The sequence below is a fragment of the Paractinoplanes hotanensis genome (assembly GCF_023717965.1).
Lineage (GTDB): Bacteria > Actinomycetota > Actinomycetes > Mycobacteriales > Micromonosporaceae > Actinoplanes > Actinoplanes polyasparticus.
On record NZ_JAMQOL010000039.1, the window covers coordinates 1 to 55,928 of the forward strand.

The following is a 55,928-nucleotide window of genomic DNA, read 5'->3' on the forward strand; positions in this document are numbered from 1 at the left end:
TCAGCCCACCCCCGCAGAAATCCGCCAAGTCCAGCAGGCATGGGCACTAGCCGCCGCATAACTGCGAAAGTCGAGGGGTTTGCGACGGCGGAAAATCGCCTGCCTCCTCACCAGCGCCAAAGGGGCGATCGCCGCGGCGCGAAGCGACGCCATAAGCACAGCGGGGCCAGTCACGCCACGGCACCACCACGCAGAACCGGCCCACCCAGATCCGGCGCGGGAAAACCGGCCCACCCAGATCTGGCCCCGGGAAACCCAGCCCACCCAGATCCGGCCCGGGAAACCAGCCCACCCAGATCTAGCGCGCGTAAAACTCCACCACGAGCTGCTCATCACAAGTAACGCGAATCTCGGACCGCTCCGGCACCCGAATCACGGTAGTACGCAGCTCCTCCAGCACAGTCGAGAGGTAAGGCGCAGTAGGCCCATCCAAATGAGCCCCCGTAGCCGCGATCTGGAACGGCGGCTTCTGCCGGCTGCTCACGCGCACCTCAACAACCTGACCCGGCTTGAGCCGGTAGGCCGGCCGGTCGACCTTCTTGCCGTCGACCGTGAAGTGCCCGTGCACGACGAGCTGGCGCGCCTGGTAGATGGTGCGGGCCAGACCCGCGCGCACCACGGTGGCGTCGAGGCGGCGCTCGAGCAGGGTGACCATCGTCTCGCCGGTCTTGCCCTCGGCGCGGTGGGCGTCGTCGTACGCCCGCCGCATCTGGGATTCGCTGATGTTGTACTGGTGCCGCAGGCGCTGCTTCTCGAGCAGCCGGACCTGGTAGTCCGAGGCCTTGCGGCGGGAACGTCCGTGCACACCCGGCGGGAACGGCCGCTTCTCGAAGTACTTCACGCACTTCGGCGTCAGCGGGATGCCGAGCGCCCGGGAGAGCTTGGCCTTGGGTCGGGAGTTGTTCATGAAGTCTCCGAGTCAACGTGCGCTTGAGGCCGGTGTTACGGTTAGCCTCACCTAACTAAGGCAAGCCTAACGTAGGCCCGGAGGTCGTCACCATGCAGCCCACCCACGCCGAGATCGCGCGTACGCTCGCCGCCGGTCACCTCCCCGGCGTCGCGCACGTCGCCTGCCGCCCGGGGCCGCTCCCCGTGCGGCACGTCACGGACGCGAACGGCCGGGTGCTTCTGCTCTCGCCCAGCGACGGCGCGTTCGCCGCCGCCCTTCGCCCCCAGGAGGGCGCCGACGACACCGCGATGGTGCTCGACATCTCGGACGTGCCGCCGATGGCCGGCTCGCCCGCGCTCGGCCGCGTGTGGATCTCGGGCTGGGCCACCGTGCTCGAGGGCGACGAGGCCCGGGCCGCGGCGCTCGACTACGCCGAGGTCGACGCCTCGGGCGACCTGCTCGACGTCGGCGAGGGCCAGGTGCTGCACCGCATGGACGTCGCCGAGGTGCGTTACGAGCGCAACGAGAACCTGCACGACGTCGACGTCGACGAGTTCGCCGAGTCGACGCCCGACCCGCTCTGCCGCATCGAGTTCGACCTGATCGCCGACCTGCTCGACCACCACGAGGCCGAGATGAGCGCCTATGTGCGCCGCCAGCTCGGCAAGACGTTCCAGCCGGTCGCCGAGCCCCGTGTCGTCCGCATGGACCGGTACGGATTCATGGTCCGACTCGACGACAAGCTGGCCCGCCTCGCCTTCCCGCGCCCGGTGACCGACCGTCATGACCTGGCCCACCTGCTGCACCCGGTGCTCTGCCACCGCTGCACCGACTGAGTTCCCGCGGGCGGGCCGCGCTCAGAGCGCGGTGCCGCCCGAGGCGTCGATGACCTGGCCGGTCACCCAGCGTCCCTCGTCGGAGGCGAGGAAGGCGATGATGCCGACCACGTCGTCCACCTCGCCGAGCCGGCCGAGGGCGACGCGCGCCGCCTGCTGTTCCGCGAGTTCCGGACTGTCGACCAGGTACTGACTGTTCCGGGTCATGACGATGCCGGGGGACACCGCGTTGACGGTGATCCCGCGCGGGCCCAGATCAATCGCCATGTCGTAGTTGAACCAGTTCAGCGCCGCCTTGCTGACGCCGTACGCCAGCAGGTCCGGGCTTCCGACCCGGGCCGCGGTGCTGGAGATGTTGATGATCCGGCCGCCGTCGCGCAGTCGCGTCAGCGCGAGCTTCGTGATGAAGAACGGCGCCTTCAGGTTCACGGCCATCACCTGGTCGAAGTCGTCCTCTCCGAGGTCGGCCAGCCGGCCGAAATGTCCCCGGGCGGCGTTGTGGACGAGAATGTCGATCTTCCCGTGGGGCACAAGCTCCCGGCCCGCCTCGTCGAAGGTCGCCCAGAAGCGAGCGGCGTCGCCGGGTGTGCCCAGCTCGGTGTGCACGGCGAAGGCGCGTCCGCCGTCCTTGTGGATGCGCTCGACCGTGTCGTTGGCCGCCGCCTCGTCGTGGCCGTAGCCGACGGCGACGGTCGCCCCGTCGCGGGCGAACCGCTCGACGGTCGCCCGGCCGATCCCGTGGCTGCCGCCGGTGACGACGGCCACTTTGTTCTGCAGTGCTCCCGACATGTCCCGCTCCTTTGTTGAATGATCGCTCAACAGGGAACGTACACACTTCTTGAGTGATCGTCCAAAAAGTAGTCCACCTACTCTTGAGCGATCGCTCTAGAATGGGTGGATGAGCACACCGGAAGTGCGGCGCGGCCGGCCGCCGACCTTCGACCGGGCAGCCGCGCTGGCCGCCGCCACGCGCCTGTTCTGGCAGAACGGCTACGAGGCGACCTCGATCCACGACCTCACCGAGGCGATGGGCATCCGGCCCGGCAGCCTCTACGCGGCGTTCGGCGACAAGAGGGCCTTGTTCAACGAGGTCATCGAGGCCTACGGCCGCTCCCCGGCCGGCGAGTTCATCTGGGCCGCCATGGCGAGGGAGGCCACGGCCTTCGCCGCGTTTCACCGCATCCTGTTCGATGCGGCGACGATGTACACCGACCCCGAGACGCCGGCCGGCAACCTGCTCTGCAGCGCGGCCGCAGCCGATGTCGACGTCGCCATCTACATGCGCGACCTGCGCAACGCCAGCGTCGACACGTTCGAGAAGCGCCTCACGACCGCCCGGGACGAGGGCGAGATCCCGGCGACCGCCGACCCCCGGAAGCTGGCCGCGTACTTCACCACTGTCATGCACGGCATGTCCCAGCGGGCCCGGGACGGCGCCACCGCGGCGGAACTCACCGACACCGCGGATCTGGCCATGGCCGCCTGGCCCGCTACGACTGCTTGAAGACCTCGGGCATCGGCTCGGTCAGGAAGCGCTGGATGTTGGGGCCGACGGCCGCCGCGATGGTGTCGACGTCGGCGCTCGCCAGCGGCTCGATCTTGAGGACGTAGCGGGCCACCATCGTGCCCGCCACCTGCGTGGCTACCAGCGCCGTACGCATCGGGGCCTCGGCCTGGTCCTCGATGATCTCGCCGACCGCGCGGCGCAGGATCTGGGTCACCACGAACTCGCGCAGCAGGCGAGCCGTCCACTCGTTGCTCAGCGCCGAGCGGAAGACGGCCAGCGCCGCCGTGCCCGCGGGCGAGTCCCACACGCCGATCGCGAGCCGGATCAGCCGCTCGCCGGCGTGCTCGCGCGGACCCTCCAGAGCCTGGGGGATCAGCTCGCCGGGGTTGATCGGCGCGTTCATCACGGCCAGGAAGAGCTTCTCCTTGGTGCCGAAGTAGTGGTGCACCAGCGCCGGATCGACGCCGGCGTCACCGGCGATGGCGCGGATCGAGGCCTTGTCGTACCCCTTCTCGGCGAAGCTCGCCCGGGCGGCCTCCAGGATGGACGTACGAGTGTCCTGGTTGCCGGGACGCCGCCCGCTGCGCCTGACCAATCCGAACTCCTCAGGGGGTGCGCCGCCGCAGGGTTGCGGCGGCGAGCACGAGCGCTATCACCGTCGCCCCGGCCACGATCACCAGGTCGCGCCACATCGTGGCAGTCGCGTCGGCCGAGATGCCCACCTGGACGAGCGCCTCGACCGCGTAGGTCAGCGGCAACGCGTTGCTGATGCCCTCGAGCCAGCCGACCATCTGCTCGCGCGGCACGAACAACCCGCACAGCAGGATCTGCGGCACCACGACCACCGGGAGAAACTGTACGGCCTGGAATTCCGTACGGGCGAAAGCGCTGCAGAACAGGCCGAGCGCCACCCCGAGCACGGCGTTGACGACCGCGATGAGCACGACCAGTCCGGCGTTCCCGGTCGTCTGCAGACCGAGCAGCCAGTACGCGGCCCCGGTGGCGACCGCCCCCTGCAGCGCGGCCGCCAGACCGAACGCGAGGCCGTAGCCGAACAGCAGGTCGAGCTTGCCGAGCGGGGTGGTGAGCAGCCGCTCCAGGGTGCCGGAGGTGCGCTCGCGGAGCATGGCGATGCTGGTCACCAGAAACATGATCACGAACGGGAAGATGCCGAGCATGATCAGGGCGATCCGGTCGAACGTCGCGCCCGACCCGTCGTACATGAAATAGAGCAGCGTCAGCAGGAGCGCCGGCACGACCAGGAGCAGCGCGACCGTACGCCGGTCGTGCCGCAGCTGTCGCAGGATGCGCCCGGCGGTGGCCAGAGTGATGTGCAGGCTCATGCTGTTCCTCCTGTGGCGTGCGCTCGTGGTCCTGCAGTTGCTTCGCTCACGCCGCCACCTCGTCGAGCTGGCGGATCAGCCGTAGGAAGGCTTCCTCGAGGTCGTCGGTGCCGGACCGCGCGCGGATGGCGGCCGGGGTGTCGTCGCCGATCAGCCTGCCTTCGCGGACGAGCAGCAGGCGGTCGCAACGGCCGGCCTCGTCCATCACATGGCTCGAGACCAGCAGCGTGGTGCCGGCCGCGGCCAGCTCGTGGAAGCGCGTCCACAGGTCGGCCCGCAGCACCGGGTCCTGTCCGACGGTCGGCTCGTCGAGCACCAGCAGTTTCGGGTCGCCGATGAGCGCACAGGCCAGCGACGCCCGGCTGCGCTGGCCGCCGGAAAGGTTGCCCACCAGTTGGTTGCGCGCGTCGGCCAGGCCCACGTCGGTGATCGCGCGGTCGGCTTCGCCGGACCCGAGGCCGCGCAGGGCGGCGAAGTAACGGGCGTTCTCTCGTACGGAGAGGTCGGCGTACACGCTCGGGGCCTGAGTGACATAGCCCAGCTCGCGCCGCAGGGGAGCGCTGCCCGCGGGACGGCCGAGCACCGTCACCGTTCCCGACCGGACGATCTGGACGCCGACGATCGCCCGGATCAGGGTGGTCTTGCCGCTGCCGCTGGGGCCGAGCAGGCCCGTCACGCTGCCGGCCGGGACGTCGCACGAGATGCCGTCCAGCACCGTCCTCTTGCCGCGCTCCACGACGAGGGTGCGCACTTCTATCGCGTTGTCCATCGCATCCTCCAGTAAATTCATCGAGCAATGAATTCAACGGTAGATGAATTCATTGGGCAGAAAAAGACCCCCGACCCTTTCGTACGGGTACGGGGGTTCTTCTCTACCGGCTCAGAGGGCCAGGATCCGGTCCAGGAACTCCCGGTAGCCGCGCATCGCCATCCGCATGCTCTCGGTGTCGGGCGTGCCGGTGCCGCGCAACGGGTCCAGTTCGTCGCGCTCGGCCAGCAACGCCTCGGTGAGCTCGTTCACCGCGTCCGTGAGCAGATCGTGGGCCCGGGTCAAAGCCGTCTCGGGATCGTCGACGAACTCGGCCTTGACCTCGTGCCAGGCCGCCCGGAAGTGGCGGACCGCGTCGTCGTCCCAGAACGCGATGTGACCGGCCGCGACATCGCCCGGGCGCAGCGGGGCGTCGTCGGCCTCCGGCCCGTCCGGGGCAGCCCGGCGGCCGCGGCGCACCGGCTCGGCGTCCTCGAGGCTGGCCGATCGGCGCTTGTCCGTCTCGTCGCCCGGCACGTCGCCGAAGCTGATGCTGACCGAGGGCTTCTCGTCGGCCTGCTGAGGCTGCGGCTTGGCCACCGGCACCGGGATGGTGGCCGCGGCCCGAGGCGCCGGAACGCCCGACACCGGCCCGGCCGCCGGATCAGGCAGGGCGGGGGTGTACGACGGGGGCTGGCCGAACGTGGCGCCGAAGACCGGCCCGCCGGACACGGGCGATGCCGAGGCCGGCGCACTCGAGATCGGCGCACCGGAAACCGGCGCACCCGAGGACGGCGGGGCCGAGACCGGCGGGGCCGAGGTCGGCCCGACGATCGGATGAGTCGAGGTCGGCACCGAGGCCCACCCGGCGGCGGCCCGGCGCGGGTCGTCCTCGGGAATGCTGCGGCGCCCCGCGGCCTCCTCGTCGCCTCCGAAGGTGCGCCGACCGGTCGGCGCGTCAGCTTCCGGAGCCCCGAAGGCCGTGCGCACCGCGTCGTCGGCCCCGAGACCCGGAGCGGCCCGGCGGCCGGTGGGCTCGCCGGTCTCGCGACGGCTGGGCCGGTCGTCGGTTCCGGTGCCCGGTCCGGAGATCGGCGCCGCCGGTCCGGCGCCGGAGGTCGGAACACCGGAGAATCCGGCCCGTCCGTTCATGTCATCACGCCCGTTCTCGTCTCGCGGTTCCCGTTGCCCGGGCCCCTCCCCGTTGTCGGCGCCCGGCCGGCCCGGACTTGCGGCCCGGCCGTTGACCTCGCCGTGCCCGGTGCCCGGCAGGTCTGGCCCCGCGGGCTGGCCGTTGCCCAGCAGATCCGAGCCCGTAGACCGGCCGTTCGGTTCGCCGTGCCCGGTGCCCGGCAGATCCGAGCCCACGGACCGGCCGTTCAGTTCGCTGTGCCCGGCGCCCGGCAGATCCGGACCTGCGGATCGGCCGTTGACCTCGCCGTGCCCGTGCCCGTTGAGGCCGGGCCGTGGCTCGGCCGTGTTGCGCCCGCCGAACAGGAACCGGCTGTTGCGCCCGCCCAGCCCGAAGCCCCCGAACTCGCGGTCCCAGGGATTGCCCAGCCCGGACTCTACGGCCGCCCGTTCCCCGCCACCGTTCTCAGAAGCGGGGGAGTGATCAGAATCGCGGTCCACCGACCCGTGAACCGCCGGCGGTCCACTGACCTGCCCCGGAGGTGCACTGAGCGGCCCCGGCGCCGCACCGGCCGGCGTCGGCACGCCGCTCACGGGCGAGGACGGCCCGTCCACGGCTTCGAACGACCTGCTTTCCGCTTCGGGCGGCGTGCTTCCGGCTTTGGACGGCCAGCTTGAGGCTTCGGGCGGTGTGTTCCCGGTTTCGGGCCGCCTGGTCGAGGCCTCGGGCCGCCTGCTCGATACGTCAGACGGCCAGCTCGAGGCTTCCGATGACGGGGTGCTTCCGGCTTCGAACCCCCTGCTCGACGCTTCGGGCGGCGTGTTCCCGGTTTCGGCTGGCCAGCGCGAGGCCTCCGTCGGCGTGTTCCCGGTTTCGGGCCGCCTGCTCGACGCTTCGGGCGGCGTGCTCGCGGCTTCGGCTGGCCAGCTTGAGGCTTCGGGTGGCGTGCTTCCGGCCTCAATTCCCCTGGTGGAGGCTTCGGGTGGCGTGCTCGAAGCTTCCGCTGGCGTGCTCGCGGCTTCGGGTGGCGTGCTCACGGGTCCGGATCGCCTCGTCGCGGCTTCGGGTGGCGTGTTCGCGGGTCCGGATCGCCTGGTGGAGGCTTCGGGTGGCGTGCTCGCGGGTTCGGATGTCCTGCTTCCGGAGGAGGGAAGCCCGCTCACCGGCCCGGACGGCCTGTTCCAGGACGCGGGTGGCCCGCTCACGGAACTGGGCGCCCCGCTGACCGGGCCGGGCGCATGCGCGCCGGTGACCTGCTGCGGCACACCGAAGGCGCCACCGGCGCCGAACGGGCTTCGCTCGTTGTCCGAGCCGTTCCGATCGGGCGAGCCGCTACCACCGGCGTTCCCGCGGCCGGAGGTGTTCTCGCCGAGAGTGCTGTGCTCACTGGTCGGCCCGAACCCGTCCCACGTGCCGCGCGACCCGAACTCGCCGAACGGGCTACGCCCGCCACTCCGAGCCGAGCCATTGCCTCCGAACGCCCCGTTGAGACCACGCGAGCCGAGCGGATCCCCGCCGCGAGCCGCATCGTTGCCCCCGATCGGGCCGTCGGAGCTCAGCGGGTCGTCGGAACCGAGCGAACCATCGGCGCCACGCCGGACGTCACCGCGGCCGGAATCGTCGCTGCCGAGCGGCCCGTCGTCGCCGAACGGCTGGTCGGCGCCCGGGCGATCACCGCTCCGCCCGGGGTCACTACTGCTGAACGGGCTGTCGGAGCCCTGCCCGCTGTCGGCGCCGAACCGATCGTTGCCGCGAGCCGAGCTGGTGCCGCCATCAGGTCCGCCGAGTGGTGCGAGCCCTCCGGTCGAACCGTTCGCCGGTCCCGTGCCGCCGGTTGGTTGCGGGCCGCCGGAAGCGGGTCCACCGAACTCGTACGCCGCTGAAGGGCTGCTTTGACCATAAGTTCCCGCCGCGAACGGCAGCCGTGGCCCGACGGGCCCGCTCTCCACCGTCGTTGGCCGGCTGATGCCGGGCGGCCCGCTGACCGGGCCCTCCACGCCGAGCCCGTCCGAATTACGCCGCGAGCCCAGCGCCACCATCTCGGTTTCACCCGAAAGTGTGCCCGGCATCGCGGACGAATCGGACGCCTCCGTGTCGCCTTCGCCGTCGCGGCTCACCGGCCAGAATCGGGCCATCCCCCGCGTCGACCGAGCGTTGTCGGGGTTGGACGTCGGCTCCATCGGTTTGAGACTCCCGTCGCTGCGGCTCCGCCACCCGCTCTTCTGAGCTGCGGGAACCCTCTCGGGAGGCGGTCATGAGCACCCCTGGCTGGGTGCAACGCACGACGACGGTACCGAACAGCCGGTCCAACGGCACTACCCGTGCCCGGATCGTGGGCCTTCCGCGGACCGCCCCGCAGCCTGCGCACAGGGCTACCACGCTGCCTGCGCCCGTGGCCAGCGCGCCGCCTGCGCACAGGACCACTCCGCCGTGCGCACAGGACAGGCTCACGGCTGTGGATAACCGACTCCGCCAACCGAGGAAAGGTCGTAGAGTCCCGCCATCCCGGGTGGGTGGGCTGGGTTTGGGGTGTAGACGGCGGCTGCTCCCGATACGGATCTCCGGTCGGCGTTGTCGGCCGGGCGGGACGAGCTGGGGGCGTTGTCGGCCGGGCGGGACGGGCTCGGGTGTCGTCGGCCGGGCGGGACGGGCTCGGGTGTCGTCGGCCGGGCGGGACGGCTCGGGGGACGTAAACGGCAAGCCCGGATCGCCAGGGGGCCGGGTTCGCAGCGTGCGACCCGCCCGGGCCGGGGCGTCGGGCGGACTCGGGTGACTTCGGGCGATGGGGGAGAATTGATCGCGTGGCAGTCAAGACCGAATTGGATCCGGCCATCGCGGCCCGGCTCAAGCGCACCCCCGAGGGGCTTGTCGCGGCGATCGTGCGGGAGCACGACAGCGGCGACGTGCTGATGCTGGCCTGGATGGACGACGAGGCGTTGCACCGCACGCTGACCACCGGGCGCGCGACCTATTGGTCGCGCAGCCGGCAGGAGTACTGGGTGAAGGGCGCGACCTCCGGTCACCACCAGCACGTGCGCGGCGTCGCCCTCGACTGCGACGGCGACGCTCTGCTGGTCACCGTCGATCAGACCGGCGCCGCCTGCCACACCGGCGAGCACACCTGCTTCTTCGACGAGCTGCCCCTGGCAAAAGACGGCGAGCCACCCCTGGCAAAGGGCGACGAACTGCCCCTGGCAAAAGACGGCGAGCTGCCCCCGGCGAGAAACGTGGAGCAGTCGTGACCAGCGGCGCCGTCTTCCCGGACGAGGCGGAGTTCCTGCGACAGCGCCGCCGGGTCGTGCCGGTCACCCGGCGGCTGCTCGCAGACGGCGAGACCCCGGTCGGCGTCTACACGAAGCTGGCCGGCGGCCCGGGCACCTTCCTGCTCGAGTCGGCCGAGCAGGGCGCGGGCCCGTCCGGGGCGGCCTGGTCGCGGTATTCGTTCGTCGGGGTGCGCAGCGCGGCCACGCTGGTCGAGCGGGACGGCGAGGCGCACTGGCTGGGCGCGCCGCCCGCGGGCGTGCCGCTCGGCGGCGACCCCGTGGTGGCGCTGCGTGAGACTGTGGCCGCGCTCGCCGACGGCCCGGCCCCGGACGATCTGCCCCCGCTGACCGGCGGCATGGTCGGCTATCTCAGCTATGACCTCGTACGCCGTTTCGAGCGCCTCCCGCAGTCGGCCACCGACGATCTGGCCCTGCCCGAGCTGGGCATGATGCTCGCCACCGACCTGGTCGTGCTCGACCACTACGACGGTTCGGCGATCCTGGTCGCCAACGCGGTGCTGGCCGAGGACGCCGACGAGCGGGCCAAGCTGGCCGCGTATCACAACGCGGTCGGCCGGCTGGACGCGATGACCACGGCGTTGTCGCGGCCCACGCCACCGATGATCTCCATGGTGGAGCGCCGGAGGGCCGGCGAGCCGGTGAGCCGTACGGCGCCGGGCGAATATCAGAAGGCGGTGGACGAGGCCAAGGAGGCGATCCGGGCCGGCGAGTGTTTCCAGATCGTCGTCGCGCAGCGTTTCGAGCGGCCCACCGACGCCGACCCGCTCGACGTCTACCGTGTGCTGCGGGCGACGAACCCCAGCCCGTACATGTATCTCCTGCGATTCGACGATTTCGACATCGTCGGGTCCTCGCCCGAGGCGCACCTGAAGGTCAGCGCCGACGAGGGGGGCACCCGCCGCGCCCTGCTGCACCCGATCGCCGGCACCCGCTGGCGCGGCGCCACCCCGGAGCAGGACAACGCCCTGGCGGCCGAGCTGCTGGCCGACCCGAAGGAACGTTCCGAGCACGTCATGCTGGTCGACCTGGGCCGCAACGACCTGGGCCGGGTGTGCCGGGCCGGGTCGGTCGAGGTGCCCGAGTTCGCCCGCATCGAGCGCTACAGCCATGTCATGCACATCGTGTCGACGGTGACCGGCGAGCTGCGCGACGACCGTTCGGCGTTCGACGCGCTGGCGGCGACGTTCCCGGCGGGCACGTTGTCGGGTGCGCCGAAGGTACGCGCCATGGAGATCATCGAGGGACTCGAGCCGACCCGCCGTGGCCTCTACGGCGGCACGGTCGGCTACTTCGGTTTCGCGGGCGACATGGACATGGCCATCGCGATCCGCACCGCCCTGCTCAAGGACGGCGTCGCCTACGTGGGCGCCGGGGCGGGCATCGTGGCCGACTCCGACCCGGCGGCCGAGGAGCAGGAGACCCGCAACAAGGCGGCGGCTGTCCTGGCTGCGATCGCCTCGGCGGAGACCCTGCGCGCCGCCCGATGAGCCGCCGTTCGTACCTCTTGTCCGTGCTGGCCTGTCTGGCCGGGGCCGGCCTGGCGGCGTACGGCGCCACCCGCACCTGGTCCGTGCGGGTGACCCCGCGGCCGGGTCTGTCCGATCTGCGGACGGTCGCGACCGGCGCCGACATCGCGCCGTGGCTGATCGGCCTGGCGCTGGTCGGTCTGGCCGGCACGGGAGCGTTGCTGGCCACGCACGGCTGGCTGCGCCGCGGCCTGGGGGGCCTGCTCGTGCTGGTGGGCGGCGGGGTGGCTGTCGCCGCGATCGCCGGCCGCACCGGTCTCGACACCCGTGAGGCGGGTGCGGGCGGCGTCGTCTGGCCGGTGGCCTGCGCCTTCGGCGGCGCGATCATCGCGCTGGGCGGGCTCACGGCCGCGCGTCAGGGACATCTGTGGCCGCGCATGTCGGCCCGGTACGACCGGAATCCCCCGCCGCCGGCCGAAGCGCCCGCCGGCGTCAACACCAAGCCGGTCGACAACCGCGCGGCCTGGGACTCGCTGGACCGCGGCGACGATCCGACCGACTAGACGATCCGACCGACTAGACGATCCGACCGGCTAGCGGGCCCGCACCAGGCTGCGGCGGGCGACCAGGGCGGCGACCTCGCGGGTCAGTTCGGCCTGGGCCTCGTGCTGGGCACGATTCTCCAGAGTCGCCGCCCAGGCGTTGTCGCGGGCGGTGCGTACCTTGTCGTCGCCCACCACCCGGCGCTGCACACCGGTGACGAGGTCGGCGGCGGCGGAGACGAGGGCGCGGGAGACATTCGCGAATCCGACGGGCTCGGTCGGAGCGGTCCGGATGGCGGCCACGGGAAACTCCACATCGATCGCTCTGGGCTGGCCGGCGTGCGTGACGCCTCGACCAGTCTGCCTGGGACTCATCATGAACGGTCCGTATTTCCGGTGAGTGACGGTCGCGTTTACGCGCGGTGGGGGTCCACCGATCAGATGAGGTGCCCCTGCACAACGAGCCGAAGGGCCTGGGGCTGCTGTGACAGAAGAGACAGCGCGCACCCGGGCAGGCGGCATTATGCCCCAGGCCACCTGGTGAGGCGCGCCATACCCCGGGCGGCCTTGCACGACCGCGACCTCCTAGCATCGGTCGGAGGACACCCGGAGAGGGGAGTCGTTTCGTGACATCCGAACAGCAGGCGGAAGCGGGTTCTGGCGGACCGCAGAACGTGCTGGAGGAGATCCTCGCCGGTGTGCGCGAGGACGTGGCGGCCCGGCAGGAGCAGGTGCCGCTCGAGCAGGTTCGTGAGCTGGCGGCGGCAGCGCCACCGGCCATCGACGCCTACGCGGCGTTGCGCAAGCCCGGCGTGGCCGTGATCGCCGAGGTGAAGCGGTCGTCGCCGTCCAAGGGCGCGCTGGCCGACATCCCCGACCCGGCCGAACTGGCGGGGGAGTACGCGGCGGGCGGCGCTCGCTGCATCAGCGTGCTCACCGAGGGCCGGTGGTTCGGCGGTTCGCTCGACGATCTGAAGGCCGTGCGCGCCTCGGTGCAGATTCCGGTGCTGCGCAAGGATTTCGTGGTCTCCAGCTATCAGGTGCACGAGGCCCGCGCCCACGGCGCCGACCTGGTGCTGCTCATCGTGGCCGCGCTCGAGCAGAACGTGCTCATGGGCCTGCTCGAGCGGATCGAGTCGCTCGGCATGACCGCGCTGGTCGAGGTCCACAACGAGGAGGAGGCGGACCGCGCCCTCGAGGCGAACGCGAAGGTCATCGGGGTCAACGCCCGCGACCTGCGCACGCTGGAGGTCGACCGGTCGGTCTTCGAGCGGATCGCGCCCGGGCTGCCCAACAACGTCGTGAAGATCGCCGAGTCGGGCGTGCGCGGGCCGCACGACCTGATCCGGTACGCGTCGGCCGGCGCCGACGCCGTGCTGGTCGGCGAGGGGCTGGTGACCCAGAAGTCGCCCCGCGACGCCGTGGCCGAGCTGGTCAACGCGGGCAACCACCCGGCGACGCCGCGGCCGGTCCGGTGAGCGCGCCGACGCTGCCCGACCTGTCCGGGCATTTCGGCCGGTACGGCGGCCGGTTCGTCCCGGAGGCCCTCGTCGGGGCGCTGGACGAGCTCGACGCCGCGTACCGGTCGGCGAAGACCGACCCGGTCTTCCAGGCCGAGTTCGAGAGCCTGCTGGTCAACTACGCGGGGACGCCGTCGCTGCTCTACCGGGCGGAGCGTCTCTCCGAACGGCTCGGCGCCGAGATCCTGCTCAAGCGGGAGGACCTGAACCACACGGGCGCCCACAAGGTGCGCAACGTGCTGGGCCAGGCCCTGCTGGCCAAGCGGATGGGCAAGCCCCGGGTGATCGCGGAGACCGGCGCCGGTCAGCACGGCGTCGCCTCGGCCACCGCGGCCGCGCTGCTCGACCTCGAGTGTGTCGTCTACATGGGCGAGATGGACACCGAGCGGCAGGCGCTCAACGTGGCCCGGATGCGCATGCTCGGCGCCACGGTCGTGCCGGTCACCAACGGCTCGCGCACCCTGAAGGACGCGCTGAACGAGGCGCTGCGCGACTGGGTGGCCAGCGTCGACACCACGCACTACCTGCTGGGCACGGCGGCCGGCCCGCACCCGTTCCCCGAGATCGTGCGCGACTTCGTGGGCGGCATCGGCGTCGAGGCCCGGGCCCAGTGCCTGGCCCAGCTCGGCCGGCTGCCCGACGTGGTGGCCGCGTGCGTGGGCGGCGGGTCCAACGCGATCGGCATCTTCCACGCGTTCGTCCCCGACGAGTCCGTGCAGCTGTACGGGTTCGAGGCGGGCGGCGAGGGCGTGGAAACCGGCCGGCACGCGGCGTCGATCACCGGCGGCTCGTCCGGCGTGCTGCACGGCGCCCGCACGTACGTCCTGCAGGATTCCGACGGGCAGACTGTCGAGTCGCACTCGATCTCGGCCGGCCTCGACTACCCGGGCGTCGGGCCCGAGCACGCCTGGCTGCACGACACCGGCCGGGCCGAGTACGAGCCGGTGACCGACGACGAGGCGATGGCCGCGTTCCAGCTGCTCTGCCGCACCGAGGGCATCATCCCGGCCATCGAGAGCGCGCACGCGCTGGCCGGGGCCGCCCGCATCGCGCCGCAGCTGCGGGCCGAGCTGGGCCGCACGCCGACGATCCTGGTCAACCTGTCCGGCCGCGGCGACAAGGACGTCCACACCGCGGGCGCCTACTTCGGCATCCTCGACCCGGTCGAGGCGCTCGTCCCGGGGGAGAACGCGTGAGCATCGCCGAGGTCTTCCACAAGGCCAAGGCCGAGGACCGGGCCGTGCTGGTGGGCTGCATGCCGGCCGGCTTCCCGACCGTGGACGACAGCATCGCCTCGATGATCGCGATGCACCAGGCCGGCTGCGACGTCATCGAGGTCGAGCTGCCCTACTCCGACCCGGTGATGGACGGCCCGGTGATCCAGCGGGCCAGCGACATCGCGCTCAGCCGGGGCGTGCGCACCCGCGACACGCTGCGGATCATCGACGCGGTCGCGAGCGCCGGGGCCACGGTCGTGCTCATGACCTACTGGAATCCGATCGAGAAGTACGGCGTGAACGCGTTCGCCCGCGACCTGGCGGCGGCCGGCGCCACCGGCATGATCACGCCCGACCTGATCCCGGACGAGGCGGCCGAGTGGATCGCCGCCGCCGACGAGCACCGTCTCGACCGTACGTTCCTGGTGTCGCCGTCCTCGACCGACGAACGCCTCGCGATGACCGTCGCCCACTGCCGCGGCTTCGTCTACGCCACCGCGTTGATGGGCGTCACGGGCGCGCGCACCTCGGTGTCCTCGCAGGCGCCGGAGCTGGTCGATCGGGTGCGCCACACCAACCCGGACATGCCCGTGGGTGTCGGTCTCGGCGTCGGCACCGGCGCCCAGGCGGCCGAGGTGGCCGGCTTCGCCGACGGGGTGATCGTCGGCAGCGCGCTCATCCGCTGTGTGCTCGAGGCGCCCGACGGCGCCACCGGCCTGTCGCGGCTGAGGGCGCTGAGCGCGGAACTGGCTGAGGGTGTGCGTAACCCGGCGAAGTAAAACCGGTAGCCTGCACCCGTGGACCTCGCCGCAATCCCCAGTCCGACAACCTCCGTCTGGCACCTGCTCGGCCTGCCCGTGCGGGCGTATGCGATCTGCATCGTCCTGGGCATCGTCGCCGCCTGCCTGATCATGGAATATCGGATGCGCAGCCGGGGTGTCGCCCGCTGGGCCTCCCTCGACATCGCGGTGTGGGCGGTGCCGTTCGGCATCGTCGGCGCCCGGCTCTACCACCTGGTCAGCTCGCCGCAGGACTACTTCGGCGCCGGGGGTGACCCGGTCCGTGCCCTCTACATCTGGGAGGGCGGCCTCGGCATCTGGGGCGCGGTGCTCGGCGGTGCGGTCGGCGCCTGGCTCGGCGCGCGCCAGCTGGGGCTGACCCTCGGCCTGGTCGCCGACGCGCTGGCCCCGGGCCTCGCGGTGGCGCAGGCGATCGGCCGGGTCGGCAACTGGTTCAACAACGAGCTGTACGGCAAGGTCACCACGCTGCCGTGGGGCCTCGAGGTGCACGACATGGACAGGTCGAACCCCGGCCACGCCACCCGCATCGACGGGCAGGCGGTGACGCTGCCCGACCTTTACCACCCGACGTTCCTCTACGAGTTGCTCTGGAACCTGGGTGTGGCGCTGCTGGTGTGGCTGGCCGACCGCAAGTACAAGTTCGGCCGCGGCCGGGCCTTCGCGCTCTACGTCATGGCCTACACGGTGGGCCGGGTGTGGATCGAGATGCTGCGCGTCGACGAGGCGAATCGCCTGTTCGGCGTCCGGCTCAACGTCTTCACGTCGATCGTCGTCTTCCTGGGCGCGCTCATCTACTTCCTGGTCGTCCGCGGCCCGCGCGCCTATGTGGTGCCCGACGACGCGCCCGAGGTCGAGCCCGGGCCGTCCGCGGCGAGCGACGTCTCCCAGGTCGACGTGACGGCGGCCGAGTCGCCGCGCGACGCCACGCCCAAGGGTTACCAGGTGGTCAGCGAGGCGAGGTTCCAGGCCTACCGCCGTACGGGAATCCTGCCGCCCGACACCCCGGCCGACATGGCCGAGGAGATCGCCGCCGGCGGCCATCCGGCCGAGCGTGACCCGGCCGGCCCCGCGGGCAACGGCGCCGCCCTGCTCGCCACCGGCCACGCCGCCGGCGCCGGACGGGAAGGCGGCGACGCCGAGCCGGAGTCCCGCAGCGACGAACGCTGACCCGGGTGCGCACCGCGGTCGTCGTCGGCGCGGGTCTTGCCGGACTCGCCACCGCGGGCGCCCTGTCCCGTAGCGGGTGGCACGTCGTGCTGCTGGAACGGGGTGAGCGGGTGGCCGCGCCGCCCACCGCGCTGGTGCTGTGGCCCAACGGCCGTCGCGCGCTCGAGTCCCTCGACGCCGAGGGCGGCTGGTCGGCGATCGCCTGCCCGCTGCCTGACGGCGGGGTGCGCCGCCCCGACGGCCAGTGGCTGGTCACGCCGCGCTCCGGTGGCGCCGGTCCGGCTCCCGGCGCCGTACACCTGGAAGATCTCTACGACGCCCTGATGGCCGGCCTCGGCGACCTGGCCGAGATCCGGACGGGATTCGCGGTCACGACGATCCGCACCGGTCCGGGCCTGCGGCCGGTGATCGGCGACGGCCGCACCGAGATCGAGGCCGACCTGGTGGTCGCGGCCGACGGCATCGACAGCACGCTGCGCCGCACGCTCGCCCCCGAGTCGGCCGCGGTCGGCTCCGGTTTCGCCGCGTGGCAGGCCGTCATCCCCGGCTACCGGGTGCCGCCCGCCGGCCAGTCCGCCGGCGGCGAGACCCTGGGCGCCGGCTACCGGTTCGTGTCGATCCCGCTGGGCGAGCGGGCCGCAGGCGAGGGTGGCGTCTACTGGGTCGCCACCGCGGCGGGCGCGCCCCGCCCCGAATCGCCGGCCACCCAGCTCGAGCTGCTACGCCGCTGGTTCGCCGGCTGGCATCCGCCGGTGGGTGAGCTGCTGGCCGCCACCCACGCCGACGAACTGGTCCCGCAAGAGGTCCGCGAGCTGCGTCCCCTTCCCCGGTCGTACGCCTTCCCGTCCGGCCCGGGCGGGGTTGTGCTGCTCGGCGACGCCGCCCACGCCATGCCGCACCACCTCGGCCAGGGCGCCTGCCTCGCCTTCGAGGACGCCGCCACCCTGCGCGCGCTTGCCGGCGAGGCCGCGCCGGGCCCCGCGCTGACCGCCGCCCTCGAGGCCTACAGCCGCCTGCGGCAGCCCCGCGCGACGACGGTCGTCCGCCAGACCCGTCGCATGTCGGCCGTGGTGCAGGCCCGCGGACGCCTGGCCCTGCGCGCCCGCGACGCGGCGCTCAATCACATGCGCCCCCGCATCCTCAGCGCCCCGTTCGCGGATTGGCGACCCCCGGATTAGCCGAGCGGGTCATCGCCCCGCCGGCGCCCTGGGTGTCGGGTGATCAGGCTCTCGCGTGCGCCGGAACATCGGCCCGGAAGGTGAGCGCGGTCACCGAGCCGGCGCATGACGGTGGCCGCCGGGCCAGCACAGGTACGCCGGTGATGTGGATCTCATTGGCCGGCGGCCTGCTCGTCGTGCTGGGTGTTGTGCTCGCCACGCTCGGACGGGTCCGCCGGCGCCGGTCATAGCGTCGCCGCGGCCGGCTCGCCGATGCAGGCGGTGCCGATTCGCCGGAATCCCACCTTGGTGTAGAGCCGGGCGACATCGTCGTCACCGGCCGACAGGAACACCAGAGCGGCCCCGTCGGCCAGCGAGCGGCGCGCCAGCGCAGCGGTCAGCTGAGAGGCGTAGCCGCGCCGCCGGGCCGCCGGCAGGGTCGCCACGCCGGCGACCTCGGCCACATCGCCCGACCGCATGACGGCGCCGGTGGCGAGGATGCCGTCGGGGGAGTCGACCACGGCCGTGTGGTAGTCGCCCGACGTGCTGCGTTCCTGCTGGCTGGCAATCAATTCGGCGCTGAGCTCGGGCGTCGCGGCGTCCCGCTCGGCCGGCCCGGCCGGGACGGTCAGCAGCGCCCCCTCCAGCGGTGACCCGGCCGTGGCGGGCGCACCGAAGGCCAGCTGCGCCACCGCGCGCGAGGCGGCCAGGTCGGCGGCGAAGGTGGACGCGGCCGGGTCGAGGAAGCGGATCGTGCCGCCCTGCACCGGCAGATCGGGCACGAGCGCGGCCGGGTCGAGCGTCAGCAGCGGCGCGAGCAGCACGTCGAGGCCGGCCGAGCGGGCCACGGCGAGCAGGTCGGGGGTGGTCTCGTGGACCCATTCGAAGGCCTCGGGCAGGCCCAGCTCTCGTTGCCGCTGCCGGGCGGCAGTAACATCAGCGGCAGAGGGAGTGCCTGCCCCGATCCGGGGGCGGGCGTAGTAAGGCCAGCCTTCGCCCTCGCGGACGAAGAGCACCAGCCCGCCGAACTCCTCGGCCCGTGCGTAGGGCCGGGGCAGGGCGTCGTAAAACCGCTCGAGCCTGACGAAGACGTCGGTATCCTGTTGCGCCACCGCGCGAGACTATCCAACCCAGGCGGATGTTCGGCTACCCCATTTTGCCGTGAAGGTCGATGAGCGCCCGATTCAAGTGTGATCCATCTGAACTGGCGGAGATCGGCACCTACTAACGTAGACTTCAGAGACTTTGCAGGGCCGACGTCGTCCCGACCTTGAAGTGAAACACCAGTGACGACAGGAGGCCCGGTGGCTTTTCCGCACCCTCAGGGGCTTTACGACCCGTCTCAGGAGCGCGACGCCTGCGGTGTCGCCTTCGTAGCGGATTTGTACGGCCGGCGTTCCCACGATGTGGTCGCCAAGGGCCTGTCGGCGCTCATCCGCCTCGATCACCGGGGCGCGCGCGGCGCTGAGTACAACACCGGTGACGGCGCCGGCATCATGATTCAGGTCCCGGACGAGTTCTACCGTGCCGTGGCCGGCTTCGAGCTGCCCCCTGCCGGTCACTACGCCACCGGTCTGGTCTTCCTGCCGGGCGACGACGGCGAGCGTGCCCGCGCCATCAAGATCGTCGAGAAGTACGCCCTGGTCGAGGGGGGCGACGTCCTCGGCTGGCGCGAGGTGCCGGTACGCCCGGACGGGCTGGGCCAGACGGCCGAGGACGCCCGCCCCGTCATCATGCAGGTTTTCCTGGCCGCGCACCGGCTCACCGGCGGCGCCGCGGGCCCGGCCGGCGAGCAACTCGGCGGCATCGAGCTCGACCGGGTGGCGTTCACCATCCGCAAGCAGGCCGAGCGCGAGACGTCCCAGCGCGACGTGGCCGCGTACTTCCCGTCGCTGTCCTCGCGGACCGTCACCTACAAGGGCATGCTCACGCCCGACCAGCTGCCCGCGTTCTTCCCCGACCTGGTCGACGAGCGCGTGTCGAGCGCGATCGCCCTGGTCCACTCGCGGTTCGCGACCAACACGTTCCCGGCCTGGAGCCTGGCCCACCCGTACCGCTTCATCGCCCACAACGGCGAGATCAACACGATCCGCGGCAACAAGAACTGGATGGCCGCCCGCGAGGCGCTGCTGCAGTCCAAGACGCTGCCCGGCAACATCAAGCGGCTCTTCCCGATCAACACGCCCGACGCGTCCGACTCGGCCGGCTTCGACGAGGTGCTCGAACTGCTGCACCTGTCCGGGCGCAGCCTGCCGCACGCCATGCTGATGATGATCCCGGAGGCGTGGGAGAACGACCCCGGCATGGAGCCGAAGCGGCGCGCGTTCTACCGCTTCCACGCCAGCCTGATGGAGCCGTGGGACGGCCCGGCCAGCGTGGCGTTCACCGACGGCTCGATGATCGGCGCGGTCCTCGACCGCAACGGCCTGCGCCCCGGCCGCTGGTGGCACACCTCCGACGGCCTGGTCGTGCTGGGTTCCGAGGCGGGCGTGCTCGACCTCGACCCGGCCACGGTGGTCGCCAAGGGCCGCCTCCAGCCCGGCAAGATGTTCCTGGTCGACACCGCGGCCGGCCGCATCGTGCACGACGACGAGATCAAGGCCGAGCTGGCCGCAGCCGAGCCGTACGACGAGTGGCTGCACGCCGGGCTGATCCAGCTCGACGACCTGCCCCCGCGCGAGCACGTCATCTACACCCACGACTCGGTGCTGCGCCGTCAGCAGATCTTCGGCTACTCCGAGGAGGAGCTGAAGATCCTCATCGGGCCGATGGCCCGCACCGGCGCGGAACCGCTGGGCTCGATGGGCACGGACACCCCGATCTCGCCGCTGTCGAAGCGGCCGCGGCTGCTGTTCGACTACTTCCACCAGCTGTTCGCCCAGGTCACCAACCCGCCGCTGGACGCCATCCGCGAGGAGCTGGTCACCAGCCTGGCGACCACCATCGGGCCCGAGGCCAACCTGCTCGACCCGGGCCCGGCCTCGTGCCGGCAGATCGTGCTGCCGTACCCGATCATCGACAACGACGAGCTGGCCAAGCTGCTGTCGATCGACGAGGACGGCGACCTGCCCGGCTTCAAGGCCGTGCGCGTCTCCGGCCTCTACCCGTTGCGCGACGGCGCGGCCGGCATCAAGGCCCGCCTCACCCAGATCTGCCGGCACGTGTCCGAGGCGATCGAGGACGGCGTGCGCATCCTCGTGCTCAGCGACCGCGACTCCAACGCCGACCTCGCGCCGATCCCGTCGCTGCTGCTCACGGCGGCCGTCCACCAGCATCTGGTGCGCGAGCAGACCCGTACGCAGGTCGCGCTGGTCGTCGAGTCGGGCGACTGCCGCGAGGTGCACCACGCGGCCGTGCTCATCGGCTACGGCGCCGCGGCGGTCAACCCGTACCTCGCGTTCGAGTCGGTCGACGACCTGATCGCCACCGGCCCGCTGGCCGGGCTCGACCCGAAGACCGCCGTGCGCAACTACGTCAAGGCGCTCGGCAAGGGCGTCCTCAAGATCATGTCCAAGATGGGCATCTCGACGGTGTCCTCGTACTGCGGCGCCCAGGTGTTCGAGGCCGTGGGTCTCGACAACCGGCTGCTGCAGCGCTACTTCGCCGGCACCAACGGGCGGATCGGCGGCTCGGGGCTGGCCGACATCCACGCCGAGGTCAAGGCGCGGCACGAGAAGGCGTACCCGGCCAACCCGGCGGAGCGCACCCACCGCCGCCTCGAGGTCGGTGGCGAGTACCAGTGGCGCCGCGAGGGCGAGGTGCACCTGTTCAACCCCGAGACGGTGTTCCTGCTCCAGCACGCGACGCGGTCCAAGCAGTACGACGTCTTCCGCCAGTACACGTCCAAGGTGGACGGCCTGGCCGCCGAGGCCGGCTCGCTGCGCGGGCTCTTCAGCTTCAAGGACCGGACGCCCGTCCCGCTGGACGAGGTCGAGCCCGCGTCCGAGATCGTGAAGCGCTTCGCCACCGGCGCCATGTCGTACGGGTCGATCTCCGCCGAGTCGCACGAGACCCTGGCCATCGCCATGAACAACCTCGGTGGCAAGTCGAACACCGGCGAGGGCGGCGAGGACGTCGAGCGCCTCTACGACCCGCAGCGCCGCTCCGCGGTCAAGCAGATCGCCTCCGGCCGCTTCGGCGTCACCAGCGAATACCTGGTCAACGCGGACGACCTGCAGATCAAGATGGCGCAGGGCGCGAAGCCGGGCGAGGGTGGCCAGCTGCCCGGCAACAAGGTGTGGCCGTGGATCGCCAAGACCCGCCACGCCACCCCCGGTGTCGGCCTCATCTCGCCGCCGCCGCACCACGACATCTACTCCATCGAAGACCTGGCGCAGCTGGTCCACGACCTCAAGAACGTCAACCCGAGGTCGCGGGTGCACGTCAAGCTGGTCAGCGAGATCGGCGTCGGCACGGTCGCGGCCGGCGTGGCCAAGCTCAAGGCCGACGTCATCCTCATCTCCGGCCACGACGGCGGCACCGGCGCGTCCCCGCTGAACTCGCTCAAGCACGCCGGCTCCCCGTGGGAGCTGGGCCTGGCCGAGGCGCAGCAGACGCTGCTGCTCAACAAGCTGCGCGACCGGGTCACCGTCCAGGTCGACGGCCAGCTCAAGACCGGCCGCGACGTGATCGTGGCCGCCCTGCTGGGCGCCGAGGAGTTCGGCTTCGCCACCGCCCCGCTGATCGTCAGCGGCTGCATCATGATGCGGGTCTGTCACCTCGACACCTGCCCGGTCGGCATCGCCACCCAGAACCCGGTGCTCCGCGAGCGGTACACCGGCAAGCCCGAGTTCGTCGAGAACTTCTTCCTGTTCCTCGCCGAAGAGGTCCGCGGATACCTGGCCGAGCTCGGCTTCCGCAGCATCGACGAGGCGATCGGCCACGCCGAGGTGCTCGACGTGCGGCCCGCGGTCAACCACTGGAAGGCCCAGGGCCTCGACCTGTCGCCGATCCTCTACGTGCCCGAACTCCCCCCGTCCGCCTCCCGGCGGGGTGTGGTGGCACAGGATCACGGCTTGGCGAAGGCGCTCGACAACAAGCTGATCGAGCTGGCCCAGCCGGCCCTGACCGACGGTGACCCGGTGCACGCCGAGGTCACGATCCGCAACGACAACCGCAGTGTGGGCGCGATGCTGGGCGGCGAGGTGACCCGTCGTTACGGCGGCGCCGGCCTGCCCGACGACACGATCTCGTTCACCCTGCGCGGCACCGGCGGGCAGTCGTTCGCCGCCTTCCTGCCCAAGGGTGTCACCCTGCGCCTGATCGGCGACACGAACGACTACGTGGCCAAGGGCCTGTCGGGCGGCCGCGTCATCGTGCGGCCGGACGACAACGCGCCGTTCGTCGCCGAGGACAACATCATCGCGGGCAACACCATTCTGTACGGGGCCACGAGCGGCGAACTGTTCCTGCGGGGCCGCGCCGGCGAGCGGTTCGCGGTGCGCAACTCCGGCGGCCAGGCGGTCGTCGAGGGCGTCGGCGACCACGGCTGCGAGTACATGACCGGCGGCACCGTGGTGGTGCTCGGCCCGACCGGCCGCAACTTCGCCGCCGGCATGAGCGGCGGCACCGCGTTCGTCCTCGATCTGTCGCCCACCCGGGTCAACCCGGAACTGGTCGACCTGACCCCGCTCACCGACGAGGAGCAGGACAAGCTGCGCGGCCTCGTCGAGAAGCACGCCACCGAGACCGGCTCGGCCATCGCCGAACGGCTGCTCAAGGACTGGTCCGCGGCCGTGGAACGGTTCACCGCCGTGGTGCCGCGCGACTACAAGCGCGTGATGGAACTGATCAGGACCGCCGAAGCCGCCGGTCGCAACGTCGACGAGGCGGTCATGGGGGTTAAAAGTGCCTGACCCGAACGGTTTCCTTCGCTACGAGCGGCAGCTGCCCAAGCGCCGCCCGGTCCCGGTCCGCATCCAGGACTGGCGCGAGGTCTACCCGCCCGCGGGCGAGGAGCTCATCCGCGACCAGGCGACGAGGTGCATGGACTGCGGCATCCCGTTCTGTCACGAGGGCTGCCCGCTCGGCAACCGCATCCCCGACTGGAACGACCTGGTGCGTACGGGCGCCTGGGAGTCGGCGGCCGAGTCGCTGCACGCCACCAACAACTTCCCGGAGTTCACGGGACGGCTGTGCCCCGCTCCCTGCGAGGCGGCGTGTGTGCTCGGCATCGCCGACGACCCGGTGACCATCAAGCAGGTCGAGGTCGAGATCGCCAACCACGCGTTCGACCTGGGGTACGTACGCCCCCAGCCCGCCCCCGTGTCCACCGGCAAGAAGGTCGCAGTGGTCGGCTCCGGCCCCGCCGGCCTCGCCGCCGCCCAGCAACTGGCCCGCGCCGGCCACGCCGTGACGGTCTACGAGCGCGACGACCGCATCGGCGGCCTGCTCCGCTACGGCATCCCCGACTTCAAGATCGAGAAGACCGTCGTGGACGCCCGCCTGGCCCAGATGGAAGCCGAGGGCGTCGTCTTCGAGACCGGCGTGGAGGTCGGCGCCGACGTCACCGCCGACGACCTGCGCGACCGCTTCGACGCCGTCCTGCTGGCCGCCGGAGCGCTCGCGGGCCGCGACGCCTCCGACACCCCCGGCCGCGACCTCGACGGCGTCCACCTGGCCATGGAGCACCTCGTCCCGGCCAACCGGGTCGTGGCCGGCCTGCAGGACGGCACCCCCATCGACGCCGCCGGCAAGCACGTGGTCATCATCGGCGGCGGCGACACCGGCGCCGACTGCCTGGGCGTGGCCCACCGCCAGGGCGCGGCCAACGTGATCCAGCTCGACCAGTACCCGCTACCCCCGTCGTCCCGCGCCGCCGAGCAGCACCCGTGGCCCACCTGGCCGGTCATCCTGCGCAACTACCCCGCGCACGAGGAGGGCGGCGAGCGCGTCTTCGGCGTGGCCGTCCAGGAGTTCGTCGACAACGGCCAGGGCCAGGTCAAAGCCGTCCGCATCGCCGACGTCACGGTCGAACGCGTCAACGGCGTCCGCAGGGTCACCATCACCCCCGGCTCGGAGCGAGACCTCCCCGCCGACCTGGTGCTGCTGGCCATCGGCTTCGAAGGCACCGAGAAGCAGCCGCTGCTCGACCAGTTCGGCATCGAACGCAACCGCCGGGGCGTCCTGGACGCCGACAACACGTGGCAGACATCGGCCCCCGGAGTCTTCGTAGCCGGCGACATGCACCGGGGCGCCAGCTTGATCGTCTGGGCCATCGCCGAGGGCCGCTCAGCCGCGGCCGCGATCCACGACTACCTGGGCGCCGCCGGCGAACTACCGGCACCCGTGGAGTCCTCGGCCCAGCCGATCGGCGTCTGATGGTGGGGCCCGCCCTCGCCTAGGCGGGCCCTTTCTTCCCGTACGCGGTGAGAGTGTCCCGGCTGGCCAGCGTGAGCTGCTGCTCGGGCAGCGCGTCGAGCCGGAACCACCCGATCTCCGTGCACTTCTCGGGCTCCCTGATCGCCGGGGTGCCGCCGACATGCCGGGCGGTGAACGACGGCGAAACCCAGTGCTGCCCCTCCGCCGGAAGAATGTGGTCGGCGACCCCGATCAGCCCGGTGACCTCGACAGCCATCCCGTACTCCTCGTCGAACTCCCGCACCACGGCGTCGGCCAGCCGCTCCCCGAAATCCACCATGCCGCCCGGAAACTCCCACAGCCCCGCTTCGTTGCGAGCCTTCGCCCCGCGCTTGGCGAGAAACACCCGCCCCTCGTCGTCGAAGACCATCGCCCCGACACCGACCCCGACGAAGTCGTGTCCCGGCCTCATGACATCGCCGGCAGCAACACGAACCCGGTCCCCAACCACATGATCGCCACCGATCCGCCGATGAACAGCACAATGTAGGTCTCGTACCACCGCCAGAAGTTCCGCAGCTCCGGCGGCCTGCGATACCCGGGCCGGACAGCCTCCTCCGTAAGCTCGCACTCCTCCTCGCGATAGTCCAGCCAGGTCAGCACCCCCACCACGATGAGCCCGACCGTGAACGCCGCGATGACCGTGACCACCACAATGATCGACACCACCCCGAGCTGGGCGACGTAGGGATCGATCTTCCACTCGTCCCACCGCACGAAGAGCGCGAGAGCCGCCCCGACCAGCACGGTCGCCAGGGTCTGATAGATGGCCAGGAACCGGTAGACGTTCTCGTTGACGGTGTGCACCTGCTGAAGCAGATACTTGTACCGCTCGACCTCGAAGGCCTGAGCCCGGTCGATCTGCGGAGTCTGAGTCACCGCGACCACCACCACCCGTTCTCGTCCTTGCGCCGACTTCCGTCCGGCAGTTGCGGCGTCCCGTGGCTCGTGATGGTCGAAGTGTCGATCTCGGCCGGCAGGGGCAGCGTGCGCCACCGGTCGTCGCAGTTGTCAGCGATCGTCCGGCACCGCAGCAGTTCCTCCCGTACGACCTCGAGGAACGAGCGCAGGTCGTGCTCGACGCCGGGATTGGTGGGACCGGCCACGAACTGCAGCGAATACCCCCGCTGCGGATTCTCGGGAAACTCGAACCCGCCGGCGGCCAGGTGCTTCTGCCACTCGGCGTCGCTGGTCGCGGCCTCCGGTGTGCCGTGCCGCGCCAGACCGAGAAGGTCGTAGATGACCCGCGGCGCCCGGGACTGGTCGAAGTCGAGGATGTCTGCCAGCCGCAGCATGATCGCGCAGAAGCGCAGATCCGCTTTCCGGTGGTCCTTCTTGAAACGCTCCTCGTTCAGAGCGGTGGCCGGCTCGTTGTGGCTCCGGCAGATCAACGCCAGCGGCTCGATGATCGACGCGGCTCCCCAGCGAAGCCACGACGGGTCGCACTCCTCCAGATGGGTCCAGACACGGTCGGCATGCCGGGCCCGGCAGTACCGCTCGATCACCCCCGTCGGTGGGACTCCGCCGCTGCGTTCCGTCGCTACGAAAGCTTCGTCGTCGCCGTCCAGGAACGAACGGAACTCGTCCTCGTCGGCGATCGCGGCGATTTCCTCCGCGGTGTAGGCCATCCCGGCGTCGTGGAAGTACGCCGCCAGGATCAGCAGCGCCGCCTCCAGCGGCCGCATCTGGTCGATGCGCGGCGCGGCCAGCTTGCCCATCAGGGCGATCACGTTCTCCGCGTGCTGCTCGTCGTGCAGCGTGTACGTGGGGAAGGTCTCCCGCACCAGCTTCAGGAGGTCTTCGGCTCGGTCGGCGAGCTTGCCGACGTTGGCCTGATTCTCCCGCGACGGCTCCGCCGCCAGCACCTCGCCCAGCGGGCCCCAATCGGTCACAACGATCCTTTCGGACACGAACATGGCGATACGGACTGTAGTGGCCGCATCGCTCGGGAGCGATGGCCGAAAGGGGGACATCGGCGTCCTGGCGTACCGAAAGGGCGTTGGGGAAAGCTGGCTGGAGCGGGCCGATAAGCTGGGGTGGCGGTCGTTGAAGCCCGCAGGTCACAGCGCAGCGCGCCGGTTCTTGCTGAGGGAGCCCGGGCTGCCTCGCTGTCGCCCGACAGACGCAGTTCATCCCCATGACGGGGGTCGGCCGCCAAGCCGATGAAGAAGAGAGACTAGCCTGATGGCCGTGACACGCCGCGTAAAGATTGTCTGCACCATGGGGCCCGCGACCGCCTCCCCCGAGCGCATGCTCGGGCTCGTCGAGGCCGGCATGGACGTGGCCCGCCTGAACTTCAGCCACGGCAGCCACGACGACCACGAGAAGATGTACCACCTCGTGCGCTCCACCAGTGAGCAGGCCGATCGGGCCGTCGCCGTCCTCGCCGACCTGCAGGGGCCGAAGATCCGCCTCGGCAAGTTCGCCGACGGGCCGCACGTGTGGAACACCGGCGACCTGGTCACCATCACCAGCGAGGACATCCTCGGCACCCGCGAGCGGGTCTCCTGCACCTACACCAAGCTGCCGCAGGAGGTGAAGCCCGGCGACCGCCTGCTCATCGACGACGGCAAGGTCGCCGTCGAGGTCACCGCGGTCGACGACCACACCGACATCCGCTGCCTCGTCGTCGAGGGCGGGCCGGTCAGCAACAACAAGGGCGTCTCGCTGCCCAACGTCGCCGTCAGCGTTCCCGCGCTCAGCGAGAAGGACGCCGACGACCTGCGCTTCGCCCTCGGGCTGGGCTGCGACATCATCGCCCTGTCCTTCGTGCGCTCGCCCGACGACATCAAGCTCGTCCACGAGATCATGGCCGAGGAGGGCCGGATCGTCCCGGTCATCGCCAAGGTCGAGAAGCCCGAGGCGGTCGAGCACCTCGAGGCGATCGTCCTCGCGTTCGACGGCGTCATGGTGGCCCGCGGCGACCTCGGCGTCGAGCTCCCGCTCGACCAGGTGCCGCTGGTGCAGAAGCGCGCCGTGCAGCTGTGCCGCGAGAACGCCAAGCCGGTCATCGTGGCCACCCAGATGCTCGACTCGATGATCGAGAACTCGCGGCCGACCCGCGCCGAGGCGTCCGACGTCGCCAACGCCGTGCTCGACGGCACCGACGCCGTGATGCTGTCCGGCGAAACCTCGGTCGGCAAGTACCCGGTGCTCACCGTCAGCACCATGGCCAAGATCGTCAGCACCACCGAGGGTGGTTCCATCCCGGTGCCGCGGCTGCAGCACGACCCGCGCACCCACGGCGGCGCCCTCACTGTCGCGGCGTCGCAGATCGCGCGCAACATCGGCGCCAAGGCCCTCGTCGCGTTCTCGCAGACCGGCGACACCGTGCGGCGGCTGTCCCGCCTGCACTGCGAGCTCCCGCTCTACGCGTTCACCCCGGTTCCCGAGGTACGCAACCAGCTCGCCGTCGCCTGGGGCGTCGAAACGTTCCTGACCGACTTCGTCCAGCACACCGACGACATGTTCCGTCAGGTCGACGCGAAGATGCTCGGCCTCGGCCTGGCCAAGCCAGGCGACTACGTCGTCGTCGTGGCCGGCTCCCCGCCCAACGCGCCCGGCTCCACCAACACCCTGCGCGTGCACCGGCTGGGCGACCTCGTCGACCCCGCCTCGCTGTGACCGAGCCCCTCAGCGGGCAAGCCGCCGTCGACCAGCTGCTCGAGGTCCTCGACCTCAAGCAGCTGGACCCGGCGACCTTCGTGGGGGAGAGCCCGCAGACCGGCGCCCAGCGCGTCTTCGGCGGCCAGGTCGCCGGTCAGGCCCTGGTCGCCGCCGGCCGCACCGTCGACCCGGAACGGCTCGTCCACTCCCTGCACGGCTACTTCGTACGACCGGGTGACCCGACCGAGCCCATCCAGTTCGCCGTCGAGACCATCCGCGACGGACGATCCTTCTCGGTGCGCCGGTCCACCGCCCAGCAGCACGGCAAGACGATCTTCTTCATGTCGGCCTCGTTCCAGGTCCTCGAGGTCGGCCTCGACCACCACACCCCGGCTCCCGAGGGCGTCCCCGGGCCCACCGAGGTGCAGACCATGGCCGACTGGGTGCGTAAATACCCCAGCCGGCGGGCCGCCTTCAACGCCGCGCCGCGCGCCGTCGACGTCCGCTACGTCAACGACCCCGGCTGGGTGCCACCGGGCGACCGCAACGCCAGCGACCAGCAACGCGTCTGGATGCGCGTCAACGGCACCCTGCCCGACGACCCGCTCATCCACGCCTGCGCCCTGACCTACGCGAGCGACCTGTCCCTGCTCGACTCGGTCCTCTCCGTCCACGGCGAAAGCTGGGGACCCGGCGGCGTCATCGGCGCCAGCCTCGACCACGCCCTCTGGTTCCACCGGCCGTTCCGCGCCGACGACTGGTTCCTCTACGACTGCACCAGCCCGTCCGCCAGCGGCAGCCGCGGCCTGGCCAGCGGCCGCATGTACACCGAGGACGGCCGGCACATCGCCAGTGCCGTCCAGGAAGGCCTGCTCCGGCGGGTCGGCGAGCGCAAATAAAGGCCCCGCCGGGCGCGGGATCCCGGCCCGGCGACTGGCCGACAAGCGGATCCCGGCCCGACGGGGCAGGGGAGATCAAGCCCTAGCGCTCCACCACGTCGGTCTCCGCGATCGTCTCCGCGCGGTGCCGGGCCGGCGGCTGCGAATCGTAGTCCGCCAGCCCCGCCGAATAGCCGGCCACCCCGGCCTCCCGCTCCGGCGACAACCGCAACACGTCCGTCCGGGCCGCCGCCACCTCCCGCAACCGCAACCCGGTGACCAGATCGGCGATCGCCCGCAACACACCGAGCGCGCCCAGCGTCACGATCACCGGATCGGCCGCCCGGGCCAGCGGGCCGGCGGCATAGAAACCCAGCGCGGCCTGCGCGACGCCCAGCACGACGAACAGACCCCACGTACGGTCGGAACCCCGATTCATCGTGGCCACCGCGACATCCACCGAGCCCCGCACCAACAGGAACCACCCGACCAGCGCGGCCGGCGTCGCATAGGTCGAATCCTGATCGAGCAGCACCACCACGCCGGTCGCCGCGAACAACACCGCCATCGACGCGTTGATCCACCACGTTCTCGTCCCGGCCAGCGCCCGCACCACCTCGCACAGGGCCGCGAACAGAATCACCGGACCGGCCACCGCCACCACGTCCGCCGGCTCCAGCCGCAGAACACTCCACCCGACCGCCAGCCACGCCACCCCGGCGAACAGCAGAAAACCCCACATGCTCTCCCGCATCACGGACAGGGGTGAGGAACCGGACCACAGCATGAGGCCTCCAGGAACGTGTCCCTGCCATGACAACATCCAGGCGACCGGCGAACCCGAGGTTCGGGCAGATTCACAGCCGGGTACCAGACCACCGCCCCCAACCCCGGAGCGGACGTGCCCGACGACGACCTGACCGACGCCCTGCGCGCCGCCCAGCACGGCGACGACGCCGGCTTCGCGCTGCTCTGGCGCACCCACCACCCCTCAGTGCTGCGCTACCTGCGGGTCGTCGCCGGCGACCACGCCGAGGACGCCGCCAGTGAGACCTGGTTGCACGTCATCCGCGACCTGCACCGCTTCCACGGCGACCACGACAACTTCCGCGGCTGGCTCTTCCGCATAGCCCGGCACCGCGGCATCGACGAACAACGGCGCCGGTCCCGTACGCGGGAAACCGCGACCCCACCCACCCGGAACGCGCCCGACGCCGCCGCCGAAGCCGCCGAAGGCGCCGCCACCAGCTGGGCCCTCGCCGTGATCGCGGACCTCCCGGCCGACCAGGCCGAAGCCGTCATGCTCCGCGTCGTCATCGGCCTCGACGTCGCCACCACCGCCGGCATCCTCGGCAAGAAACCGGGCGCCGTCCGCATCGCCACCATGCGCGGCCTGCGCCGCCTGGCCACCCACCCCCAGATCCGCACCAGAGAGGGGGTGTAACAGGATGCGCTCCCTGAACGCTCTCCTCCGTGCACTGCGCACGCGACGCAACAAGCACGGCGGGTACGGCACGATCGCCGACAGCGGTCCCCCCGGCCTCGCCGACCTCCTCGAAGCCGCCCGCGCCCCCGCCACCCCGGAGGAACTGGCCGGCGAGAAAGAAGTGGTAGCCGCGTTCGTCGCCCACCGCAGGCGTGCTGCCCGAAGCAGCCGGCGTCACCGCACCAAGGCGAGAATCCGGGCCGTGCTCGTGCCTGTCACGGCCGGTCTGGCTCTCCTTGTTCTCGCCGCCACCGGCGTCGCCGCCCGCACCGGCAACCTGCCCCAGGAAGCCCAGCAGCGCGCGCACCGCCTGTTCTCGGCGCTGGGCGTACCTGCGCCGAGAACAGGCAACCCCGTCACACCGTCCCCCACCCCGGCCCGGCCCGGGCCCCGCCCCTCGCTCGACGTCACGGCGCTGACCTGGTGCCAGGCCTGGAGCGGGCCCCCGGTCCTCAGCCGCGAGGACCGCCGCAAACTCAGCGCGGCGGCCGGTGGCGAGGACGGCATCGACGAGTACTGCCGCGACCTGCACCGATCCGCCTCGGCCCAGCCGCCGGACGCCCCCTCGCCCGCACCGCCATCAGCGGCTCCGCCGTCGGTGGAACCGCCGTCCGCCGAACCCCAGCCGTCCGGCGTACCGGCCACCCCCGGCCCCGCCGCCACTGGAGAACCGGGCCGGCCGACCCAACCCGGCCGCGCGCCCACGGCGCCGCCCTCCAGGAAACCGCCCAAACCCACCCACACCGGCAAACCGACCGGCGCCCCGGGCGCAGGCCGGGGCGCCCGCCCCAACGCCGCGAAGCAAACGACCTCACCGAGCGTCGCCACGACCCCAGCCGCAGAAGCACAGAGTGACCCCCACGAGTGACCGGCGCGCCTGCTCGCGGAGCACCCCTCACAGAAAGCGGTCAACCGTCGTGCCCGTTCGTGGCCGTCGCGCGTGGGCGAACGGTCACCACTTGGGCCCGACAAATTCGTCCAGCCGAGCCACTGCCTCGCGCCGCGCCACCGACAAGGTGTTGTGGCGGGCCATACGCCACGCTATTTCCAGGCGATCAAGGTAGTGGGCGCAGAGCCACATGATGTCAGCCGACTCATTAACGAAGTTGTAACGCGGATAGGTGTAGGCGCGTCCATTCCGCACGACACGATTCGCAAAGCGGCTGCCGTCGGAGTGAAAGAGCCCGCGGAGGAATCTTTCCGGACAGCGGTCCACGACTTGACGCTGCCAATCCGACAATTCGATAGCGCGCTGGTGTTTCGCGCCCGGGCCGTGCTGCGGGATGAGACACGGCCAGTGCGTCCAATGCGCACGGACGCTCACGCAGCCCACCCGCTCCTGGAAGCCGACCGTCCTCGCGCCGCACGCCTCCATCGCGTAGGACACCTCGTGCATGAGCCCCGGGTAGCGCATGTCACAAGCGACCGTCAGGAGGGGGACGCGTTGCGTCATCAGCAAGTGGCCGTCGCCGAGATATTGGCCCAGCAGGTAGGCGTAAGAACTCGGATCGTCGATCGAGCGGGCCGGGCGATCGCAGCGCGGGCACCGAGTGTCGATCTTGGCGACGAGTCGGCGGCGGTTGTAGAGCCAGGACGCGACGGTATTGCGCGACAGCCCGAGCCGACGCCAGATTTCGCTGAATGGCACACCGGCAGCATGCATGCTGAGCGCTTCTCGGCGCAGTCGGGACGGATGCACGCGCAGATTATCGCGGCAGCCTACGACAGTTTTTTGTGCCCCCGGTGGGATTCGAACCCACACTGTATGGTGTTTGAGACCATCTTCTCTGCCGGTTGGAATACAGGGGCCAGCTGGCCCATCTGCTGCGAGTTCGTCCCGCCAAGATGAGCTGAGGACAGCGTACCCACTAGGCTTAGGGCGGCGACACCCGCATACCGGGGTGTCGCGACTTCGGGAACGTTGGGGGTAGGGGTTCCGTGGCCGACTCGCAGGCTGGTGCCGAGCGCAAGCGGGTGTTGATCGCCGAGGACGAGGCGCTCATCCGTCTGGACCTGGCCGAGATGCTCGTCGAGGAGGGCTACGACGTCGTGGGTGAGGCGGGCGACGGGGAGACCGCCGTGCGCCTGGCCGAGGAGCTGCGCCCCGACCTCGTCATCCTCGACATCAAGATGCCGATCATGGATGGGCTGGCGGCGGCCGAGCGAATCGCCGGCGGCCGGATCGCGCCCGTGGTCATTCTGACCGCGTTCAGCCAGCGCGACCTCGTCGAGCGCGCCCGCGCGGCCGGCGCGATGGCGTACCTGGTGAAGCCGTTCCAGAAGTCCGATCTGGTGCCGGCGGTCGAGATCGCCCTGTCGCGCTACTCGGAGATCGCCGTTCTGGAGGCCGAGGTCGCCGGTCTGACCGATCGGCTGGAGACGCGCAAGTCGGTGGAGCGCGCCAAGGGCGAGCTGATGACCAAGTATCAGATGACCGAGCCGCAGGCGTTCAAGTGGATTCAGCGTACGGCGATGGATCACCGGATGACGATGCGTGAGGTGGCCGATCGGATCCTGGCGGAGGGTCAGGACGCGGACGGAGCGCAACCCGCCACAAGTTGATCTTGCGGTAGCCCTGTTGTAACACCGACCCCGGCCATCAGGTCACCGGACGTAACGGTTCGGTGAAAGCCCGAGTGAAGTCTTTTGGCAGGCCGCGAACCTGGGATAACGTCCCGCCCCATAACGGGGCGCTTGTGGTCGCCGGCACAGCAAGTGCCAATCGGCTGTCAGTGGCTCGGTGGGTTCGGTATGGAGGAGGGTTCCAACCTTGAGGCAGGTTCTCGCACGAGCCATCGGCGGAGTGGCCATCATCGGGCTCATCGCCGGTGCCGCTGCTTGCAATAGCAGTTCAAGCAGCGACGACACCGCGAGCGAGGGGAACTGCGGCTACAAGCTGGCGTTCTTCGGCGCTCTGACCGGCTCGGCCGCCAACCTCGGTGTGAACATCGAGCAGGGCTTCGAGCTGGCGATCGATCAGTACAACAAGGCCAAGGGCTCCACGTGTATCGAGGTGGCGAAGTTCGACTCCCAGGGTGAGGCTTCGGTCGCGCCTGGTGTCGCTCGCAGCCTGGTGGCGGACAAGAAGATCCTCGGCATCGTCGGCCCGCCGTTCTCCGGTGAGTCCGAGGCCGCCGACCCGATCTTCGAGTCGGCCGGCATCCCGACGATCTCACCGTCGGCGACCCGCGTGTCGCTGTCGACGAAGGGCTGGAAGGTCTTCCACCGCGCGGTCGCCAACGACGACGCGCAGGGCCCGGCGGCCGCGGCGTACATCAAGGACAACCTGAAGGCCACCAAGGTCTTCGTCGCGGACGACCAGTCGGCGTACGGCGCCGGTCTGGCCGACGTCGTCAAGTCGAAGCTGGGCGCGCTGGTAGTCGCGTCCGACAAGACCGAGGGTGACGGCAAGCAGGCCGACTTCTCGGCTCTGGTGCAGAAGGTGCAGTCGAGCGGCGCCACGGCGATGTTCTACGGCGGCTACTACACGAACGCCGGCATCATCCGCAAGCAGCTCACGGCGGCCGGTTGGAAGGGCACGATGGTGGGCGGCGACGGCATGAAGGACCCGGGCCTGTCCAAGGCGTCGGGTGTTCAGGCCGCGGTCGGCACGGTCGTGACCTGCCCGTGTTCTCCGCCGGAGGCCGCGGGTGGCACCTTCGTCAACGACTACAAGGCGAAGTGGAACCAGGACGCGGGCACGTACTCGGACGTCGCGTTCGACGCTGCGAACATCTTCCTTCAGGGCATCGACGCGGGTAACACCACCACGACGAAGCTGAACGACTACCTGAAGACCGTGAACTACAAGGGCATTGCGAACACGTACAAGTTCACCGAGACCGGTGAGCTGGACCCGAACTTCATCAAGGTCTGGGCGTTCAAGTTCGACAGCTCCGGCGACGCGAAGGCCGACGTGGAGATCAAGACCTCCTGATCGCCTGAGCACTAACTTTCTGGTGGGCGGTGCGGCCGGATGATCTCCGGCCGCACCGGCCTCGTCGTTTTGGAGCCCCTCTGTGGATTTTTCCGGTCTGATCAATGATTTCGGGCCGCTCACCGTCACGGGTCTGGCTCAGGGCGCGATCATCGCGTTGTTCGCCCTGGGCTACACGCTGGTCTACGGTGTGCTGCGGCTCATCAACTTCGCCCACTCCGAGGTTTTCCTCCTGGGCACGTACGCCACTATTTTGACCTGGGGTTTGTTCGGTCTCGACCAGAACTCGGCGGCGCCGTCCGTCGGCCCGATGTTGCTCTACATGGTGGTCGGTCTGGTCGCCGCGATCATCGTCTCGGGCGCGGCCGCGCTGACCGTCGAGTTCGTGGCCTACCGGCCGCTACGTCGGCGTAACGCTCCGCCGCTGGCCTTCCTGATCACCGCGATCGGCGCCTCGTTGTTCATCTCCGAGGTCGTGGGTGTGGCGACGCACCGCAACCAGACGGGTGTGCCGCCGATCATCCAGGCGCGTCCCCTGTTCACCATCGGCGACACGACGGTGACGAACCTGCAGGTCCTCATCATCTTGCTGGCGCTGGTGATGATGTTCGCGCTGGATCGTTTCATCAACGGCTCGCGGCTGGGCCGGGGTGTCCGCGCCGTGGCGCAGAACCCGGACTCGGCGGCGCTGATGGGTGTCAACAAGTCGCGGGTGATCGCGCTGGTGTTCCTGCTGGGTGGTCTGATGGCGGGTATCGCGGCGGTCATGTACGACCTGAAGATCGGTGTGACGCGGTACGACGCGGGCTTCCTGCTCGGCATCGACGCGTTCACGGCGGCCGTGCTGGGTGGTATCGGCAACCTGCGGGGCGCCCTGCTGGGTGGTCTGCTGCTGGGTGTGCTGCAGAACTACGCGGCGGGTCTGTTCGGTTCGCAGTGGCTGCACGCGGCGTCGTTCGTGCTGCTGGTGGTCATCCTGCTGTTCCGCCCGACGGGTCTGCTGGGTGAGTCGCTGGGAAGGTCTCGAGCATGAGCGAGAAGGCGTCTTTCCGTACGAACGGTGGTGTCCGGGGCTGGTTCGGCCGGCAGCCGTGGTACGTGCGCGCTGTGCTGATCCTGTTCTTCACGGTGCTGGCGTACTTGTTGCCGTACGCCGGCGATGTGCCGCTGATCGGTCCGCAGATCATCACCGAGGGCATCGACTGGCCGAGCGCCCTGTTCAACATGTCCTATTACGTGTTGCTGGCCCTGGGCCTCAACGTGGTGGTCGGCTACGCGGGTCTGCTCGACCTGGGCTACGTCGGCTTCTTCGCCGTCGGCGCCTACGGCACCGCGCTGCTGACCTCGCCCGACTCGGTGATCTACGCCGACACGGGCTGGAAGTGGCTGATGGCGGTGCCGGCCGCGCTGGTGCTGACCATGCTCGCGGGCGTGATCCTGGGCTGGCCGACGCTGCGGTTGCGCGGTGACTATCTGGCCATCGTGACACTGGGCTTCGCCGAGATCATCCGGATCGTGGCGACGTCGACGTCGACGCTGCGCGGTGACCGCGGTTTCGCGAGCATCCCGCACCCGCCGGGCAGCTGGAACGGTGAGCCGATCTTCGGTGTGACCGACGCGATCCCGTACTTCTGGCTCGGTCTGACGGTCATCATCCTGGTGATCCTGGGTGTACGGAACCTGGACCGCAGCCGGGTCGGCCGGTCGTGGCTGGCGATCCGTGAGGACGAGGAAGCCGCCGAGGTCATGGGCGTGCGGACGTTCAAGTACAAGCTGTGGGCGTTCGCGATCGGCGCGTTCATCGGTGGTCTGGGCGGTGTCCTGTTCGCCGGTGAGCAAAGCTTCATCAACTCGCAGACGTTCGTGCTCCAGTTCTCGATCCTGGTGCTGGCGGGTGTGGTCATGGGTGGTTCCGGCAACATGGCCGGCGCGATCCTGGGTGGCGTGCTGATCTCGTACATCCCCGACCGCCTGCGCGGCCTGTCGTTCGGCGACACCGACCTGTACGAGTACCGGTTCGCGATCTTCGGCGCCGCGATCATTCTGATCATGGTGTTGCGTCCGCAGGGCCTGATCCCGAGCCGCCGCCGGGCGATGGAGCTCAAGGACCGCGAGAAGGAGGTGGCTCCGCTGTGACTGAGCGAAGCGAAGGCACCATGAACTCAGTGTTTGGCGAATGCCCTGCCCGGAGCGATGCGGAGGGCTGGTCATGAGTGAGCCGCATCAGGAGACTCCGGAGGAGCTGGACCGGGAGAACGCGCGCCCGGTGGACCAGCCCGCTCCGACGGGTGGGACGGCTTCGTCGCCGGCTACGAGGTCCGTATCGGGTGACGACGTTCTTCTCGAGGTCGACCACGTCACCCTGCGCTTCGGCGGCGTCGTGGCGCTCAACGACGTCAGCTTCTCGCTGCGCAAGGGTGAGATCTTCGGTCTGATCGGGCCCAACGGCGCCGGCAAGACCACCTGCTTCAACGCCATGACGGGCGTCTACCGGCCGACCGAGGGTGCGATCCGCTTCCAGGGCGAGTCGATCGTCGGGAAGAAGAAGCACCAGATCACCCGGGGTGGCATCGCCCGCACGTTCCAGAACGTGCGGTTGTTCCCCGAGATGACGGCGCTCGAGAACGTCATGGTGGGCGCGGACGCGCACCACAAGACGAGTGTGATCAGCGCGTTGTTCCGCCTGCCGCGGTTCTGGCGGGAGGAGAAATCGGGCCGGGAGCGCTCCCTGGAGCTGCTGCGTTTCGTGGGGATCGCGCACCGGGCGGGCGATGTCAGCCGCAATCTCTCGTACGGCGAGCAGCGTCGTCTCGAGATCGCCCGAGCGCTGGCCACGGATCCGACCCTGCTCTGCCTGGACGAGCCGGCCGCCGGCTTCAACCCGGCCGAGAAGGAGGATCTGCTCCAGCTCATCCGCCGGATCCGCGACACCGGGGTGACGGTCCTGCTCATCGAGCACGACATGCGCCTGGTCATGGGGGTCACCGACCGGATCGTCGTGCTGGAGTTCGGCAAGAAGATCGCCGAGGGCACGCCGGCCGAGGTGCGGGACAATCCGGCGGTCATCGCCGCGTATCTGGGGGTGCCCACCGATGCTGCTTGAGATCGACAACGTGACGCTGGCCTACGGGCGCATCCAGGCCCTGCACGGCATCAGCCTGACCGTCGGCGAGGGCGAGGTGGTCGCGCTGATCGGCGCCAACGGCGCCGGCAAGTCGACCACGATGCGAGCCGTCTCGGGTCTGCGGCCGGTGTCGCAGGGCACGATCCGCTTCGACGGCGAGGACATCACCAAGCTGCGTGCCGATCTGCGGGTGGTCCGCGGCGTCTCCCAGTCGCCCGAGGGCCGGGGCATCTTCCCGGGCATGACGGTGCGGGAGAACCTGGAGATGGGCGCCTACACGCGGCGCAACCGGTCCGAGATCGACGAGGACATGGAACGCGCCTTCACCCTGTTCCCGCGGCTCAGGGAGCGGGAGAAGCAGGCCGGTGGCACGCTCTCCGGCGGTGAGCAGCAGATGCTGGCGGTGGGCCGGGCTCTGATGAGCCGGCCGAAGCTGCTGCTGCTCGACGAGCCGTCGATGGGTCTGGCGCCGATGCTGATCCAGCAGATCTTCGACATCATCGTGGAGATCAACCAACAGGGTACGACCGTGCTGCTCGTGGAACAGAACGCCCAACAGGCTCTGTCCCGGGCGCACCGCGCGTACGTTCTGGAGACCGGGCGGATCGTGAAGGAAGGCACCGGTGCCGATCTCCTCAACGACCCGGCCGTCAAGGACGCCTACCTCGGCGTCGCGTAACACGATTTTCGACGACTAGGAGTCATCATGTTCCGCACCACCCCCGGCCGCCGGGCGATCCTCGGCCTGGCCGCCGCGGCGGCGCTGACGTTGTCGCTGGGCGCCTGCGGCTCGGAGTCGGACGACTCGGGCTCGAGCGGCGCCCCGGCGCCGAGCGCGTCCGCCGACACTGCTCTGGCCGACAAGGTTCCCGCCGACATCAAGAGCGCGGGCAAGCTCACCATCGGCACGGACTCGTCGTACGCGCCGAACGAGTATCTCGACAGCGACGGCAAGACGGTCATCGGCTTCGACGTCGACCTGTTCAACGCGGTCGCGCAGAAGCTGAACCTGACCACGGAGTGGACCTCGGCCACGTTCGACAGCATCATCCCGGGCGTGACCACCAAGAAGTACAACGTCGGGGTCTCCTCGTTCACGATCAACGCGGACCGGATGAAGGAGGTCAACATGGTCTCCTACTTCTCGGCGGGCACCCAGTGGGCCGCCAAGGCCGGCGTGACGATCAACCCGGACGACGTGTGCGGCAAGAAGGTCGCCGTGCAGACCGCGACCGTGCAGGTGGACGACCTGAAGGCCCGGTCCAAGAAGTGCACCGACGGCGGCAAGGCCGCGATCACGATCGACCAGTACCAGAAGCAGTCGGACGCCACCAACGCCGTGGTGACCGGCAAGGACGAGGCCATGCTGGCCGACTCGCCGATCGTGGCGTACGCGGTGAAGCAGACCAACGGGCAACTCGCGCTGGTCGGCGAGATCTACGACGCGGCGCCGTACGGCTATGCGATCGCGAAGGACCAGACCGAGTTCGCCGGCGTGATCGGCGAGGCGGTGCAGGCCCTCATCGCGGACGGCACCTACAAGCAGATCCTCGACAAGTGGGGCGTGACCGCCGGTGCGATCACCACGCCCGAAGTGAACCCGTCGGTCTGACCCTCGCATGAGCGACGAAACGACAACCGAGCGGGCACGGCCGGAAGCGATCAAGGCCGTGCCCGTCCGGCGCCCCGGCCGGTGGGTGGCCCTGGGCGTCATCGCGATCCTGACCGCGATGTTCGTGCACCTGCTGGTGACCAACGACCGTTTCCGCTGGTCGTTCATCTTCCTGGAGTACCAGGACGGCAAGCGCGGGGTGATGTTCACCGAGCCGGTCCTCGAGGGTCTGCGCGGCACCATCCTGCTGACCGTCTCGTCGATGGCGATCGGCATCGGGCTCGGCATCGTCATCGCGATCATGCGGTTGTCGTCGAACCGGATCCTGTCGTCGGTGGCGTTCGTCTACACCTGGTTCTTCCGGGCGGTGCCGCGGCTGGTGCTGGCGGTGCTCTTCGGAAACCTGAACATCCTGTGGGAGCGGATCGGCTTCGGTCTGCCGTTCGGCACCCAGATCGGCAAGCTGTTCGGCTTGGACGGCTTCGACGGGCAGTTCTACAGCATCAAGGCCAGCGATCTGATCGCGGGCTTCGTCGCCGGCATGCTGGCGCTGGGCCTTTCCGAGGCCGCCTACATGGCCGAGATCGTGCGGGCCGGCATCCAGTCGATCGACGAGGGACAGTCCGAGGCGGCGGTCGCGCTGGGCATGTCCCGCGGGCAGGTGCTGCGCCGCATCGTGCTGCCGCAGGCGATGCGGGTGATCGTGCCGCCGACCGGCAACGAGATCATCGCGATGGTCAAGGACACGTCGCTGGTGGCGTTCGTGCCGGTCACCTTCGAGTTGTGGTTCCAGTTGCAGCAGGTCTCGGCGCGGACCTTCGTGGTGCTGCCGGTGATCGTGGCCGCGCTGATCTGGTACCTGATCCTGTGCACCGTGCTGATGGTCGCGCAGTATTTCGTGGAGCGACACTTCAGCAAGGGGTACGGCGCGGCTGACAAGGCCAAGCAACGCCTGCGTGACATCCAGGTCGAGCAGGGCGGCCGGATCACCCCAACCGGGGAGGGAACATGACCACCGAGATGGTGCGGGCCGACAACGTGCACAAGTCGTTCGGCTCGCTCGAGGTGCTCAAGGGCATCGACCTGGTGGTCGGCTCGGGCGAGGTGTGCTGCGTGCTGGGGCCGTCCGGCTCCGGCAAGTCCACCTTCCTGCGCTGCATCAACCACCTGGAGAAGATCAACGCCGGCCGCATCTTCGTGGACGGCGACCTGGTCGGCTACCGCGAGCGCGGCGGCAAGCTGCACGAGCTGGGGGAGCGGGACGTCGCGAAGCAACGCCAGTCGATCGGCATGGTGTTCCAGCGGTTCAACCTCTTCCCGCACATGACGGTGCTGGACAACGTCATGGAGGCGCCCTGCCGGGTCAAGCGGGAGCCGAAGGCCGAGGTGCGCGACCGCGCGCTGGCGATGCTCGAGCGGGTCGGCCTCGGCGCCAAGGTCGGTAACTACCCGGGTCAGCTCTCCGGCGGCCAGCAGCAGCGGGTCGCCATCGCCCGGGCGCTGGCCATGCGGCCCAAGCTGATGCTCTTCGACGAGCCGACCAGCGCGCTCGACCCGGAGCTGGTCGGGGAGGTCCTCGACGTGATGAAGGGGCTCGCCCAGGACGGCATGACCATGGTCGTGGTCACCCACGAGATCGGCTTCGCCCGCGAGGTGGGCGACAATCTGATCTTCATGGACGGCGGTGTGGTGGTCGAGCAGGGCGCCCCGCGTGACGTCATCGGCAACCCGCAGCACGAGCGAACCAAGGCATTCCTCAGCAAGGTGCTCTAACCAGGCGGGGCGGTCCGGCTTTGTCGGACCCCCCGACTAGAGTTCCTGAACGTGAGCGACGACGCCCAGACCCCCCGTTTGCTGCTGCTCGACGGCCACTCCCTGGCCTACCGCGCGTTCCACGCGCTGCCCAAGGAGAACTTCAGCACGCAGACCGGTCAGCACACGAACGCCGTGTTCGGCTTCACCTCGATGCTGATCAACATGCTGCGCGACGAGAAGCCCACGCACATCGTGGTCGCGTTCGACGTCTCCCGCGTCTCCTTCCGCACCGAGAGATACCCGGAGTACAAGGCCGGGCGGTCCGCGACGCCGCCGGAGTTCCTGGGCCAGGTCAGCCTGGTCAAAGAGATCCTCGACGCGCTGCGCATCCCGTACGTCGAGAAGCCCGGCTTCGAGGCCGACGACGTCATCGCCACCCTCGCCTGCCAGGCCCGCGACGCCGGCATGGAGGTGCTCATCTCCTCCGGCGACCGCGACGCCCTGCAGCTGGTCGACGAGCACATCACGGTCCTCTACCCGAGCCGCGGCGTCTCCGAGGTCTGGCGGATGACCCCCGCGCTGGTCGAGGAGAAGCAGCTCGTCCCGCCGCACCTCTACCGCGACAAGGCCGCCCTGGTCGGCGAGACCAGCGACAACCTGATCGGCGTCCCCGGCGTCGGGCCCAAGACGGCGGCCAAGTGGATCACCGAGTTCGGGGGCATCGAGGGCGTCGTCGCCAACGCCGACAAGATCAAGGGCAAGGCCGGCGACAACCTGCGCGCCCACCTGTCGTCGGTGATCCTCAACTACGAGCTCAACGCCCTGCGTAAAGACCTCGAGCTCCCGTTGCGCCCGGAAGACGTCCGCTGGCACGGCTGGGACCGTGAGGCCGTCCACCAGGTCTTCGACGCGCTCGAGTTCCGGGTGCTGCGCGAACGGCTCTATTCCTACCTCGACGCGGTCGAGCCCGAGGCCGAGTCCGGCTTCGACATCGACGGCCGCGTGCTGGGCGCGGGCGAGGTGGCCGCGTGGCTGGCCGCCCACGCCGCCGCGGCGCCGGTCGGGGTGGCCGTCACGGGCACGTTCGGCCGCGGCACGGGCTCGCTCACCGGCGTCGCCGTGGCGACCGGCGACGGCCCGGCCGCCTGGTTCGACCCGGCCGCGCTCGACGAGGCCGACGGTCGGGCCGTCGCCGACTGGCTCACCGACCCCGACCGGCCCAAGGTGCTGCACGACGCCAAGCCGGCCTCGCTGGCCATGCGCGCCCACGGCTGGAACCTGGCCGGCGTCCGGGTCGACACCGCGCTCGCGGCCTACCTGGCCAAACCCGACCAGCGGGCCTACGACCTGACCGACCTCGCCCTGCGCTACCTCAAGCGCGAGCTGCGGGTCGAGGAGCCGGCGAACGGCCAGCTCGACCTGCTCCAGGGCCTCGACGGCAGCGACGGCGCGGCCGAAGAGAACGTCATGCTGCGGGCCCGCGCCACCCTCGACCTGGCCGACGTGCTCACCGAGGAGCTGTCCCGCGACGGCGGCGAGTCCCAGACCCTGCTGGTGGAGGTCGAACAGCCGCTGTCCGAGGTGCTGGGCGAGATGGAACGCCTCGGCATCGCGGCCGACACGGTCTACCTCTCCGAGCTCGAGGCCCACTTCGCGGCCGAGGTCAAGGCGGCCCAGCAGGCCGCGCACGCCGAGGTCGGGCGCGAGTTCAACCTGGGCTCGCCCAAGCAGCTGCAGGAGATCCTGTTCGTCGAGCGCAACCTGCCGAAAACCAAGAAGATCAAGTCGGGCTACACCACCGACGCCGACGCGCTGCAGAGCCTGTTCGCCCAGACCGCCGACCCGCTGCTCGAGCACCTGCTGCGCCACCGCGATGTCGCCAAGCTCAAGTCGACGGTCGACGGGCTGCTGAAGTCGGTCTCCGACGACGGGCGTATCCACACCACGTTCAACCAGACCGTCGCCGCGACCGGCCGTCTCTCGTCGACCGACCCCAACCTGCAGAACATCCCGATCCGCACCGAGGAGGGCCGCCGCATCCGCCGGGCGTTCGTCGTCGGCGAGGGCTTCGACGAGCTCATGACGGCCGACTACAGCCAGATCGAGATGCGCATCATGGCCCACCTGTCGGCCGACGAGGCGCTGGTCGCGGCGTTCAACTCGGCGTTCGACTTCCACGCGGCCACCGCCTCGTCGGTGTTCCACGTGCCGGTCGACCAGGTCGTGCCCGACCAGCGCCGCAAGATCAAGGCGATGAACTACGGCCTGGCCTACGGGCTGAGCGCGTTCGGCCTGTCCAACCAGCTCAGCATCCCCACCGACGAGGCCCGTGCCCTCATGGACGAGTACTTCGAGCGGTTCGGCGGCATCCGGGACTACCTCGACAAGGTGGTGAAGCAGGCCGGCAAGGACGGATACACCGCCACCATCCTCGGCCGGCGGCGCTACCTGCCCGACCTGTCCAGCGACAACCGCCAGCGGCGCGAGATGGCCGAGCGGATGGCCCTCAACGCCCCCATCCAGGGCTCCGCGGCCGACATCATCAAGATCGCGATGCTGCGGGTCGACAAGGCGCTCAAGGAGGCCGGCCTCCGCTCCCGCATGCTGCTGCAGGTCCACGACGAACTGGTCTTCGACGTGGCCACCGGCGAACGCGAACCGCTGGAGGAGCTGGTGCGCCGCGAGATGAGCGCGGCCTACCCGCTCTCCGTCCCGCTCGACGTCTCGGTCGGCCACGGCCGCGACTGGAACGGCGCCGACCACTGACGCGACAGGCCGCCCCCATCGCCTGACGTGACGGCGTACGCTCTCCGCGGTCGTGCATTTCGCGGCCGCGGAGTCGGCTGTCGCCAGCCGGCCGCGGAGAGCCAGCATCCGGTGACGCGTCGCGGTTGCGGCGCTTTGCAAGGGTGACGCCATGGGGAGCCAGACGATGGAAAACGCCGCAACCGGGGGTCCGCTCATCCGCGAGCCGCTCGACCCGGCCCAGGCCGACACGTTCGCGCCGATGTTCAAGGCGCTCGGCGATCCGGTGCGACTGCGGCTGCTGTCGATGATCGCCTCGGCCCGCGGCGGCGAGGTGTGTGTCTGCGACCTGACGGGCGAGTTCCACCTGACCGGCCCGACGATCTCGCACCACCTCAAGGTGCTGCGCGAGGCCGGCCTGGTCGACAGCGACCGCCGTGGCACCTGGGTCTACTACCGCATGATCCCGGCCGCGCTCGCCGTCATGGGCACCCTGCTCGAGACGGGGATCCCGGTCTGACGCTCACTTCTTGAGCGGGTCGTGGCCCCAGTTCATCAGCGAGTACCGCCACTTGGTGTCCTCGACGTCGCCCTTGGGGTGCTGGGCGAGGTGCCGGTGCACGTATCCGACGACCTTGCGCATGTGCGCCTCGTCGGCCTCGGTCAGGTCGGCCTTCTTCGTGCCGAGGATGTTGATGATCTTGCGGCCGGAGTCGTGCCCGACCGACTCGGCCCCCGACGACGACTTCTGGCCGGCGTCCTTCGACTCGTCGGTCTTCAGCCACTTCTCGAGCTCGGTCGCGGTCATGTTCACCGCGTCCTTGAACTCGGCGTAGGTGTCCTGCTCAGCCATTCTTCTTCAGCGCTCCCGGCTTGTGCACGGCCTCGCGCCCCGTCTTGTCGCTCTTGACCTTGTACTGCGGGTCGTCGGGCGAGGCGTCGACCGTCCGCCCGGCCGCCTCGGTCCGCTTCGTGATCTTCTGCTCGACCTCGCCGTGGACGGTCTGCCCGTGGCTCTTCCAGGTCACGTCGTCGCCCTTTTTCAGGCTCTTGTCATCGGCCATGAACCCGGGGTACCCCCGCGCGGCCTGCGGAAACGGTCAGCCGGGCAGATCGGAGACGAAGATCGCCGTACCCGGGAAGAGCCGGCCGCGCAGTGGGCTCCACTGACCCCAGACCTGCTCGTGCCCCGCCGGCCACTCCGGTTCGACCAGGTCGCGCAGGACGAAGCCGGCCGCCACCAGTTCCCGCACCCGGTCGCCGAGCGTGCGGTGCTGCTCGACGTAGGACGGCACGCCGTGCCCGTCGGTCTCGACGTACGGGGTGCGGTCGAAGTACGAGTTGCGGGCGATCAGCCCCGACTCGTCGGGCTCGTCCCAGAAGATCCAGCGCATCGGGTGCGTGATCGAGAAGACCCACGAGCCGCCCGTACGCAGAACCCGCGCGACCTCCCGCATCGCGGCCTGAGAATCGGCCACGAACGGGATCGCCCCGAAGGCCGTGCACACGATGTCGAATACGCCGTCAGCGAACGGCAGGGCCAGCGCGTCGGCTTGCACGAGGGGCACCCGGACGCCCGTACGGGCCTCGGCCGCCCGCGCATGCCGCAGCATGCCCGCCGAGAGATCGAGGGCGGTCACCTCGGCGCCCTGCCCGTCGAGCCACCGTGCCCCCGCCGCGGCGCCCGCCCCGAGCTCCAGCACCCGCCGGCCGCGCACGTCGCCGAGCAGCCGCGCATCGGCCTCGCGCAGCCCCTCGGGACACCAGACGAAGTCGAGATCGCCCAGGAAGTGGCCATGTTCGGCCTGGTAGTCGTCGGCGTCGGAGTCCCACCAGCCGCGGCTGGCGACCCGGCTCTCGGCGTCGGTGATCGCCGAGCCGGGCGCCGGCGGGTTGATCTCGGTCACCCCGACAAGGTACGGCACCGCCCACCGGCGTCCCGATTTCCGACATTACGGGCATGCTGCGGGGTTTCGACCGAACATTGTGCCTGGCTCGTCAGGAGGGCTTGCAACCTGTGGTAATGCGCACGGTAAGCTAGTCGATGCGCTCGCGGATCGTGTGCCTCGGCAGGGAGCAGGTTCCGTGGTCGTCGGTCTCGACATGATCGACTGCAAGGATCCCGATGGTTCTTGGGCTCGTTCGTGCCGTGCCCGCCGGCAGTTCCGCGGCGCGCGAGAGACACCACGAATCCATCCGTTCGGAGCAACAGTCCACATGACGAGCAGCATCGAGGCCACCTCGAGCGCCAACAAGGTCACCGTCGACGATCTCGGGTCCGAGGAAGCATTCCTCGCCGCCATCGACGAGACCATCAAGTACTTCAACGACGGCGACATTGTCGAAGGCACCGTCGTCAAGGTCGATCGGGACGAGGTCCTGCTCGACATCGGCTACAAGACCGAGGGTGTCATCCCCTCGCGCGAGTTGTCGATCAAGCATGACGTGGACCCCGCGGAAGTGGTGTCGGTCGGTGACCACATCGAAGCCCTCGTCCTCACCAAGGAGGACAAGGAAGGTCGTCTGATCCTCTCGAAGAAGCGTGCGCAGTACGAGCGCGCGTGGGGCACCATCGAGAAGATCAAGGAGGACGACGGCGTCGTTCGCGGCTCCGTCATCGAGGTCGTCAAGGGTGGTCTCATCCTCGACATCGGTCTCCGCGGCTTCCTGCCGGCCTCCCTGGTCGAGATGCGTCGTGTCCGCGACCTCCAGCCCTACGTGGGCCGTGAGCTCGAGGCCAAGATCATTGAGCTGGACAAGAACCGCAACAACGTGGTCCTGTCCCGCCGGGCCTGGCTCGAGCAGACGCAGTCCGAGGTCCGCACCGAGTTCCTCAACAAGCTTCAGAAGGGCCAGGTCCGCAAGGGCGTCGTGTCCTCGATCGTCAACTTCGGCGCGTTCGTCGACCTCGGCGGCGTCGACGGTCTGGTGCACGTCTCCGAGCTTTCCTGGAAGCACATCGACCACCCCTCCGAGGTTGTCGAGGTCGGCCAGGAGGTCGAGGTCGAGGTGCTCGACGTCGACCTGGACCGCGAGCGCGTCTCGCTGTCGCTGAAGGCGACCCAGGAAGACCCGTGGCGCCAGTTCGCCCGCACCCACGCGATCAACCAGATCGTGCCGGGCAAGGTCACCAAGCTGGTTCCGTTCGGCGCCTTCGTCCGCGTGGACGACGGCATCGAGGGTCTGGTGCACATCTCCGAGCTGGCCGAGCGGCACGTCGAGCTGCCCGAGCAGGTCGTCCAGGTGGGCTCCGACGTCCTGGTCAAGGTCATCGACATCGACCTCGAGCGTCGCCGCATCTCGCTGTCGCTCAAGCAGGCCAACGAGGGCTTCGTCGAGGGCGAGGAGCACTTCGACCCGACCCTCTACGGCATGGCGGCCACGTACGACAACGAGGGCAACTACATCTACCCGGAGGGCTTCGACCCCGAGACGGGCGAATGGCTCGAGGGCTTCGACAAGCAGCGCGAGACGTGGGAGAAGCAGTACGCCGACGCCCGCGAGCGCTGGGAGGCCCACACCAAGCAGGTGCAGGCGTCCCGCGACGCCGACGCCGAGGCTGCGCTCAACCCGGTCCCGGCCGGCGCCGCGACCAGCTCGTCGTCGTCCACCTCGACGTCGTCCTCCTCGAGCTCGCCGGCCCCGGCCCGGGCCAACGAGGAGCCGTCCGGCACCCTGGCCACCGACGAGGCTCTCGCTGCTCTGCGCGAGAAGCTCGCGGGCGGCAAGGGCTGACCCAGCCCCTGGGCTGAGCCAGACCGCAGCATCTCCGAAGGCCGCTCCGACTCCGGTCGGGGCGGCCTTCGCCGTTCCCGGCAGTTCCCCGAGCAGGCTGTCGCGTCCCGGGCCGGACGGGAATACTGGTCGCGTGCTGAAGGTGGGTCTGACCGGCGGGATCGGTGCGGGTAAGAGCGCGGTGGCGCGGCGGCTGTCCCGCAACGGCGCGGTCATCATCGACGCCGATGTGCTCGCCCGCGAGGTTGTCGCGGCCGGCACCGACGGGCTCGCCGAGATCGTGGCCGCCTTCGGGGCGGGAACGCTCGCGGCCGGCGGCGAGCTCGACCGGCCCGCGCTGGCAGCCAAGGTCTTCGGTGACGACGACGCCCGCCGGACGCTGGAAAAGATCATTCACCCCCGCGTACGGGCCCGGACGGCCGAACTGACCGCCGGCGCCCCGGCCGAGGCGGTGGTCGTCAACGACGTGCCGCTGCTGGTCGAGACGGGGCTGGCCCCCTCGTACCACCTGGTGGTCGTCGTCGAGGCCGGCCGGGCAGCGCGGATCCGGCGGCTCGCCGAGACCCGGGGCATGACCGCCGACCAGGCCGAGGCCCGCATCGCCGCCCAGGCCGACGACGCCGTCCGTCGCCGCGCCGCCGACGTGGTGCTGATCAACGACGGCACCCTCGACGAACTGAACGCGCAGGTCGACCGGCTCTACCGCGGCCGGCTCCGCCCGTACGAGGAACATCTGCGCCTCCGCGTCTCGGCGCGCACCGACCGCCGGCTGCACATCGCCGAGCCCGACCCCACCTGGCCCGAACAGGCCGGCCGCCTGATCGCCCGGATCCGGCACGCCCTGCCCCCCGGCCACCCGGTCTCGCACATCGGCTCGACGGCCGTCCCGGGCCTGCCCGCCAAGGACATCATCGATCTCATGCTGGGCGTGCGCACCCTCGCCGAGGCGGACACGCTGGCCGAACGGCTGGCCCGGGCCGGCTTCCCGCAGCGCCCGGGCGAGTGGGTCGACAACGCGCGTGGCATCCCCGGCGAGACCTGGCCGAAGCGCCTGCACGGCGGCACCGACCCCGGCCGGGCGGTGAATCTGCACGTCCGGGTGATCGGCTCGCCCGGCTGGCGCTTCGCCCTGCTCATGCGTGACCACCTGCGCTCCGTCCCCGAGGCGCGCGACGGCTACGCGGCGGCCAAGGCCCGGTGGGCGGCCGAGCACCACGACCGATACACCTACGCCGACGCCAAGGAACCCTGGTTCGACGACGAGGCCCGGGCTGCCGACGACTGGGCCGAATCGACCGGCTGGCAGCCCGGCCCGGAAGATTGCCCGAGCTGACGGGGGCTTTCACCCCGGGGTGAGCTGCCGACCGCTGTGGCTCGACGCCGTCCGGTAACTCTCGCTGCCGTCCGGTAACTCTCGCTGCCGCCCGGAACCGAGCACCGGCTCGGGCCGTCCCCTCTCGGGTGGGGCTCGCACGTCCGCTCTCGGGCGCCGGCTCGGGCCGTTACCTCTCGGGCGCTGGCTCGGCCCGCCGCCTCTCCGACGCCGGCTCGGCCCGTTGCCCTCGGGGAAGGGGCGTACGGAAGAAAGCGGCTGACCCTCGGGTTGAAAGAAGGGCGCTCGCGGCGGCCGGTCTGCGCTGGGCGCGACCACCTGCGGGTGCGCTCGCCGGCTAACCGGGGCGCAACAACCACGGGCCGGCTGAGGGGGACCGTGTGGTGGCCCCGCTCGGTGCCGGGCGGCCGCCGCGAGCGGCCTACCCGACCAGGGTAGGCGCGCCGCACAACCGGCATCAATGCCCCCGGGCAGGGCCGAATGTGCACCCTGCGCACGACCCCCTCGCCCGGGTGAACGCACGGCCCCGGCGAGGGCCGGAACTTGTCATACCCCCGACGTACGGTAGGTCCCATGGCGCTCGACTTTCCACGACTCGACGGCCGCTTCGAGGTCGTCAGCGAATTCCAGCCGGCCGGTGACCAGCCGGCCGCCATCGCCGAGCTCGAGCGGCGCGTCCGGCGCGGCGACCGCAACACGGTGCTGCTCGGCGCGACCGGCACGGGCAAGAGTGCCACCACGGCCTGGCTGATCGAGAAGCTGCAGCGGCCGGCCCTCGTGCTGGCCCCCAACAAGACGCTCTGCGCCCAGCTCGCCAAGGAGTTCCGCGAGCTGCTGCCCAACAACGCCGTCGAATACTTCGTCAGCTACTACGACTACTACCAGCCCGAGGCCTACATCGCGCAGACCGACACCTACATCGAGAAGGACTCGTCGGTCAACGAAGAGGTCGAACGGCTGCGCCACTCGGCCACGATGTCGCTGCTCACCCGGCGCGACACGATCGTGGTCGCGACCGTCAGCGCGATCTACGGCCTGGGCACCCCGCAGGAATACCTCGACCGTTCCGTCGGGCTCAAGGTCGGCGAAGAGGTCGACCGCGACAAGCTGCTGCGACGCCTGGTCGACATCCAGTACTCGCGCAACGACATGGCCTTCCAGCGCGGCACGTTCCGCGTGCGGGGCGACACACTCGAGATCATCCCGGCCTACGAGGAGCTCGCCGTCCGCATCGAGCTCTTCGGTGACGAGATCGAGAAGCTCTACTACCTGCACCCGCTCACCGGCGAGGTCGTCCGCGAGGTCGAGCACCTGGTCATCTTCCCGGCGTCGCACTACGTGGCCGGCCCCGAGCGGATGGAACGGGCGATCCACCAGATCGAGGCCGAGCTGGAAGAGCGGCTGGCCGAGCTGGAACGGCAGGGCAAGCTGCTCGAGGCCCAGCGGCTGCGCATGCGCACGTCCTACGACGTCGAGATGATGCGCCAGGTCGGCTTCTGCAACGGCATCGAGAACTACTCGATGCACATGGACGGGCGCTCGCCCGGCGAGCCGTCGTACACCCTGCTCGACTACTTCCCCGACGACTACATCACCGTCATCGACGAGTCGCACGTGACGATCCCGCAGATCGGCGGCATGTACGAGGGCGACGCCTCCCGCAAGCGCATCCTCATCGAGCACGGCTTCCGGCTGCCCAGCGCGGCCGACAACCGCCCGTTGCGCTTCGACGAGTTCCTCGAGCGGGTCGGCCAGTCGGTCTACCTCTCCGCCACCCCCGGCCCGTGGGAGATGCAGCAGGCCCAGGGCGAGTACGTCGAGCAGGTGATCCGTCCGACCGGTCTGGTCGACCCCCAGGTGGTGGTCAAGCCGACCAAGGGCCAGATCGACGACCTGATGCACGAGATCAAGCTCCGCACCGAGCGCGACGAGCGGGTGCTGGTGACCACCCTCACCAAGAAGATGTCGGAAGACCTCACCGACTACCTGCTCGAGAACGGCATCCGGGTGCGCTACCTGCACTCCGAGGTCGACACCCTGCGCCGGGTCGAGCTGCTCAAAGAGCTGCGCAAGGGCGACTACGACGTGCTCGTCGGCATCAACCTGCTGCGCGAGGGCCTCGACCTGCCCGAGGTGTCGCTGGTGGCGATCCTCGACGCCGACAAGGAGGGCTTCCTGCGCTCGGGCCGGTCGCTGATCCAGACGATCGGCCGCGCCGCCCGCAACGTCTCGGGCGAGGTCCACATGTACGCCGACAAGATGACCCCGTCGATGCGCGACGCGATCGACGAGACCAACCGCCGGCGCGACAAGCAGATCGCCCACAACGAGGCCAACGGGATCGTCCCGCAGGCGCTCCGCAAGCGGATCCACGACATCCTCGACGACATCTACCGCGAGGCCGAGGACACCGACGCCCAGGTCACCCCGATGGTCGGCGGCGGCGGCCGGCAGATCTCCCGCGGCAAGGCCCCGGTGCCCGAGACCAGGTCCAAGGGCCGCAGTCCGGCGCCGGCCGGCCCGGCCCGCGAGGGCATGGCCCGGGCCGAGCTGGCTCAGCTCATCCAAGACCTCAACGAGCAGATGCTCGGCGCGGCGCGCGAGTTGCAGTTCGAGCTGGCGGCCCGTATCCGCGACGAGATGAGCGAGCTCAAGAAGGAGCTGCGCGGCATGGACGCGGCAGGGGTGAAATAGCGCCGGCCCGCGGATAGCGCCGGCCCGCGGCGCCGTCTGACCCGCACGGAGTCGGCCGGCGTGGTTTCTGGAGCGTGTCTGCCGGATCGCGCTGTCCGGCGGACACGGGACTGGGCGGCGATGTCTTGCGGCGTACCTGGTGGACTGCGCGGGGCTGCGGCATGGCCCAGCCCGCGTGATCCACCAGATACGCCCTACTCTGACCGGATGACTACGACCGGCCGGACAACGTGGACCGAGCTGACCGGCTTGCCGGCGGAACTCCTCGCGCTCGCCGAGCGGTGCTACGCGGCCGACGACGGCCTGCCATTGGCGATCGACCCCAGCTTCCTGGGGCGGCGCTGGGCGGCCGACGGCGGGTCCGCCTTCGGGCTGACCGCGGCCGACGGCAGCCTGGTGGCGGCCGGGGCGGCTCGGCTGACGCCGGGCGGGCCCGCCTTCACCGGGCTGGTCGACCCGGCTGTGCGCGGCCGCGGGCTGGGCAGTGCCTTGCTCGACCACGGCCTGGCGCTGGCCTCCGAACTGGCGGAGGCGAAGAGCGCTGCGCCCGACGGTCGTTCGGGAAGGCACGCGGCCGGCAGTGAGGTACCGGGAAAGCATGCCGCCGATAGCGAGGTCTCGGGGGAGCGTGCGGTTGGCAGCGAGGTCTCGGGGGAGCATGCAGCCGACAACGGACCGTCGGGTGAGCATGCCGGCGGCAGCGGGGCTTCGGGGAAGTATGCCGACGTCACGGTGGAGACCGAGACACTGACCGACGACGCGGCGGCGCTGTTCGAGGCGCGCGGCCTGCGGCAGGTCTTCGCCGAGCAGGTGATGCGGATCGAGCTCGACGACTCACTGCCGGGGGCGGAGGCCTGGCCTGCGGGTGTCACCGTCGTGAGCTGGAGCGGAGCCGTCGCGCCGCGGTTCCACGCGACGTATCACGCCGCGTTTTCGGACCGGCCGGGCTTTCCGGGCGACCCGGCCGAGGAGTGGATCGCCGAGAACGAGAACGACGACGACTTCCGGCCGGAGTGCTCGTTGCTGGTCACGCTGCCCGACCTGGGCGACGTCGGCTTCATCATCGCGGCCCGCGACTGGGTGGTCCAGGTCGGCGTGGTGCCGCTCGCCCGGCGGCGGGGCCTGGCCGCGGCCACGATCCTCGACTCACTGTCGCGCATGCGAGCCGCCGGCGACACCCGGGCCTGGCTGACCGTCAACGTCAACAATCCGGGCGCGGCTGCCCTCTACCGCCGGCTCGGCTTCACCGGCCGCGGCCGCCGGGCACGCTACCAGCCCTGATCGTCCTCGCCCGGGGGTCGGACCGGGCGGTGATGCCGCCTCCGCCGTGGGCCGGGCCGGCGGGAGGCATCAGCGGCCGACGGCAGGGTATGCGAGCCGTCGTGTTGTTCGTGCGCACGGTGAGGGCGGTGTGGTGATGATTCGATGGGTGGACGCGTTTCTCGATCGGTCGGCTGATCGGCTCGACGCGGCCGTCACCTTCTGGGCCTCGGTGACGAGCTCGGATCCGGCGCCGCAGAAGGATCCGGGGTTCGTGCGGCTGCGCACCGCCGCCGGGGACGACTGGCTCGAGATCCAGGGCGTGCGTGCGGGGGCGGGCGGCCACCATCCCGACCTATGGGTGGAGGATCTGGCCGGCTTCAACGGCCGGGCGCTCGCGGCGGGGGCGACGATGCTGGTCGACCATGGCGGATGGCAGACGCTGCGGTCGCCCGCGGGGCTGGAGTTCTGCACGGCCGAGTGGCGCGGTCAACACGTACGGCCGAAGCCCTTGAACGGACCCGGCGGGGTGACCCTGCGGCCGCACCAGCTCTGCTTCGACCTGGCGCCGTCGGTTTACGACGACGAGGTGCGCTTCTGGCAGACGCTCACCGGGTGGCGACTCGACGAGGGCATGCGGGTTGACGAGTTCGTCCGGTTGCAGCCCGAGCCGCCCATTCCCGTGCGGTTCCTGTTGCAGCGGCTCGGTGAGGAACGCGCGGCGTCGGTGCACCTGGACGTGTCGTGCTCCGACATCCCCGCCGCGCGCCGGTGGCACGAGTCGCTGGGCGCGACCTTCCTCGGCGAGTGGCCGAACTGGACGACCTTCCGCGATCCGTCCGGCGGCGTCTACTGCCTGACCAAGGGCGACCCGGCCGAGGACTGAGGGACGGCGCTACTGCGGGAAGAAGTCGTGGTCTGGGCCGGGACGGTCGCCGGCCGGGACGTCCAGGAAGTGCTCGACCAGGGGCGGCTTGGCGAAGAACTCGCCGATGAAGCCGCGCCACTGGGGGAAGCGTTCGCTGTTGCGGAAGTTCTCGAGGTGGGCCTCGACGCTGTCCCACTCGACCAGCAGCACGAAGCGGGACGCGGACTCCACGCCGCGGGTCATCCGCACCGAGCGGCAGCCGGGCGTGCTCGCCAGGATCGGATGGGCGATCTTGTATGCGGCGGCGAACGCCTCTTCCGAACCGGGGAGAATGTCGATCAACGCGACCTCGAGAACCATGAACCGCAGCCTGCCACAGACCCTCTCGAGCTAGGTTCCTAGGACGATTCAGCGGGAGTGAATGAGTCGCGAGCCGAGTGAATTCAAGGGGCGGCAGTGGTCTTCGGTTGCCCCGCGGTAACGTGGAGGTGCCCACCCTGGGGCTTACCGCAGGATGACACTCGACACGGTTTGCCGGGTGGCTCCGCTGTTGTGCCGTTCATGAGTCACAATGGCTGCCGTAGGAGGGGAGTATTCCTTCGTGCCGGTCTCGTCAACACGGAGCGTCCAACCCCCTGAAGGGCGCACCCGGGGCCGGCGGTCGCCGAAAGGCGGCGGAAGAGACCTCCGACAGTCGCATGACGCTGCTCCCGCCGTTCCCGGTGTGGGCGCAGTCTCGGACCGTGTCTGCCGGAGGCCTTGTTGAACATTTCTGCCTGGGTATGGATCGTCACCCTGGTCGCGGTCCTCGCGGTCCTCGCCGTCGACCTGCTGATCGTCGGCCGTCGGCCGCACGAGCCGTCGATGAAGGAGTCAGGCGGCTGGGTCGCCTTCTACGTGGCGCTCGCCCTGGCCTTCGGCGCCGGCATCTGGATTTTCGCCGGCGGGCAACCCGCGGCCGAGTTCTACACCGGCTGGCTCACCGAGTACTCGCTGAGCGTCGACAACCTCTTCATCTTCATGATCATCATGGCCCGGTTCGCCGTGCCGCGGCAGCTCCAGCAGAAGGTGCTGCTCATCGGCATCGTGCTGGCGCTGCTCATGCGCGGCGCGTTCATCGCGGCCGGCGCGGCGCTGATCTCGCAGTTCTCCTGGGTCTTCTACATCTTCGGCGCGTTCCTCGTCTACACGGCGATCTCCCTGCTCAAGGAGGGGGAGAACGACGAGGACGACTTCAAGGAGAACGTGCTGATCCGCTGGGCCAAGCGCGCCCTGCCCGTCTCGTCGACGTTCGGTGACGGCCGGATGATGACCGTGACCGAGACCGGCAACCGGCTCTTCACGCCGATGCTCATCGTGATGATCGCGATCGGCACCACCGACCTGCTGTTCGCGCTCGACTCGATCCCGGCGATCTTCGGCATCACCAAGGAGCCGTACCTCGTCTTCACGGCCAACGTCTTCGCGCTGATGGGCCTGCGCCAGCTGTTCTTCCTGCTCGGCGGCCTGCTCGAGCGGCTCGTCTACCTCAACTACGGCCTGTCGGCAGTGCTCGCCTTCATCGGCGTCAAGCTCTTCCTCGAGGCGCTGCACACCAACACCATCCCGTTCATCAACGGCGGGCACGGGGTGCACTGGGCGCCGGAGATCCCGATCTGGCTGTCCCTGCTGATCATCATCGGCACGCTGGGTATCGCCACCGCGGCGAGCCTGATCAAATCCTCGCGCGACGCCAAGAAAGAGCTGGCGGGCGTAAACCACTAGAGCGACGCCCAGCTTTCAACCACTAGAGCGAACGGCCATGTCGTAGCGGGGGGGGGGGGGGGGGGGCCCCCCCCCCCCCCCGCCCCCGGCCGGGGGGGGTTGGGGGGTGGTGGGGGGGTTGGGGGGGGGGGGGGGGGGGGGGGGGGGGCCGGCGCGGGGGGGGG

The 55,928-nt window shown here is 70.3% G+C and carries 49 protein-coding genes, 1 tRNA gene and 1 pseudogene; 33 read left to right on the plus strand and 18 right to left on the minus strand.

Going from position 1 to position 55,928, the window contains the following annotated elements:
• Nucleotides 1-298: 298 nt before the first annotated feature.
• On the minus strand, nucleotides 299-907 hold the full coding sequence (gene rpsD, locus LXN57_RS27240) for a 30S ribosomal protein S4 (RefSeq protein WP_251801075.1): 609 nt from the start codon (nucleotides 905-907) through the stop codon (nucleotides 299-301).
• A gap of 92 nt (nucleotides 908-999) precedes the next feature.
• Between rpsD and LXN57_RS27245 the strand changes: the two genes are divergently transcribed.
• Complete coding sequence (locus LXN57_RS27245; protein WP_251801076.1) at nucleotides 1,000-1,725, plus strand: DUF2470 domain-containing protein; 726 nt, start codon at nucleotides 1,000-1,002, stop codon at nucleotides 1,723-1,725.
• A 21-nt stretch (nucleotides 1,726-1,746) separates the two neighbouring features.
• Here the strand turns inward: LXN57_RS27245 and LXN57_RS27250 are convergent, their stop codons facing one another.
• Nucleotides 1,747-2,514 carry an SDR family NAD(P)-dependent oxidoreductase gene (locus LXN57_RS27250; RefSeq protein WP_251801077.1) on the minus strand — a complete coding sequence of 256 codons (768 nt, stop codon included), beginning with the start codon at nucleotides 2,512-2,514 and terminating at the stop codon, nucleotides 1,747-1,749.
• 109 nt (nucleotides 2,515-2,623) lie between these two features.
• On the opposite strand from LXN57_RS27250, the gene LXN57_RS27255 reads away from it, so the two are divergent.
• Nucleotides 2,624-3,229, plus strand: coding sequence for a TetR/AcrR family transcriptional regulator (locus LXN57_RS27255; RefSeq protein WP_251801078.1), 606 nt, complete (start codon nucleotides 2,624-2,626; stop codon nucleotides 3,227-3,229).
• On the opposite strand, the gene LXN57_RS27260 is transcribed toward LXN57_RS27255, so the two are convergent.
• From LXN57_RS27260 to LXN57_RS27275, 4 genes are all read right to left on the minus strand, one after another.
• Entirely contained in the window at nucleotides 3,216-3,827 is a 612-nt protein-coding gene (locus tag LXN57_RS27260) for a TetR/AcrR family transcriptional regulator (RefSeq protein ID WP_251801079.1), read from the minus strand. The genes LXN57_RS27255 and LXN57_RS27260 overlap by 14 nt on opposite strands.
• 10 nt (nucleotides 3,828-3,837) lie before the next feature.
• The gene (locus LXN57_RS27265) at nucleotides 3,838-4,575 is read right to left on the minus strand and encodes an ABC transporter permease (RefSeq protein WP_251801080.1); all 738 of its coding nucleotides are present in this window, start codon (nucleotides 4,573-4,575) and stop codon (nucleotides 3,838-3,840) included.
• A 46-nt stretch (nucleotides 4,576-4,621) separates the two neighbouring features.
• Nucleotides 4,622-5,344: an ABC transporter ATP-binding protein gene (locus tag LXN57_RS27270; protein WP_251801081.1), complete on the minus strand. Its 723-nt coding sequence runs from the start codon at nucleotides 5,342-5,344 to the stop codon at nucleotides 4,622-4,624.
• Nucleotides 5,345-5,455: 111 nt separating this feature from the next.
• Nucleotides 5,456-6,955: a hypothetical protein gene (locus tag LXN57_RS27275; RefSeq protein WP_251801082.1), complete on the minus strand. Its 1,500-nt coding sequence runs from the start codon at nucleotides 6,953-6,955 to the stop codon at nucleotides 5,456-5,458.
• A 2,292-nt stretch (nucleotides 6,956-9,247) separates the two neighbouring features.
• Between LXN57_RS27275 and hisI the strand changes: the two are divergent.
• The 3 genes and pseudogenes from hisI to LXN57_RS27290 form a co-directional block, all read left to right on the plus strand.
• Nucleotides 9,248-9,601, plus strand: a pseudogene (gene hisI, locus LXN57_RS27280) (phosphoribosyl-AMP cyclohydrolase); the annotation flags it as partial.
• 92 nt (nucleotides 9,602-9,693) lie between these two features.
• On the plus strand, nucleotides 9,694-11,226 hold the full coding sequence (locus LXN57_RS27285; RefSeq protein ID WP_251801083.1) for an anthranilate synthase component I: 1,533 nt from the start codon (nucleotides 9,694-9,696) through the stop codon (nucleotides 11,224-11,226).
• Nucleotides 11,223-11,768, plus strand: coding sequence for a Trp biosynthesis-associated membrane protein (locus tag LXN57_RS27290; RefSeq protein ID WP_251801084.1), 546 nt, complete (start codon nucleotides 11,223-11,225; stop codon nucleotides 11,766-11,768). The genes LXN57_RS27285 and LXN57_RS27290 overlap by 4 nt, the downstream gene beginning before the upstream one ends.
• A gap of 30 nt (nucleotides 11,769-11,798) precedes the next feature.
• Here LXN57_RS27290 and LXN57_RS27295 read toward each other — a convergent pair whose 3' ends face one another.
• A complete protein-coding gene (locus tag LXN57_RS27295) occupies nucleotides 11,799-12,050 on the minus strand; it encodes a hypothetical protein (protein ID WP_251801085.1) in 252 nt (83 codons plus the stop codon).
• 371 nt (nucleotides 12,051-12,421) lie between these two features.
• Here LXN57_RS27295 and trpC point away from each other — a divergent pair, with 371 nt between their 5' ends.
• The 5 genes from trpC to LXN57_RS27320 are packed head-to-tail and all read left to right on the plus strand — an operon-like array spanning nucleotide 12,422 to nucleotide 17,629.
• Complete coding sequence (gene trpC / locus LXN57_RS27300) at nucleotides 12,422-13,225, plus strand: indole-3-glycerol phosphate synthase TrpC (RefSeq protein WP_221376288.1); 804 nt, start codon at nucleotides 12,422-12,424, stop codon at nucleotides 13,223-13,225.
• A complete protein-coding gene (gene trpB / locus LXN57_RS27305; RefSeq protein ID WP_251801086.1) occupies nucleotides 13,222-14,463 on the plus strand; it encodes a tryptophan synthase subunit beta in 1,242 nt (413 codons plus the stop codon). Before trpC ends, trpB begins: the two co-directional genes overlap by 4 nt.
• Nucleotides 14,460-15,263: a tryptophan synthase subunit alpha gene (gene trpA / locus LXN57_RS27310; protein ID WP_251801087.1), complete on the plus strand. Its 804-nt coding sequence runs from the start codon at nucleotides 14,460-14,462 to the stop codon at nucleotides 15,261-15,263. The genes trpB and trpA overlap by 4 nt, the downstream gene beginning before the upstream one ends.
• 18 nt (nucleotides 15,264-15,281) lie before the next feature.
• Nucleotides 15,282-16,451 carry a prolipoprotein diacylglyceryl transferase gene (gene lgt / locus LXN57_RS27315; protein ID WP_251801088.1) on the plus strand — a complete coding sequence of 390 codons (1,170 nt, stop codon included), beginning with the start codon at nucleotides 15,282-15,284 and terminating at the stop codon, nucleotides 16,449-16,451.
• Between the two features lie 5 nt (nucleotides 16,452-16,456).
• Nucleotides 16,457-17,629, plus strand: a complete 1,173-nt coding sequence (locus LXN57_RS27320; protein WP_251801089.1) for an FAD-dependent oxidoreductase — start codon at nucleotides 16,457-16,459, stop codon at nucleotides 17,627-17,629.
• A gap of 224 nt (nucleotides 17,630-17,853) precedes the next feature.
• On the opposite strand, the gene LXN57_RS27325 is transcribed toward LXN57_RS27320, so the two are convergent.
• Nucleotides 17,854-18,720, minus strand: a complete 867-nt coding sequence (locus LXN57_RS27325; protein WP_251801090.1) for a GNAT family N-acetyltransferase — start codon at nucleotides 18,718-18,720, stop codon at nucleotides 17,854-17,856.
• 192 nt (nucleotides 18,721-18,912) lie between these two features.
• Here LXN57_RS27325 and gltB point away from each other — a divergent pair, with 192 nt between their 5' ends.
• Nucleotides 18,913-23,463: a glutamate synthase large subunit gene (gene gltB / locus LXN57_RS27330; RefSeq protein WP_251801091.1), complete on the plus strand. Its 4,551-nt coding sequence runs from the start codon at nucleotides 18,913-18,915 to the stop codon at nucleotides 23,461-23,463.
• The gene (locus tag LXN57_RS27335; RefSeq protein ID WP_251801092.1) at nucleotides 23,456-24,928 is read left to right on the plus strand and encodes a glutamate synthase subunit beta; all 1,473 of its coding nucleotides are present in this window, start codon (nucleotides 23,456-23,458) and stop codon (nucleotides 24,926-24,928) included. The genes gltB and LXN57_RS27335 overlap by 8 nt, the downstream gene beginning before the upstream one ends.
• A 19-nt stretch (nucleotides 24,929-24,947) precedes the next feature.
• On the opposite strand, the gene LXN57_RS27340 is transcribed toward LXN57_RS27335, so the two are convergent.
• The 3 genes from LXN57_RS27340 to LXN57_RS27350 are packed head-to-tail and all read right to left on the minus strand — an operon-like array spanning nucleotide 24,948 to nucleotide 26,859.
• Nucleotides 24,948-25,379, minus strand: coding sequence for an NUDIX domain-containing protein (locus LXN57_RS27340; protein ID WP_251801093.1), 432 nt, complete (start codon nucleotides 25,377-25,379; stop codon nucleotides 24,948-24,950).
• Nucleotides 25,376-25,846: a hypothetical protein gene (locus LXN57_RS27345; protein ID WP_251801094.1), complete on the minus strand. Its 471-nt coding sequence runs from the start codon at nucleotides 25,844-25,846 to the stop codon at nucleotides 25,376-25,378. The genes LXN57_RS27340 and LXN57_RS27345 overlap by 4 nt, the downstream gene beginning before the upstream one ends.
• Nucleotides 25,843-26,859: an HD domain-containing protein gene (locus LXN57_RS27350; protein ID WP_251801095.1), complete on the minus strand. Its 1,017-nt coding sequence runs from the start codon at nucleotides 26,857-26,859 to the stop codon at nucleotides 25,843-25,845. Before LXN57_RS27350 ends, LXN57_RS27345 begins: the two co-directional genes overlap by 4 nt.
• A gap of 292 nt (nucleotides 26,860-27,151) precedes the next feature.
• Here LXN57_RS27350 and pyk point away from each other — a divergent pair, with 292 nt between their 5' ends.
• Together pyk and LXN57_RS27360 are read left to right on the plus strand one after the other, a co-directional pair.
• Nucleotides 27,152-28,591, plus strand: a complete 1,440-nt coding sequence (pyk, locus tag LXN57_RS27355) for a pyruvate kinase (protein WP_251801096.1) — start codon at nucleotides 27,152-27,154, stop codon at nucleotides 28,589-28,591.
• A complete protein-coding gene (locus tag LXN57_RS27360) occupies nucleotides 28,588-29,472 on the plus strand; it encodes an acyl-CoA thioesterase (RefSeq protein ID WP_251801097.1) in 885 nt (294 codons plus the stop codon). The genes pyk and LXN57_RS27360 overlap by 4 nt, the downstream gene beginning before the upstream one ends.
• Nucleotides 29,473-29,554: 82 nt before the next feature.
• Here LXN57_RS27360 and LXN57_RS27365 read toward each other — a convergent pair whose 3' ends face one another.
• Nucleotides 29,555-30,238 carry a DUF308 domain-containing protein gene (locus tag LXN57_RS27365; protein ID WP_251801098.1) on the minus strand — a complete coding sequence of 228 codons (684 nt, stop codon included), beginning with the start codon at nucleotides 30,236-30,238 and terminating at the stop codon, nucleotides 29,555-29,557.
• Between the two features lie 114 nt (nucleotides 30,239-30,352).
• On the opposite strand from LXN57_RS27365, the gene LXN57_RS27370 reads away from it, so the two are divergent.
• Together LXN57_RS27370 and LXN57_RS27375 are read left to right on the plus strand one after the other, a co-directional pair.
• On the plus strand, nucleotides 30,353-30,895 hold the full coding sequence (locus LXN57_RS27370) for an RNA polymerase sigma factor (protein WP_251801099.1): 543 nt from the start codon (nucleotides 30,353-30,355) through the stop codon (nucleotides 30,893-30,895).
• Between the two features lie 4 nt (nucleotides 30,896-30,899).
• Nucleotides 30,900-31,805, plus strand: coding sequence for a hypothetical protein (locus tag LXN57_RS27375; protein WP_251801100.1), 906 nt, complete (start codon nucleotides 30,900-30,902; stop codon nucleotides 31,803-31,805).
• A gap of 84 nt (nucleotides 31,806-31,889) precedes the next feature.
• On the opposite strand, the gene LXN57_RS27380 is transcribed toward LXN57_RS27375, so the two are convergent.
• Both LXN57_RS27380 and LXN57_RS27385 read right to left on the minus strand, forming a co-directional pair.
• Entirely contained in the window at nucleotides 31,890-32,636 is a 747-nt protein-coding gene (locus tag LXN57_RS27380; protein ID WP_251801101.1) for a transcriptional regulator, read from the minus strand.
• 36 nt (nucleotides 32,637-32,672) lie between these two features.
• Nucleotides 32,673-32,746: transfer RNA gene (locus LXN57_RS27385), tRNA-Leu, on the minus strand.
• A 129-nt stretch (nucleotides 32,747-32,875) separates the two neighbouring features.
• On the opposite strand from LXN57_RS27385, the gene LXN57_RS27390 reads away from it, so the two are divergent.
• From LXN57_RS27390 to LXN57_RS27440, 11 genes are all read left to right on the plus strand, one after another.
• Complete coding sequence (locus LXN57_RS27390) at nucleotides 32,876-33,499, plus strand: ANTAR domain-containing response regulator (protein ID WP_221376051.1); 624 nt, start codon at nucleotides 32,876-32,878, stop codon at nucleotides 33,497-33,499.
• Nucleotides 33,500-33,707: 208 nt separating this feature from the next.
• Nucleotides 33,708-34,874: a branched-chain amino acid ABC transporter substrate-binding protein gene (locus LXN57_RS27395; RefSeq protein WP_251801102.1), complete on the plus strand. Its 1,167-nt coding sequence runs from the start codon at nucleotides 33,708-33,710 to the stop codon at nucleotides 34,872-34,874.
• 82 nt (nucleotides 34,875-34,956) lie between these two features.
• Complete coding sequence (locus LXN57_RS27400; protein WP_251801103.1) at nucleotides 34,957-35,907, plus strand: branched-chain amino acid ABC transporter permease; 951 nt, start codon at nucleotides 34,957-34,959, stop codon at nucleotides 35,905-35,907.
• Complete coding sequence (locus tag LXN57_RS27405; protein ID WP_251801104.1) at nucleotides 35,904-37,010, plus strand: branched-chain amino acid ABC transporter permease; 1,107 nt, start codon at nucleotides 35,904-35,906, stop codon at nucleotides 37,008-37,010. The genes LXN57_RS27400 and LXN57_RS27405 overlap by 4 nt, the downstream gene beginning before the upstream one ends.
• A 73-nt stretch (nucleotides 37,011-37,083) precedes the next feature.
• Nucleotides 37,084-37,977, plus strand: coding sequence for an ABC transporter ATP-binding protein (locus tag LXN57_RS27410; RefSeq protein WP_251801105.1), 894 nt, complete (start codon nucleotides 37,084-37,086; stop codon nucleotides 37,975-37,977).
• A complete protein-coding gene (locus LXN57_RS27415; protein WP_251801106.1) occupies nucleotides 37,967-38,677 on the plus strand; it encodes an ABC transporter ATP-binding protein in 711 nt (236 codons plus the stop codon). Before LXN57_RS27410 ends, LXN57_RS27415 begins: the two co-directional genes overlap by 11 nt.
• 27 nt (nucleotides 38,678-38,704) lie before the next feature.
• Nucleotides 38,705-39,610: an ABC transporter substrate-binding protein gene (locus tag LXN57_RS27420; RefSeq protein WP_251801107.1), complete on the plus strand. Its 906-nt coding sequence runs from the start codon at nucleotides 38,705-38,707 to the stop codon at nucleotides 39,608-39,610.
• A 7-nt stretch (nucleotides 39,611-39,617) separates the two neighbouring features.
• Nucleotides 39,618-40,622 (plus strand): amino acid ABC transporter permease, encoded by a 1,005-nt coding sequence (locus tag LXN57_RS27425; protein WP_251801108.1) that lies wholly within the window; start codon nucleotides 39,618-39,620, stop codon nucleotides 40,620-40,622.
• Nucleotides 40,619-41,383, plus strand: a complete 765-nt coding sequence (locus LXN57_RS27430) for an amino acid ABC transporter ATP-binding protein (RefSeq protein ID WP_285904682.1) — start codon at nucleotides 40,619-40,621, stop codon at nucleotides 41,381-41,383. The genes LXN57_RS27425 and LXN57_RS27430 overlap by 4 nt, the downstream gene beginning before the upstream one ends.
• A 51-nt stretch (nucleotides 41,384-41,434) precedes the next feature.
• A complete protein-coding gene (gene polA, locus LXN57_RS27435; RefSeq protein WP_251801109.1) occupies nucleotides 41,435-44,131 on the plus strand; it encodes a DNA polymerase I in 2,697 nt (898 codons plus the stop codon).
• 166 nt (nucleotides 44,132-44,297) lie between these two features.
• Nucleotides 44,298-44,630, plus strand: coding sequence for an ArsR/SmtB family transcription factor (locus LXN57_RS27440; protein WP_251801110.1), 333 nt, complete (start codon nucleotides 44,298-44,300; stop codon nucleotides 44,628-44,630).
• 3 nt (nucleotides 44,631-44,633) lie between these two features.
• Here LXN57_RS27440 and LXN57_RS27445 read toward each other — a convergent pair whose 3' ends face one another.
• The 3 genes from LXN57_RS27445 to LXN57_RS27455 are packed head-to-tail and all read right to left on the minus strand — an operon-like array spanning nucleotide 44,634 to nucleotide 46,017.
• Nucleotides 44,634-44,963: a DUF3140 domain-containing protein gene (locus LXN57_RS27445; protein ID WP_251801111.1), complete on the minus strand. Its 330-nt coding sequence runs from the start codon at nucleotides 44,961-44,963 to the stop codon at nucleotides 44,634-44,636.
• On the minus strand, nucleotides 44,956-45,174 hold the full coding sequence (locus tag LXN57_RS27450; protein ID WP_221381842.1) for a hypervirulence associated TUDOR domain-containing protein: 219 nt from the start codon (nucleotides 45,172-45,174) through the stop codon (nucleotides 44,956-44,958). The genes LXN57_RS27445 and LXN57_RS27450 overlap by 8 nt, the downstream gene beginning before the upstream one ends.
• A gap of 36 nt (nucleotides 45,175-45,210) precedes the next feature.
• Nucleotides 45,211-46,017 carry a class I SAM-dependent methyltransferase gene (locus LXN57_RS27455; protein ID WP_251801112.1) on the minus strand — a complete coding sequence of 269 codons (807 nt, stop codon included), beginning with the start codon at nucleotides 46,015-46,017 and terminating at the stop codon, nucleotides 45,211-45,213.
• A gap of 196 nt (nucleotides 46,018-46,213) precedes the next feature.
• On the opposite strand from LXN57_RS27455, the gene rpsA reads away from it, so the two are divergent.
• The 5 genes from rpsA (at nucleotide 46,214) to LXN57_RS27480 (ending at nucleotide 54,018) form a co-directional block, all read left to right on the plus strand.
• Nucleotides 46,214-47,845, plus strand: coding sequence for a 30S ribosomal protein S1 (gene rpsA, locus LXN57_RS27460; RefSeq protein ID WP_438872920.1), 1,632 nt, complete (start codon nucleotides 46,214-46,216; stop codon nucleotides 47,843-47,845).
• A gap of 133 nt (nucleotides 47,846-47,978) precedes the next feature.
• Nucleotides 47,979-49,178, plus strand: coding sequence for a dephospho-CoA kinase (gene coaE, locus LXN57_RS27465; RefSeq protein WP_251801114.1), 1,200 nt, complete (start codon nucleotides 47,979-47,981; stop codon nucleotides 49,176-49,178).
• A gap of 573 nt (nucleotides 49,179-49,751) precedes the next feature.
• Complete coding sequence (gene uvrB / locus LXN57_RS27470) at nucleotides 49,752-51,872, plus strand: excinuclease ABC subunit UvrB (RefSeq protein WP_251801115.1); 2,121 nt, start codon at nucleotides 49,752-49,754, stop codon at nucleotides 51,870-51,872.
• Nucleotides 51,873-52,079: 207 nt separating this feature from the next.
• A complete protein-coding gene (locus LXN57_RS27475; protein WP_251801116.1) occupies nucleotides 52,080-53,153 on the plus strand; it encodes a GNAT family N-acetyltransferase in 1,074 nt (357 codons plus the stop codon).
• Nucleotides 53,154-53,289: 136 nt separating this feature from the next.
• On the plus strand, nucleotides 53,290-54,018 hold the full coding sequence (locus tag LXN57_RS27480) for a VOC family protein (RefSeq protein ID WP_251801117.1): 729 nt from the start codon (nucleotides 53,290-53,292) through the stop codon (nucleotides 54,016-54,018).
• A gap of 9 nt (nucleotides 54,019-54,027) precedes the next feature.
• Here LXN57_RS27480 and LXN57_RS27485 read toward each other — a convergent pair whose 3' ends face one another.
• A complete protein-coding gene (locus LXN57_RS27485) occupies nucleotides 54,028-54,360 on the minus strand; it encodes an antibiotic biosynthesis monooxygenase family protein (RefSeq protein ID WP_251801118.1) in 333 nt (110 codons plus the stop codon).
• 408 nt (nucleotides 54,361-54,768) lie between these two features.
• Between LXN57_RS27485 and LXN57_RS27490 the strand changes: the two genes are divergently transcribed.
• Nucleotides 54,769-55,764 (plus strand): TerC family protein, encoded by a 996-nt coding sequence (locus LXN57_RS27490; RefSeq protein WP_251801120.1) that lies wholly within the window; start codon nucleotides 54,769-54,771, stop codon nucleotides 55,762-55,764.
• The last annotated feature ends 164 nt before the right edge of the window (nucleotides 55,765-55,928 follow it).

Coding starts and splice junctions, on each gene's coding strand:
- LXN57_RS27270 (WP_251801081.1), bottom strand. CDS start 5,344: ATGGACAACGCGATAGAAGTGCGCACCCTCGTCGTGGAGCGCGGCAAG.
- LXN57_RS27415 (WP_251801106.1), top strand. CDS start 37,967: ATGCTGCTTGAGATCGACAACGTGACGCTGGCCTACGGGCGCATCCAG.
- LXN57_RS27265 (WP_251801080.1), bottom strand. CDS start 4,575: ATGAGCCTGCACATCACTCTGGCCACCGCCGGGCGCATCCTGCGACAG.
- LXN57_RS27410 (WP_251801105.1), top strand. CDS start 37,084: ATGAGTGAGCCGCATCAGGAGACTCCGGAGGAGCTGGACCGGGAGAAC.
- pyk (WP_251801096.1), top strand. CDS start 27,152: ATGGCCGTGACACGCCGCGTAAAGATTGTCTGCACCATGGGGCCCGCG.
- LXN57_RS27430 (WP_285904682.1), top strand. CDS start 40,619: ATGACCACCGAGATGGTGCGGGCCGACAACGTGCACAAGTCGTTCGGC.
- uvrB (WP_251801115.1), top strand. CDS start 49,752: ATGGCGCTCGACTTTCCACGACTCGACGGCCGCTTCGAGGTCGTCAGC.
- LXN57_RS27450 (WP_221381842.1), bottom strand. CDS start 45,174: ATGGCCGATGACAAGAGCCTGAAAAAGGGCGACGACGTGACCTGGAAG.
- LXN57_RS27290 (WP_251801084.1), top strand. CDS start 11,223: ATGAGCCGCCGTTCGTACCTCTTGTCCGTGCTGGCCTGTCTGGCCGGG.
- LXN57_RS27245 (WP_251801076.1), top strand. CDS start 1,000: ATGCAGCCCACCCACGCCGAGATCGCGCGTACGCTCGCCGCCGGTCAC.
- LXN57_RS27420 (WP_251801107.1), top strand. CDS start 38,705: ATGTTCCGCACCACCCCCGGCCGCCGGGCGATCCTCGGCCTGGCCGCC.
- LXN57_RS27480 (WP_251801117.1), top strand. CDS start 53,290: ATGATTCGATGGGTGGACGCGTTTCTCGATCGGTCGGCTGATCGGCTC.
- LXN57_RS27340 (WP_251801093.1), bottom strand. CDS start 25,379: ATGAGGCCGGGACACGACTTCGTCGGGGTCGGTGTCGGGGCGATGGTC.
- LXN57_RS27475 (WP_251801116.1), top strand. CDS start 52,080: ATGACTACGACCGGCCGGACAACGTGGACCGAGCTGACCGGCTTGCCG.
- LXN57_RS27255 (WP_251801078.1), top strand. CDS start 2,624: ATGAGCACACCGGAAGTGCGGCGCGGCCGGCCGCCGACCTTCGACCGG.
- LXN57_RS27440 (WP_251801110.1), top strand. CDS start 44,298: ATGGAAAACGCCGCAACCGGGGGTCCGCTCATCCGCGAGCCGCTCGAC.
- LXN57_RS27445 (WP_251801111.1), bottom strand. CDS start 44,963: ATGGCTGAGCAGGACACCTACGCCGAGTTCAAGGACGCGGTGAACATG.
- rpsD (WP_251801075.1), bottom strand. CDS start 907: ATGAACAACTCCCGACCCAAGGCCAAGCTCTCCCGGGCGCTCGGCATC.
- LXN57_RS27405 (WP_251801104.1), top strand. CDS start 35,904: ATGAGCGAGAAGGCGTCTTTCCGTACGAACGGTGGTGTCCGGGGCTGG.
- LXN57_RS27375 (WP_251801100.1), top strand. CDS start 30,900: ATGCGCTCCCTGAACGCTCTCCTCCGTGCACTGCGCACGCGACGCAAC.
- rpsA (WP_438872920.1), top strand. CDS start 46,214: ATGATCGACTGCAAGGATCCCGATGGTTCTTGGGCTCGTTCGTGCCGT.
- LXN57_RS27250 (WP_251801077.1), bottom strand. CDS start 2,514: ATGTCGGGAGCACTGCAGAACAAAGTGGCCGTCGTCACCGGCGGCAGC.
- LXN57_RS27425 (WP_251801108.1), top strand. CDS start 39,618: ATGAGCGACGAAACGACAACCGAGCGGGCACGGCCGGAAGCGATCAAG.
- LXN57_RS27485 (WP_251801118.1), bottom strand. CDS start 54,360: ATGGTTCTCGAGGTCGCGTTGATCGACATTCTCCCCGGTTCGGAAGAG.
- LXN57_RS27365 (WP_251801098.1), bottom strand. CDS start 30,238: ATGCTGTGGTCCGGTTCCTCACCCCTGTCCGTGATGCGGGAGAGCATG.